Source organism: Enterococcus sp. DIV1337a, assembly GCF_051712285.1.
Lineage (GTDB): Bacteria > Bacillota > Bacilli > Lactobacillales > Enterococcaceae > Enterococcus > Enterococcus faecalis.
Window position 1 is genome coordinate 171,985 of the sequence record NZ_JBIOOP010000001.1, and the last position, 45,516, is coordinate 217,500.

Here is a 45,516-nt window from a genome sequence, read left to right on the forward strand (position 1 = left end):
GAAACTTTAGAAGTACCTGCTTCAAAAATCAAACGTGATATCGCAGAAATCCTGAAACGTGAAGGATTTATCCGCGACGTAGAATACATCGAAGATGACAAACAAAACGTAATCCGTGTTTTCCTAAAATATGGTAAAAACGAAGAACGTGTTATCACAAACTTAAAACGTATTTCTAAACCAGGTTTACGTGCATACGTAAAAGCTGACGAAGTACCAAAAGTATTAAACGGTCTAGGAATTGCAATCATCTCTACATCAGAGGGTGTAATTACTGACAAAGAAGCTAGAGCGAAAAATATCGGCGGCGAAGTAATCGCCTACGTATGGTAATTCTAAAAAATACACAAGGAGGTGTCTCTAAGTGAGCCGTATTGGTAATAAAGTTGTTGTTCTTCCTGCTGGTGTTGAAATCAAGCAAGACGGAAACAACATTACAGTTAAAGGACCTAAAGGTGAATTAACACGCGAATTTTCTTCTGATATCAAAATGAACATCGAAGGAAACGAAGTGACATTCACTCGTCCAAACGATTCAAAAGAAATGAAAACAATTCACGGAACAACTCGTGCAAACTTCAACAACATGGTTGTTGGTGTTTCTGAAGGTTTCCAAAAAGCACTTGAACTTATCGGGGTCGGATACCGTGCCCAAGTACAAGGCAACAAATTAACTTTAAACGTTGGTTATTCTCATCCTGTCGAAATGACAGCACCAGAAGGCGTAACATTTGAAGTACCTGCGAACACACAAGTTATCGTTAAAGGCATCAACAAAGAAGTTGTTGGTGAATTAGCTGCTAACATCCGTGGCGTTCGTCCTCCAGAACCTTATAAAGGCAAAGGGATTCGCTATGTTGGTGAATTTGTACGCCGTAAAGAAGGTAAAACTGGTAAATAATAACAGCTGTGTAGAAAACAGAAGTCAACAACAAGCAACTGTCATTTTATGGGATTTTTCCAATAAAATGCTTTTGTCTTGTCTGCCAGCTTCTCTTTTCCGTAATCTGCTGACTGCTTGAAATATTAGTAGTAAACATTAAATCAAAGAGGTGAAAATTGTGATTACAAAACCAGATAAAAACAAAACACGTCAAAAGAGACATCGTCGTGTACGTAACAAAATCTCTGGTACTGCTGAGTGCCCACGCTTGAACATTTTCCGTTCTAACAAAAACATCTACGCGCAAGTCATTGATGACGTAGCGGGTGTGACGCTAGCAAGTGCCTCTGCCTTGGATAAAGAAATTTCAGGTGGAACAAAAACAGAAACAGCTGCAGCTGTTGGTAAACTAGTTGCTGAACGTGCCGCTGAAAAAGGCATCAAAAAAGTAGTCTTCGACCGTGGTGGATACCTTTACCATGGCCGCGTGCAAGCTTTAGCTGAAGCTGCTCGTGAAAATGGACTAGAATTTTAGGAGAAGGAGGAACACCATTCATGGTTTATATTGATCCAAAACATTTGGAATTAGAAGACCGCGTTGTAGCGATCAACCGTGTAACAAAAGTTGTTAAAGGTGGACGTCGTTTACGTTTCGCAGCTTTAGTTGTTGTCGGTGACAAAAACGGACACGTTGGTTTCGGTACTGGTAAAGCACAAGAAGTACCTGAAGCTATCCGTAAAGCAATCGAAGACGCGAAGAAAAACTTAGTTGAAGTGCCTATGGTTGGTTCTACTATCCCGCACGAAGTAATTGGCGTATTCGGTGGCGGCCGTATCCTTATGAAACCTGCAGTAGAAGGTTCTGGGGTAGCTGCTGGTGGACCAGTTCGTGCCGTATTGGAATTAGCTGGTGTAGCAGATATTACATCTAAATCACTAGGTTCAAACACACCTATTAACGTTGTTCGCGCAACTGTTGAAGGTCTAAAACAATTAAAACGTGCCGAAGAAGTGGCAGCACTTCGCGGTAAATCTGTAGAAGAAATTATCGGTTAAGGAGGACAAAATAATGGCTGAATTAAAAATTACTTTAAAACGCAGTGTTATCGGACGTCCTCAAAACCAACGTGCTACAGTTAAAGCGTTAGGTTTAGGTAAAGTGAATAGTACTGTTACAAAACCTGCCAATGAAGCAATCAAAGGCATGGTTAACACTATTTCACATTTAGTGGACGTAGAAGAAGTTTAAGATTTATAGATTTGTAATAGAAGATTGCTTAAGGAGGTGCCAAACCTATGAAACTTCATGAATTAAAACCTGCTGAGGGCTCACGCCAAGTACGTAACCGTGTTGGACGTGGTACTTCATCTGGTAATGGTAAAACAGCTGGCCGTGGACAAAAAGGGCAAAAAGCCCGTTCAGGCGGTGGTGTTCGTTTAGGATTTGAAGGGGGTCAAACTCCATTATTCCGTCGCTTACCAAAACGTGGGTTTACGAACATTAATCGTAAAGACTACGCTGTTGTAAACTTAGATACTTTAAACCGTTTTGAAGATGGAACAGAAGTAACTCCTGTTGTCCTAAAAGAAGCAGGAATCGTTAAAAACGAAAAAGCAGGAATCAAAGTTCTTGCAGATGGTGAGTTAACGAAAAAATTAACTGTGAAAGCAGCTAAATTCTCGAAATCAGCACAAGAAGCTATCGAAGCTGCTGGTGGTTCAATCGAGGTGATCTAATTGTTCAAGCTATTAAAGAACGCCTTTAAAGTCAAAGACATTAGATCAAAAATCTTATTTACAGTTTTAATCTTGTTTGTATTTCGCCTAGGTGCGCACATTACTGTGCCCGGGGTGAATGCAAAGGGATTGTCTGATTTAAGTAGCTTACCATTTTTGAATATGTTGAATATGGTGAGTGGTAGTGCAATGCAAAACTTCTCTATCTTCTCGATGGGGGTTTCGCCATACATTACAGCATCTATTATTATTCAACTATTGCAAATGGATATTGTACCTAGATTTGTCGAATGGTCAAAACAAGGAGAAGTTGGGCGCAAGAAATTAAATCAAGCAACAAGATATCTAACGATCGTCTTGGGTGTGGCTCAGTCAATGGGGATCACTGCTGGTTTTAATAGCTTAAGTCAAACTGGGATTGTCAACAATCCAACCTTAGGTACCTTTGTGATGATTGCAGTTATTTTAACTGCTGGAACGATGTTTGTGACTTGGATGGGTGAGCAAATTACAGAAAAAGGAATCGGAAATGGTGTTTCAATGATTATCTTTGCCGGGATTATTTCTCGTTTGCCAGGAGCAGTCAAAGAAATCTATGAAGATTACTTCGTCAATATCGAGTCTTCTCGTATTTGGCAATCTGTTATTTTCATTGCAATCTTAGTTATTGCTGTTTTGGTGATTGTTACAGTCGTAACGTTCTTCCAACAAGCAGAACGTAAGATTCCAATCCAATATACAAAACGTGTTTCTGGTGCACCAACAAGTAGTTATTTACCGTTAAAAGTAAATGCTGCTGGGGTTATTCCAGTTATCTTTGCCAGCTCGTTAATTGCAACACCAAATGCCATTTTACAAGCTTTCTCATCAAAATTCGCTGGTGAAAATTGGTATGACATTATGACAAAAATCTTCAGTTATAACACAGTTCCAGGGGCAATCATCTATACTGTCCTAATCGTTGCGTTTACGTTCTTCTATGCATTTGTTCAAGTAAACCCTGAGAAATTAGCGGAAAACTTACAAAAACAAGGAAGCTACATTCCAAGCGTGCGACCAGGTAAAGGTACAGAAGAATATGTATCTGGCGTGTTAATGAGATTAAGTGTTGTCGGCTCAATTTTCCTAGGACTTGTTGCTTTACTTCCAATCATTGCGCAAATGGTTTGGAATTTACCTCAATCAATCGGTTTAGGTGGAACAAGTTTACTAATCGTTATCGGGGTTGCATTAGAAACAACGAAACAATTAGAAGGATTAATGATGAAACGTCAATATGTCGGCTTTATCAATAAGTAAGAATCGAGTGTTGAGGTTTTACCTCAGCACCATTCTCACATATGGCTAGCTTCATAAGCCGGTCTTTAAAATTAGGAGGAGAATATATGAACCTCATTTTAATGGGATTACCTGGAGCAGGTAAAGGCACCCAAGCAGAAAAAATCATTGATACGTATGGCATTCCACATATTTCTACCGGAGATATGTTCCGTGCAGCAATGAAAAATGAAACTGCCTTGGGCCTAGAAGCGAAATCTTATATCGATAAAGGTGAACTGGTTCCTGACGAAGTAACAAACGGAATTGTTAAAGAACGCCTTGCTGAACCAGACACAGACAAAGGATTCCTATTAGATGGTTTCCCACGTACGCTGGATCAAGCAAAAGCATTAGATACAATGCTTAAAGAATTAAACAAAAAAATTGATGCTGTCATTGACATCCATGTAGAAGAAGATGTATTAATCGAGCGTTTAGCTGGACGATTCATCTGTCGCACATGTGGCGCAACGTATCATAAATTATTCAACCCGCCAAAAGTTGAAGGCACTTGTGATCGCTGTGGCGGACATGAATTCTACCAAAGAGAAGATGATAAGCCCGAAACGGTTAAAAATCGTTTGGCAGTCAACATTGAAAGTAGCGCACCAATCTTAGCTTTCTATAAAGAACAAGGCTTGATGCATACAATCGATGGCAATCGCGAAATCGATACTGTTTTTTCTGATGTGAAAAAAATCATTGACGAAAACTAATTTCCAATTGCCCGCAGTTTAACCCTGTTGTTGTATTCAGTTTCTCTTGCCAAAACATAACTAAATATGGTAGAATATATCAGTCCGACTTCTACAGTTTTGTGACATCAAAATGAATAACGAAGTTAGTTGAGAATTTCTAGGTGGGAGCTGGAGTTTCCGCCGTTTTATCGTGTGAAAACGCGAAACAAGTACAAGGAGGTACTGTGCGTGGCAAAAGAAGATATGATTGAAGTCGAAGGTACAGTCGTCGAAACTTTGCCGAATGCAATGTTTAAAGTCGAACTAGAAAATGGACACCAAGTTCTTGCTACTGTTTCAGGTAAAATCCGTATGCACTACATCCGTATCTTACCTGGTGACAAAGTAACAGTTGAATTATCACCGTATGATTTAACGCGTGGCCGTATTACTTATCGCTTTAAATAATTGTACTCCGTAAAACCACAGGAGGTATTATCATGAAAGTAAGACCATCAGTAAAACCAATGTGTGAACATTGTAAAGTAATTCGCCGTAAAGGACGTGTTATGGTTATTTGCCCAGCAAATCCAAAACATAAACAACGTCAAGGATAATTAGGAGGTGTAACGAATAATGGCTCGTATTGCAGGAGTAGACATCCCTCGTGACAAACGTGTAGTAGTTTCTCTTACTTACATTTATGGTATTGGTAACACTACAGCTAAAAAAGTTTTAGCAAACGTTGGCGTATCTGAAGATGTTCGTGTACGTGATTTAACAAACGAACAAACAGATGCGATTCGTGCGGAAATTGATAAGTTAAAAGTTGAAGGGGATCTTCGTCGTGAAGTGAACTTAAACATCAAACGCTTGATGGAAATCGGTTCATACCGTGGAATCCGTCACCGTCGTGGATTACCAACTCGTGGACAAAACACGAAAAATAATGCACGTACTCGTAAAGGCCCTACTAAAACAGTAGCAGGCAAGAAAAAATAATTCCTAAGTGAAGGAGGTTAGAACTTCATGGCAGCAAAAAAAGTTAGTCGTAAACGCCGTGTCAAAAAGAATATAGAATCAGGTGTAGCACATATCCATTCTACATTCAACAATACAATCGTAATGATTACTGATACACATGGTAATGCATTAGCATGGTCATCAGCAGGATCATTAGGCTTTAAAGGAAGCAAAAAATCAACTCCTTTTGCCGCTCAAATGGCTGCAGAAGCCGCAACTAAAGTGGCAATGGAACATGGACTTAAAACTGTAGACGTAACAGTTAAAGGACCTGGTTCTGGACGTGAAGCAGCAATTCGTTCATTACAAGCAACAGGTTTAGAAGTGACTGCAATTCGTGACGTGACTCCAGTTCCTCATAATGGATGCCGCCCTCCAAAACGCCGTCGTGTTTAATGAGCGCCACTCATTCTGAGTTTGAATTAGGAACGTCATTGAACAAGACACTTTTCGTTTTGAAAGGGGTATAGATAAGAATGATTGAATTTGAAAAACCAAGAATCGAAAAAATTGATGAAAATAGAGATTATGGTAAGTTCGTCGTTGAACCATTAGAACGCGGTTACGGAACTACTTTAGGTAACTCTCTACGTCGTATTTTATTGTCTTCTTTACCAGGAGCTGCAATTACGAATATTCAAATCGATGGTGTTTTACACGAATTCTCAACTATTCCAGGTGTACGAGAAGACGTAACACAAATTATTTTGAATATTAAAGGCTTAGCATTGAAATTATATGCTGAAGAAGAGAAAACCCTTGAGATCGATATTACAGGACCCGCTACCGTGACTGCCGGCGATATTATCGTGGACAGTGATGTTGAGATCCTAAATAAAGATTTAGTTATCTGTAGTGTTGCTGAAGGAGCTACTTTCCATGCTCGCTTAACAGTGAAACCTGGTCGTGGCTATGTTCAAGCAGACGAAAACAAAAAAGAAGATATGCCAATCGGTGTACTTCCAGTTGATTCCATCTACACACCTGTTCATCGTGTTAACTACCAAGTAGAAAATACACGTGTTGGTCGTCGTGATGATTTCGACAAATTAACAATGGAAATATGGACAGATGGTTCAATCATTCCTCAAGAAGCACTAAGTTTAGCTGCGAAAATCATGACTGAGCATTTAGATATCTTTGTAAACCTTACTGACGAAGCGAAAAACGCTGAAATCATGGTGGAAAAAGAAGAAACTCAAAAAGAGAAAATGCTAGAAATGACGATTGAAGAACTTGATTTATCAGTTCGTTCATATAACTGTTTAAAACGTGCAGGCATTAATACTGTACAAGAACTTACAAACAAATCTGAACCAGAAATGATCAAAGTACGTAATTTAGGTCGTAAATCTCTTGAAGAAGTAAAACTTAAATTGCATGATCTAGGATTAGGATTACGTAAGGACGATTAAGACTTTTACGAAGTTTCCAGTCCTGCTTAACAGCAGTGGCTCGTGAGAACAGAAACGAAGGAGGGAACCCAACGTGAGTTACCGTAAATTAGGACGCACATCAAGCCAACGTAAAGCTATGCTACGTGATATTACAACTGATTTAATCATCAACGAACGCATCGTAACTACTGAAGCTCGTGCGAAAGAAGTACGTTCAACTGTAGAAAAAATGATTACTTTAGGTAAACGTGGAGATCTTCATGCACGTCGTCAAGCAGCTACTTTCGTTCGTAATGAAGTTGCTAGTGTTCGTGAAGAAGATGAGTCTATCGTTGTTGAATCAGCTTTACAAAAGCTATTTAACGATTTAGGACCTCGTTTCGCGGAACGCCAAGGTGGTTACACTCGTATCTTGAAGACAGAACCAAGACGCGGCGATGCAGCACCAATGGTAGTTATCGAATTTGTTAAATAATTAATAAACCGATCACTTTATAGATGTTTCTTTTAGAGTGTTATGATGTTGGAGGCGACTCCGAGTCTAGCTCTGCTTTCCCTGCTAAAGATGGCTTTAGCAGGGGAGCACTCATCATATAAAGGTGATTTTTTTTTGCTTTGGGAAAACGCTGTTTTCTCAAAGCTTTTTTGTTTCTTAAAAGCATTGCAGAAGCTTTTGCGGTTTGTTATACTGATTATTAATTGGAATTTTCAGATAATTAAACAATCTGATTTAGTAGAAGGGGGAATTATATGACGCAAATGTTTGCTTTTTCGTTGCTGATGGTTATTTTATACATTGGTGATGTGGTTTCTATCAAAACAAAAGCTTGGATTCCATCTGTTTTTGTTTGTGGTGTTTTATTTATTCTTGGTTATTGGACTATTTTTCCACAAAATATTGTGGAAGTGGCAGGAATTCCTACAGTGGTGGCCACTTTATTAATGTATCTGTTGATTACTAATATGGGCACTTTGCTCTCTGTTAAAGAATTGGTTAATCAATGGAAAACGATTGTGATTGCTTTGTCAGGTATTCTGGGCATTATTGCCTTGTTGTTAGCTGTGGGGACTTTTGTTTTTGATTTAAAAACAGTTTTAGTTGCAATCCCGCCGTTAGTAGGAGGTTTAGTTTCTTCATTAGTAATGTCAGAAGCGGCTCAATCAGCTGGTTTAGCCTCACTTTCAGTTTTGGCAATTTTAATTTATGTCATTCAAGGGTTTGCAGGTTATCCCTTAACTTCAATTGTTCTAAAAAAAGAAGGAAAGCGGAAGCTTCAAGAATACCGAGCAGGCACATGGCAGCCGCTTCATGAACAAGAGGGGCAAGAAAAAGGAGCAGAACCAGATGTGCCTAAACTATTTGAAAAAGTACCAAAACGATATCATACAGATTATTCACGAATTTTACGTTTAGCCTTAGTTGCCACACTCGCTTATTATGTTTCTGTGTGGACGGCACCGTTTGTGACGATTAGTCCTTTTGTGTTGTGTTTATGTTTTGGTGTGATTGCAACGTCTTTAGGCTTTTTAGAAAAGCAACCATTGCAGAAAGCAAATAGCTTTGGTTTTGCGATTTTAGGGTTAATGCTTTTTGTCTTTGATGGCTTAAAACAAGCCACACCTGAAATGTTGATGGATTTATTTTTACCAATGATTGGGATTATTGTGATTGGTGTTATCGGGATGTACATCTTTTCAGCAATTGTTGGTCGTATATTAGGTGTGAGTAAAGAGATGGCATTCGCTGTTTCGTTGACAGCTTTATATGGCTTTCCAGCCGATTATATTATTACTAATGAAGTGATTCAATCATTGACAGAAGATGAACAAGAACAGGCGGCTTTAACGAGCCATTTAATGCCACCGATGTTAGTGGCAGGTTTCGTAACAGTCACCATTGTTTCGGTTATTTTAGCGGGTATTTTTTCAAGTATTTTATTAAGTTTGTAGAAACGGGGCGTAAGTATGAAAAAAATCAAAGCACTAGTCAAACAGCATGCACAGGAAATGATTGCTTTTCGACGGGATTTACACCAACATCCAGAATTACAATTTGAAGAATTTCGAACGACAGAAAAAGTCACGGAAGTTCTTGATCAATTGAGAATTACTTATCGCAAAACAGAACCGACGGGTTTAATTGCTGAGATTGTGGGCGGCAAACCAGGTCGAGTGGTTGCGCTGCGGGCTGATATGGATGCCTTACCTGTACAGGAATTAAATGAAGATTTGGCTTATAAATCTTTAGAAGCTGGTAAGATGCATGCATGTGGGCATGATTCCCATACCGCGATGTTAGTAACAGCGGCTAAAGTATTAAAAGAAATCCAAGAAGAACTTCAGGGAACGGTACGGTTGATTTTTCAACCATCTGAAGAGAATGCGCAAGGTGCTAAAGCAATGGTTGCGCAAGGCGCAATGACCGGTGTTGATGATGTATTTGGCTTACATATCTGGTCACAAATGCCTGTAGGAACCGCTTCGTGTCGAGTGGGCTCAAGTTTCGCATCCGCGGATATTTTTTCTGTTGATTTTAAAGGCCGTGGTGGCCATGGTGCGATGCCCAACGCTTGTATTGATGCGACAGTTATAGCTTCTTCTTTCGTGATGAATCTGCAAACGATTGTTTCTCGGGAGACAGATCCTTTAGATCCAGTAGTTGTCACGATTGGACGGATGGATGTGGGGATCCGTTTTAATGTGATTGCTGAGAATGCACGTTTAGAAGGAACCGTTCGTTGCTTTAGTGTAGCAACGCGTAATCGAGTAGAACAGGCGTTGCAACGCTATGCGGAACAAACAGCTACTATCTACGGTGGGACGGCTTCGTTAGATTATCAATATGGAACGTTGCCAGTGATTAATGATGAGCAGGATGCCATGTTTGCCCAAGCACTAATTAAGGAAAATTTTGGTGAAGCGGCCTTAAGACAAGAAGAGCCGACAACTGGTGGTGAAGACTTCAGTTATTATACTGAACATGCTTCTGGCTGTTTTTCCTTAGTGGGAAGTGGTAATCCAGAAAAAGATACGGAATGGGCACATCACCATGGTCGTTTTAATATTGATGAAGATGCGATGGCAATGGGTGCTGAGTTATATGCCCAATATGCGTTTGAATATTTGAAGACACATTTCTAAAAGAAAATCAGTAACTTCTTGTTTTATGAGAACAAGAAGTTATTTTTATGAAAAATAGACCTGTCAAGACAGATAAGAGCTCCCATAATGACCGTTCTTTTGGTATAATAAAAAATAGTGTGAAGAATCAGAACAGATGATTGAAAAAACGCTACTTTTTTGGTAGTGTTAGAAAGAATAAATAGATTGAGGGAGTACGCGATGCAACCAATCATTGAACTAAATAATATCCAATTTAATTATCAACCAGAAGATGCTTCTCCCGCTTTAAAAGATGTATCTTTTTCCATTCAACAAGGCGAATGGGTCGCTATTATTGGCCATAATGGTTCTGGTAAATCAACGTTAGCCAAAACGATCAATGGGCTGTTACTACCAGCTGCTGGGACCATCAAAGTTGGCGGCAAAGAATTAAACGAAGCAAACGTCTGGGATATCCGACGTATGGTAGGAATGGTCTTTCAGAATCCAGATAACCAATTTGTCGGTTCAACAGTCGAAGACGATGTGGCTTTTGGTTTAGAAAATCAAGGCATTCCGCGTGATGAAATGGTCGAACGTGTCCACGATGCCTTAGAACGGGTTCGTATGTTAGATTTTGCCAAGCGAGAACCTGCTCGGCTATCTGGCGGTCAAAAACAACGAGTAGCTATCGCTGGTGTGGTTGCTTTGCGACCAGATATTATTATTTTAGACGAAGCGACAAGTATGTTAGATCCAGAAGGTCGTGCAGAAGTAATTGCTACCATTCAAAAGATTAAAGAAGAAAGCAATTTAACAGTTATTTCTATTACCCACGATATTGATGAAGCGGCTAATGCGAATCGTATTTTAGTGATGCGCCAAGGACAATTAACAAGCGAAGGAACGCCAGAAAAGATTTTTTCTGCAGGAGAAGCGCTTGTTGAAATGGGCTTGGATTTACCGTTTCCTGAAAAATTAAAAGTAGCTTTGAAAGAGCGTGGCGTTGTTGTGCCAACGAATTATTTAACAGAAGAAGGGATGGTGGATTGGTTATGGACATCCGTTTTAAACAAGTAGATTTTACTTACCAACCCAATACTCCTTTTGAGCAACGGGCATTATTCGATATTAATTTAACGATTCAAGACGGCTCTTATACCGCGATTGTCGGTCATACTGGCAGTGGCAAATCAACGCTATTGCAACATTTAAATGCCTTGGTGAAACCAACTAAAGGCCAAGTGACAATTGGAGAGCGTGTGATTACGCCAGAAACTGATAATAAGAATTTAAAACCAATTCGTAAAAAAGTTGGGATCGTTTTTCAATTTCCAGAAACCCAATTGTTTGAAGAAACCGTGGAGCGAGACATCGCTTTCGGACCGAAAAACTTTGGTGTTTCAGACGAAGAAGCGAAAAAATCAGCTAAGAAAATGCTTGATTTAGTCGGCTTAGATGAAAAATACTTACAACATTCTCCGTTTGAGTTATCAGGTGGCCAAATGCGCCGTGTCGCAATTGCTGGTGTGCTAGCGATGGAACCAGAAGTCTTAGTATTAGACGAACCGACCGCTGGTTTGGATCCTAAGGGTCGTAAAGAAATGATGGAGATGTTTAGTCGTCTGCATAAAGAACACAATATGACCATCGTTTTAGTGACACATTTGATGGATGATGTGGCTAATTACGCAGATCATGTGATTGTTTTAGAAAAAGGACAAATCGTCCAAGCGGGAGCACCACAAGAAGTGTTTCAAGAGACACAATGGTTGAAAGAAAAACAATTAGGCGTGCCAACTGCGGCCGAATTTGCTGAAAAATTAGTGGCAAAAGGCTTTTCTTTTGAGCAATTACCATTAACGGCCGATCAATTAGCCGATCAGCTTCTGAAAAAAATGCAGGAAGCAGGTGAGGCAAAATGATGAATAAATTAATTTTTGGGCGCTATATTCCAGGTGATTCTTTTATCCATCGTTTAGATCCGCGCGCCAAATTATTAGCTAGTTTTTATTTTATTGGAATTATCTTTTTAGCAAATAATTGGCAGAGTTATGTTTTAATAGCGGCCTTTACTGCTTTTGCTATTTCATTATCAAAAATCAGCGCCCGCTTCTTTATCCGCGGTGTTCGGCCATTATTATGGCTAATTCTGTTTACTGTGGCTCTTCAAACCTTGTTTACACAAGGGGGAGAAGTGTACTTTCAGTGGGGAATTATTTCCATTACCCAGTTTGGTGTGACGAATGGGCTATTTATTTTCTGTCGTTTTGTTTTAATTATTTTCATGTCAACGCTATTAACTTTAACAACGGCACCATTAGAGTTATCAGATGCGATTGAATATTTGCTACGTCCACTTCGTGTGGTGAAATTTCCAGTTCACGAAGTTTCATTGATGTTATCCATTGCTTTACGTTTTGTTCCAACATTAATGGATGAAACGGAAAAGATTATGAATGCCCAACGTGCCCGTGGCGTGGATTTTGGTGAAGGAAACTTACTTCAAAAAATGAAAGCTATTGTTCCACTTTTAATTCCGCTTTTCGTAAGTAGTTTTAATCGTGCGGAAGATTTGGCGACTGCCATGGAAGCAAGAGGTTATCAAGGTGGCGAAGGACGGACAAAATACCGCATTCTTCATTGGCACCTACGAGATACAATAGTAATGTTTGGTTTTGTCTTGTTAACCATTGGCTTATTTGTATTAAGAACTTAGAAAAGGTGAAGAAAAATTATGCCCCGCTATAAAGCAATCATTGCCTATGATGGCACTCATTTTCATGGCTTTCAAAAGCAGCCTAATGAGCGTACCGTTCAAGAAGAAATAGAAAAAACGTTAGCACGCATGAATAATGGACGCTCCGTGACGGTTTTTGGTTCAGGACGAACAGATGCAGGTGTTCATGCAATGGGCCAAGTGATTCACTTTGATTATCCGCAGGAACGTCCGTTGGAAAAAATGCGCTTTGCGTTAGACACACAAACACCAGAAGACATTGCTGTGCGCAGCGTGGAACGTGTTTCAGAAGACTTTCATGCACGTTATCACGTGATCGAAAAAACCTATCAATTTAAAGTGGATATTGGCAAACCACGAAGTCCATTTCGACGTTTTTATGCCAGTTATTTTCCGTATCCCATTGATCTCGAAAAAATCCAACAAGCTTTGCCTGATTTATTAGGTACCCATGATTTTACCTCTTTCTGTGCCTCAGGAAGTTCGGTAGAAGATAAAGTCCGGACCATTCATGAAGCCAGTGTTCATGTCAATGAAACGGGGGATGAATTAACATTCACTTTTCGGGGCGATGGTTTCTTGTACAAAATGATTCGGATTTTAGTTGGTACGCTATTGAAAATCGGCAATGGGCGGCTAGAACCAACCGCAATTCCAGCAATTATTGCAGCCAAAGATCGAAATCTAGCTGGTCCGACTGCTCATCCAGAAGGATTGTATTTAGCAGAAGTGAAATATGAAAAATAAAAGAGCGTGGGACAAAAATCACTTTGGATTTTTGCTCCACGCTCAAAAACTTATAAACGGCGGGAACAGAAGCAACTCCTTCGGAAATAAGCCGAAATTCTCCAAAAATTACAGAACAATTTTCGGAAATTCCTTCTTATTTCTCGGAGTTAAACGCTTCTGTCCCGACCTCTTTTAGTTGCAAAATTTAGATGTATTTAACAGCTGTTCCGTAAGCCACGACAGATTGCATGTCGGTACCAATTGTGCCAGAATCAAAACGCATCATCACAACGGCATCCGCACCTAATTTAGAGGCTTCTGCTTTTAAACGTTCGATTGCTTGGTCGCGTGCTTCTCGTTGCATATCAGTGTAACCTTTGATTTCACCGCCAACTACGCTTTTTAGTCCAGCACCTAAATCTTTAAACATATTTTTAGAACGTGTGGTTAACCCGAAAACTTCTCCAATAATTTCATATTCTTGACCGCTAATTCTCTCGGTTGTTGTAACTAACATGGGTAATTTCCTCCAGTACTTGTTGGTAACTTCAATTTACCATAGTCAAGAGTTTGGTACAACGAATATACATAAAAACGACACTAGAAAAGATGCGCTTCCACATTTTTCTAGTGCCGTTTTGGTAAGAATTAATCAAGGATAGAATCTTTTTTAGAAATCATGACCCAAACCCAACTAATTAGAAAAGCAACCGTTGCTGGAACGACCCAGCCCATGCCAATAGTGAACAATGGTAAGTATTGGCCGGCTTTTTCTAAAAGCGTTGTTACAAACGCCGTATCTTTGATAAAGGCGGGGGAGCTATTTAATGCATCTAAAACAGCAGCAATCAATGTGATATAGGTCGTTGCTTGATAGACTTCCCGTCGATGTTTGAAAATCGGACTGATGATTACCAAAAGCATTAAAGTAATCGCCAATGGATAAAGGAACATCAAGACTGGAACGGCAAATTGAATGATGTTGGTTAAGCCGACATTTGCAAAAATAGCTGGTAAAATAACAACAATTGCCAAGAATTTTTGATAGGAAACCTTCGGAAACATTTCTTCAAAAGTCTCAGAAAAGGCTGTGCTTAAGCCGATACCTGTTTTTAAACAAGCAAGAACTACGATAAAAGCCAGTAAAATACTCCCTGGTAGGCCTAAATAGTAATTAGCAATTTGGGCTAAGGCAATCCCGCCATTTTCACTGATTGGAAAAGCCCCGATACTCATTGTTCCCATATAAGCAAGTAAGGTATAGATAATCCCCATCAATACAACACTGAAAGCACCTGATTTAATCATTCCTTTAGCGATATCTCCAGGTTTTTCGACGCCCATATTTCGCAAAGTGGAAACGACAACAATCCCAAAAGCTAATGAAGCTAAAGCATCCAACGTATTATAACCTTCTGTAAATCCTTTAAAGAAAGGACTTGAAATATAATTTTCACCAACAGCGGCACTGGCCACATGACCTAATGGCTTTACAAAGGCTAAAACAATCAAAATCCCTAGCAATGCTAAAAATAACGGATTTAAAAATTTACCCACATAATCTAAGATTTTACTTGGCTTTCGAGAGAAGAGCCAAACGGCTAAGAAAAATAATGCGGAAAAGCCAGCAAGAACCAGCCATTGCAAGTCTTTAGGAACAAATGGTGCAAGACCAATCTCAAAAGAAGTAGTTGCTAACCTTGGTAAAGCAAAGAAAGGACCAATCGTTAAATATAATAGTAAGGTAAAAATAAGAGCATAACGACGATTAATCCGAGAAGCTAAGTCAAAAACACCTGAACTTTTAGAAACACCCATAGCAATGACACCAAGAAAAGGTAAGCCAATTCCAGTGGCTAAGAAGCCCAAGTTTGCTAAAAAGACGGAAGCCCCCGCTTCTTGTCCCATATGTACAGGGAAAATTAAATTTCCAGCACCGAAAAACAAACCGAATAACATTGAACCAACGTATAGATAATCACGCCAAACTAACTTTTTTTGCATAGATTCACACTCCTTAATATTGTCTTATTATTTAAAATAACAGAAGAAGAAACAGAGAGCAACCAGTTTTTATAGAAAACATTGGTTTTCTTATTTTTCTATGAAATAAGCATACTGATAATCATCACAATAGTGTCCATTTATATAAAATTCTTCTTTAAAATGTGCTTCTTGCACAAAACCATGTTTTTCATAGAATCGAATGGCTTCTTGATTGGTAGCCATTACTCGCAAACTCAGCTTATGAATCCCGCTTATCTGGGCCATCTCTTTGACATACGACAACAAAGAACCGCCAATCCCTTGGCCTTGGAAATCTGGCGAAACGCCAATACTTAGTAGCCATTGCTTTTGATGAGCTGCTAACGAAGTGGGCGGATGGACTTCAATAAATCCAGCGAGTTGTTGTCCGCTGATGGCAACAAAAATCGTTTCATCTTTCATTTTTTCCTGATATGCCGCAAGCGAGAGTGGTTGTATCTCGGCAGGGGTATTCTTTTTTGTCCAAATGATTTGATCCAAGGCATGCAATGCGGGCCAATCTGCTTCGGCAACTAAGCGAATAGTGAGTGAGGTAGACAAGATAATAGGGCTCCTTTTTCTGAAATTTTAAAATATAAAAAGACTATAGCATTTATTGTCTGAAAATTCAAATACTTTTAAAACGAAAAGAAAAATGGCTGCACCTTTTCGAGAAAATCAAAATATGCTACGATAGCTACCAGAGGATAGATGGTCAAAAAGAATCTATCTAAATGGAGGGTATGTTTGTGAAAAAAATGGCAGTATATTGTGGCGCCAGTCTGGGGAATGAGCCAATCTATCAGCAAGCTGCAGTAGCGTTAGCCGCTTGGATGAAAGAAAATCACTATGATCTAGTTTATGGCGGTGGCAATGTTGGTCTAATGGGTACGGTGGCTGACACGCTTTTAGCAGAAGGTGGAGAGGTAATTGGTGTCATGCCCACTTTTTTAATGGAGCGGGAGATTGCACATAATGGCATTACAAAGATGCATACAGTTAGCGATATGCATGCGCGTAAGAAAAAGATGATCGAATTGGCAGATGTGTATTTAGCTTTACCCGGTGGTCCCGGCACACTAGAAGAAATTAGCGAGGTGATCTCTTGGGGCCGAGTCGGTGAACATATGAATCCTTGTATTTTATATAACGTGAATGGTTACTATGACTTATTAGCTGCTTTTTTTGATAAAATGGTAGAAACTAGTTTCTTAACAGAAGCGGATCGAGCTAAAATTTTCATTTCAGATTCCTTAGAAGAAATTGGTGCATTTATTGATTCTTATGAACCGCCAATGATTCGTCAATACAAAAAATAACAAAAGAGGCAGTCACTCTAACCAGAATGACTGCCTCTTTTTTACTAGTTTTTCGTTAAAATCCGATGTAAGAACTCTTTTGTCCGAGCTTCTTTTGGATGGACAAAAATATCTTCAGCGGTCCCTTCTTCGGCAATGACACCTTTATCCATGAAAATAACACGATCGGATACGTCCCGCGCAAATTCCATTTCATGTGTGACAATCACCATTGTTAGCCCTGTATGGGCAAGATTTTTCATCGTTTTTAGCACTTCGCCAACCATTTCAGGATCCAATGCAGAAGTTGGTTCATCGAAAAGTAAAACATCTGGATCCATTGATAATGCTCGAGCAATGGCTACCCGTTGCTTTTGTCCACCAGATAATTGAGCAGGTTTGGCATCAATAAAACGAGCCATGCCAACTTTTTCTAAATTTTCTAAGGCAATTTTTTTGGCTTCTTCCTTGTTTCTTTTTAGGACAGTCATCTGACCAGATGTACAGTTTTCTAAGACATTCATGTTATTAAATAAATTGAATGATTGGAAAACCATCCCTAAATGGGTCCGATATTTGGGCAAACTATAACCACGTTCTAAAACATTTTTACCATTATAGATGATTTTGCCATCTGTTGGTTTTTCTAACAAATTAATACAACGTAGTAACGTTGATTTACCAGAACCAGAAGAACCGATAATGGTGACAACTTCTCCTTTGTTGACGTTCATATTGATATCTTTTAATACTTCGTTTTCGCCAAAGCTTTTTCGTAAATGTTCAATTTCAATAATTGCACTCATCTGTTTGCCTCCTAGCTTTCTTTTCCTTCTTCAGTTAATTCTTCTACTTTAACGTAAGCAGAAGGGCCATCCATTTTACGTTCCACAACACGTAAGATTCGTGTAATCACAAAAGTCATTACCAAGTACATGATGCCGACAATTGTAAAGGTTTGGAAGAACTGGAAGTTTGCGCCAGAAGCAGCATTCCCTTGGAAGAATAAATCTGCGACACCAATAACACTTAACACGGCCGTATCTTTGATATTAATGACAAATTCATTCCCTGTTGCAGGTAAAATATTACGTAATACTTGGGGAATAACGACTTTACGCATTGTTTGTCCATGGGTCATCCCAATCGCTTGTGCTGCCTCGAATTGTCCTTTATCTACTGCGAAAATACCTCCACGAACAATTTCAGACATATAGGCACCAGTATTCACAGAAACGATAAATAATGCGGCCACTGTTCGGTCTAAAGAGATGCCAAAAGCTAGAGCTAAACCATAGAAAATAACCATTGCTTGAACCATCATTGGTGTACCACGGAAAACTTCAATATAAATAGAAAGAATTAAATTTCCTAATTTTTGGAAGAAACGAGCGACTGGGTTTTCAGAATCTGGAACTGTACGGAAGACACCAATTAGTAAACCAAGAGTTGTTCCGACGACCGTCCCAATTAACGCGATAAATAGCGTTAAACCAGCACCACGTAAAAACATGTCGCCATATTGATTCCAAATATTTTTGAAATCGTTAATAAGTCCTGTTTTTTGTTCATCACTATCTGTTGCTGCAGGTTGATCCTTGATTGCTTGGTCCATAATTTTTGTTCGTTCCTCTTGAGAAATACCTGCTAAAATTTTGTTTACTTTTTCAATGTCAGGATCGCCTTTACGCATGCCGACTGCTACTTGTGAGTCTTCAGCGCTAGCATCAAAGCCATTTTCTTTTGGAAATTCTAACATTTTTAATTCTTTATTGACACTAGTTGCTGTTATGCCTTCAGGGCGTTCGCTAACATACCCATCAATCATGCCAGAAGCAAGTGCTGTTCGCATAGCTGAAAAGTTATCCATTGCTTGCTGTTTATTGACGTTTGGAATTTGATCAATTAATCCATAGTGGAATGTATTTAGTTGAGCCGTAATTTTAGCATCAGCCAAATCTTTCAAGCTTTTTGCATTAGCGTATTTGCCATCTTTTTTTACAATTACGACAAATTGTGATTCATAATAAGGGTTTGTAAAAGCAATTTCTTTTTTTCGTTCAGCGGTTGGGCTCATTCCGGCGATAATGGCATCAATTTTTCCCGATTGTAAGGCGGGCGCCAAGCCATCCCATTTAGTTTGGACGATTACTAATTTACGACCTAAACCATCGGCAATTTTTTTAGAAATTTGAACATCATAGCCGCCTGCATAAGAGTTGCCTTGAATAGGCACTGCGCCATGTGCATCATTTTTCTGTGACCAGTTAAAAGGGGCGTAGCCAGCTTCCATGCCGACACGAAATTCACCATTTTCCTCCGCCGAAGCGTTGGTTGTCATGCCAAGTAACGAAAATAGCGTGACAAGTAGTAGACTGAATGAAAAAACTTTTTTGTTCATCTTTTTCTCTCCTTTAAATTTCTTGTCTGATTGATCGTTCTGTCTTTTTTCAATCAACAAGCTTTGATAATCAGCTGAGCAAAAGCGATTCTGTCTTTTTAAAGGAGAATACTTCTGTCACAACCTATTTTTGAATACAAAAAAAACAACCAAACAGATGTAAGGTTGCTAGGTAATGTCGAAAAAAATTCCTCAACGAAACATAGCACAACTTAGCATCACTACTAAGACAGTCCGCAAGCTCTTAACTTACGTCCCAACACACAACAGAAGAGGCTCCGTTATGCATTTCGGCGATTGATCCTAAACTTGCTTCCCAGTGTCCTCTCACTCCACAAGCGTAATAAAAACCGCGACCTCTACCTCTTTTTTGAGGCACTATTCAGTTATTAAATTCAGTTATTAATTTTAGGATAAATCCAGAAGAAAGTCAATATGTTCCAGCAAAGGAATTTATCAAGAGGACACAAGCACTATGAAATTAGCGTAACATTTTCCCTACGAAATAGAAACTAATACGAAAAAAGCAACCATTCCTAAAGGAACAGTTGCTTTTTACTTAAGCTTTGACAGCTTTGGGTTCACGACCTAAAATAGCTTGAAGAACAGTCAATACACCTAAAGAAGCTAAAATTGTATAAATTAGACTTGAGTAAGTTAAGATACCGAAATCCCAAGTTTTGTAAACTAATAAAACAATTGCTAAGGCGATAATAGCGATAACGTTGAAGAACGCAAAAGCCCAAAGATTTCCGTTTTCTTTACGAGAAAGATAAAAAACAGAGAACCAAATGCTTAAAACGCCCCAAGCGATGCAGGCAATAATTGCAGCCCAATAAATAATAAATGCGACCATTGTTGTTTCACCTCACTTTTACTCATGCATATTTTACCACGAGTTGAGAAATTTGTCACAAACTCTTTCAAGATAAATCAATATATAGGTAAGAAGTTTTCAAAAAGTGGAAAAACTTTTGGTGCTAATGTTAAAATACGTTATAATATAGAAGATTAGGAGCTGAATTAATATGCAAGATATCACGCAAACTGAGGCAATTCATTGGTTGGCAACCCAACAAAAAATCACATTTTTAACAGGTGCGGGTATCTCGACAGCCTCAGGTGTGCCAGATTATCGTTCCTTAAAAGGTGTCTATCAAGGAATCCAGCAACCGGAATACTTATTGAGCCGGACTTGCTTAAAAACTGAGCCAGAAAAGTTTTATCAATTCGTAAAAACGCTCTATCATCCAGACGCACAACCTAATATCATTCACCAGAAAATGGCACAATTAGAGCAAATGAAACGGGGAAAAATTGTTTCACAAAATATTGATGGGCTTCATCGAAAAGCAGGTAGCCAAGAAGTGGTGGACTTTCACGGTAATTTATATGAATGTTATTGCCAAACTTGTGGTGCAACGGTTCCTTGGCAAGACTATTTACTTAGTGATCGGCACGCAGACTGTCATGGACAAATCCGTCCAGCTATTACTTTGTATGAAGAAGGATTATCAGAAGAGGCAATCGAAAAAGCCATTCAGGCCGTTGCTTCTGCCGACTTAATCGTGATTGTCGGTACGAGTTTTCAAGTGCATCCGTTTTGCGATTTGATTCATTATAAACAACCAACGGCCGCTATTTTAGCCATTAATCAAACGCCGCTATTTTTACAACAACCTTATTATTTTTTAGAAGCGAAAGCCGAAACGATATTTGCAGAATTAACGATAAAGGAGTAACGGAATGGAAGAATTTAAATCAGAAAAAGAAAAAATGATCGCCGGCGCATTATATTTTGCCTCAGATCCTGAATTAGTGGCTGATCGCAAAAAAGCCCGTGAACAAATGGCGTTAATTAACCAACAACCAGACACTTATATTCGTCGTCAATTAATAGAAGAAACGTTTGGGAAAGTGGGTGTCGGAACTTACATCGAACCGATGATTCAATTTGATTACGGCTACAACATTTCTGTGGGGAAAAATTTCTATGCCAATTTTAATAACGTTTTTTTAGATGTTTGTCCAATCGAAATTGGCGATAACTGTATGTTTGGCCCCAATGTGCAACTTTATACAGCCGAGCACCCATTACAAGCGGCCAAGCGTAATAGCGGAATGGAATCAGGGAAACGAATTATCATTGGCAACAATGTTTGGATTGGTGGTGGAGCGATTGTCCTTCCTGGCGTAACATTAGGCGATAATGTAGTGGTGGCAGCAGGCGCTGTTGTGACCAAATCGTTCCCAGAAAACTGTGTCATAGCAGGTAATCCAGCAAGGATAATTAAAGAATTGACTGAAGATGACGCCCCAACAACTTCTTTAGAACAACAACGAGCAAAGATTAACCAAATCGATAAGGAACTGGTCCGTTTATTAGAACAACGGATGGATGTCGTCGCAGAGATTGCTGCAGTGAAAAAGAAAGCAGGTCATGCGGTTTTTGACTCTGAAAGAGAGCGACAAGTGTTAGAAACTATTCTGAATCATGTTGAAAATGCCGAGTATGAAGAAACATTATCTGAGACTTTCCAAGGAATTATGGACGCCTCTAAACGTTTCCAAGAAAAACATTTAGGAGAGTGAGGCTAACGTCGTGGATGGAGAAATCAGAAGAAGAGAGATTGTTAAAAGATTAAGAGAGACCGAAAAGCCAATTAGTGCTACTCGTTTTGCAAAAGCTTTTGATGTCAGCAGACAAATTATTGTAGGAGATGTCGCTCTATTACGGGCAACAGGCGTCGAAATTGTCGCAACAGCTCGAGGGTATATGTTGGAACAACCTTTAGAAGGAATTGAGCGGAAAATTGCTTGTCAACATACGCCTGAACAAACGAGAGAAGAATTGTCAGTCATTGTTGCCAAAGGTGGAGAAGTGGTAGATGTGAGTATTGCACATCCACTTTATGGGGAATTAATCGGTAGTTTGCGCATTCAAACAGAGAAAGACATTGATAAATTTATGGATAAGTATCAAAAAGAGCATGCTACATTACTATCAGTTTTAACAGGAGGCGTCCATCTGCATACTATTCGCTGTGCAGACGAAGACACTTTCCAAGAAATCAAAGAGGCGCTTCGAAAAAAAAGTATTTTGTTTGAAGGATAACGAGAAAAAGAGAGGATATTGATGTTTGTTCAAGTCCTTTCTTTTTTTTCTTAGAAAATTACCAAAAAAAGATAGAAGAATTTGTGAATTTTCTTCTATTTTTTTAACTTTTTGCTAGAAATTTTTTATGAAACAGTATACTATTAAAAAAGGAGCCATTTAAACAATAACTATGTCAATTATTATGTTGGTACATAAAAATAAATGGAGAAAAATAAAAAAGGAGAATGAGTATGAAAAAACAATTTGCCCTGTTCTCTACCTTATTACTTTTAGGTTCATCAGTGCCAGTAGGTGCATTTGCAGAAGGTAATAACTTGGTAGCTGAAAATAGTTCTGTCGCAGAAACAACCGCAGAAGCAACAAATGCTGAAGCCACTGAAACGACAGTGACTAATGAAACAACAGAAGAAACAACAACTGAAACAGAAAGTTCAACCGAATCAAGTACATCTGCAACCACGGAGTCCACGGAAACGTCAGGAACCGAAACGACAGATTCCACAACGGATTCAACATCCACAAGTACGACAGAATCGACTACTGATTCCACCTCAACGAGTACAACAGAGTCAACCACAGATTCTACGTCAACAAGTACAACTGAATCAAGTACCACGCCAACGACCACACCAAGTTCTTCTAAAGAACAGCCAAAGCCTGGCACGAGTACTTCTGAATCAAAACAACCGGTGAAACCAGTGACACCAACAGCACCAGCTGAAAAGCCAGTAGAGCAACCAGCAACGTCAACACCGCAGCCTGAAATAGTCCCACCAGTTACAAATGAAACGGTTGGGTTAGTGGAAGACGATGAGACGTTTACGGTCAGCAAAACGAAGAAGACAGAAGAGTTTATTCAAGAAATCGGTGAATCTGCTCGGAAAGTGGCCAAGGACAAAAACTTATATGCTAGTGTGATGATTGCTCAAGCAATTTTAGAAAGTGGCAGCGGCAATAGTAAATTAAGCCAGAAACCAAACTACAATTTGTTTGGTATTAAAGGCGATTACAAAGGTCAATCTGTTTCTTTTATTACCTATGAAGACAATGGTTTCGGTAACCTATACACAGTAGAAGCAAAATTCCGTCAATATCCATCGTATAAAGAATCGATGGAAGATTATGCGAAATTGTTGAAAAATGGTTTAGATTCCAATAAAGATTTCTATCATGGTGTCTGGAAAACAGAAGCTAAATCATACAAAGAAGCGACACGTTTCCTAACAGGAAAATACGCAACGGACAAAGATTACCATAAGAAATTAAATGCGTTAATTAAAACATACGATTTAACTTATTATGATAAAGAAAAAGCAACCGTTGAACCAATGGAATCAAATTTCCCAGCCTACAATGGCAAAAACTATGACACCTTTAATAGTTATGCTTGGGGCAACTGTACACAATATGTTTATAACCGTATTACGCAATTAGGTAAACGTGTGGACTTAACAATGGGGAATGGTCAAGATTGGGGCGAAACAGGTCGTGCACGTGGGTACAAAGTAAGTCGTACACCAAAAGCAGGCGCAGCGGTTTCCTTCCCAGCTGGTGTTTTAGGCGCGGACAATACTTACGGTCATGTCGCATTTGTGGAAAAAGTCTTTAAAGATGGTAGCATCTTAATTTCTGAAATGAATGTGAAGGGATTAAACGTTGTTTCAACACGTACAATCTCAGCCGATGAAACACATTTAATGAACTATATCGTTCCAAAAGATAAATAAAAAAATCAGCTCTTTGTCAATAAGAACGGATGAGTTGGAAAAATCAAAGTTAGCACTGAAGAATCAATTTTAATTCTTCAGTGCTAGCTTTTTTTGTGGCAAAAGGTTTCTCCAATAATAAAGTTTGCTACATCCAGTTATTGCCAGGCGATTTCAGGTCGGGATGAGTTAGCAACAGTCGCCGATAGCTATATTTTTTTTAGGTAGAATCATTTACTTTTAGGTGGAAGATGTCTTATAATTGTAAGCGGATACAAAAATGAAAGAAGAGGTGGTTAAATGAGCAAAAAAGAAATAAATCAAGTAGTTGCCAGTCGCTATCAATTGTATATTAATGGAGAGTGGACCACAGGTAGTGGTAATAAAATGATTGCTAGTTACAATCCTAGTAATGGCGAAAAATTAGCAGAATTTGTAGATGCCACAAATGAAGATGTGGATCGAGCTGTAGAAGCAGCTCAAGAAGCGTTTCAGACCTGGAAAGATGTTGATGTTGTAACAAGAAGCAATCTTTTATTGAAAATTGCTGATTTGATTGAAGAAAATCAAGAACATTTAGCTATGGTGGAGACTTTAGATAATGGAAAACCACTTCGGGAAACGCGATCGATTGATGTCCCTGCCAGTGCAGACCATTTTCGGTATTTTGCTAGTGTGATTCGTGGAGAAGAAGGGTCTGTCAAAGAATTTGATAAGGATACGTTATCCATTGTTGTGAAAGAACCCATTGGTGTCGTTGGTCAAATTATTCCGTGGAATTTTCCATTGCTAATGGGTGCTTGGAAATTAGCGCCAGCGTTGGCAGCAGGTAATACTGTTGTGATTCATCCATCCTCGAGCACATCATTAAGTCTGTTGGAATTGTTTAAGATTTTTGATCAAGTCTTGCCGAAAGGAGTAGTGAATTTAATCACCGGTCGTGGTTCTGATTCAGGAAATTATATGTTGGCACATCCAGGTTTTGATAAGCTAGCTTTTACAGGTTCAACAGAGGTAGGGTACACTGTCGCTAAAGCCGCGGCCGACCGCCTAATTCCAGCTACTTTAGAACTTGGCGGAAAATCAGCCAACATTATTTTTGAAGATGCCAATTGGGAACGAGCATTAGAAGGTGTGCAGTTAGGGATTTTATTCAATCAAGGGCAAGTTTGTTGTGCTGGGTCTCGTGTGTTCGTTCAGTCAGGTATTTATGATCAATTTGTAGAGGCTTTGAAAGAAAAGTTTGAACAAGTAAAAGTTGGTTTCCCGTGGGAAAAAGATGTTGAAATGGGCGCTCAGATCAATGAGCATCAATTGGAAGAAATTTTAAAATATGTCGAGATTGGTGTGAAAGAAGGAGCTACACTGATTACTGGTGGGCAACGTTTAACAGAAAATGGGCTAGACAAGGGGGCTTTTTTAGCACCTACGTTATTAGCAAATGGCACGAATACAATGTGCGTGGCCCAAGAAGAAATCTTTGGTCCTGTTGCAACAGTGATTAAATTTGAAACGGAAGAAGAGGTCATTCGTTTAGCTAATGATTCTGAATATGGTCTAGGTGGTGCCGTCTTTTCACAAGATATCAATGTGGCATTACGGGTTGCTCGTGGTGTACGGACAGGTCGGATGTGGGTCAACACATACAATCAATTGCCTGCGGGCGCGCCATTCGGTGGTTATAAAAAATCAGGAATTGGTCGAGAAACGCATAAATCAATGCTAGATGCTTATACGCAAATGAAAAATATTTACATTGTGACAAAAGAAGAAGCAGATGGACTATATTAAGTAGTGTAGTGAATTTTAGATAACAAATTTATTTTTGGGTATTGTTATTTTTCGAGTTAAACAAAATAATAATTTTTTGAAAAAATTGGGCGATGAGTAAAGTAAAACAGATTAAAAGTAAAGCCTGGTGCAAAAATCGCTTTGGATTTTTGTACCAGGCTTTAAAGCTGAGTAACAATAGTGTTCACTCTTGGTTGCTTTTAATTTTCGACTATTGTAGAAGGAGTTATTTTGCTTCTTCTGCTTCAAATTTAGCAAAAGCTGTTGCAATTACTTCTTTTAATGCAGAAGCAGAAGCTTCCATTTTTTCTTGTTCAGCATCTGTTAATGGAATTTCAATGACTTGTTTAACTCCTTGGCGGTTGATGATCGCTGGTGCACCGATATAAATATCGTTTTGACCATATTCGCCTTCTAAATAAACAGATAATGGTAACACAGAGTTTTCATCGTTTAGGATCGCTTTAGTGATACGCGCTAGTGCAACCGCGATCCCATAGAAAGTAGCTCCTTTTTTCTCGATGATTGTGTAAGCAGCGTCACGTACGTTGAAGAATAAGTTAACCATTGCTTCTTCATCGACGTCAGGATTATTTTTCACCCATTCGTAAATTTGTAAGCCAGCGACATTCGCATGTGACCAAACTGGGAATTCTGTATCTCCGTGTTCACCTAAGATGTAGGCATGGACATTTCGTGCATCAACATCAACTAATTCGGCAATTGCTTGACGGAAACGAGCAGAATCTAGTGAAGTTCCTGAACCAATTACTCGTTCTTTCGGGAAACCAGAGAATTTCCAAGTTGAATAAGTCAAAATATCGACTGGGTTTGCGGCAACTAAGAAGATACCGTTGAAACCAGAATCAACAATTGTTGTAACGATTTCTTTATTAATTTTCAAGTTTTTATGAACTAAGTCTAAACGAGTTTCGCCTGGTTTTTGAGGCGCGCCAGCTGTTAAGACAACTAAGTCTGCATCATGGCAATCGTCATAAGTAGCTGCATAGATTTTTTTAGGAGAAGTAAATGCTAATGCGTGGGATAAGTCCAACGCGTCTCCTTCAGTTTTTGGTACATTAATATCAATAATCCCAACTTCTTGAGCAATATTCTGAGTTACTAAAGCAAAGGCATAGCTAGAACCTACGGCACCGTCCCCGACTAAAATTACTTTTTGGTGATCTTTATTCCCTGCGGCTGCAGTCATGTGTACCATTCCTTCCTCTACATTCTTTTTCGTGAGCAACGAGTTTTTATTTCCTGTTGCTAAAGTGATAGTAACATGGTTTGTAAAAAATGTCACGAACTTTGATTGTAAAAATGATACAGTTTTCAGACCTGTTTCAAAATGGTAGCTCTTACATGTGCGTAATTTCACTATCTTGTGCATATTTAAATTTCTAAAAAATTTTTTTACATCTTTCTTAATCTTCAAAGACTGCGAGTTTTTTTATTTCTATGGTATAATGAGTAAAACTGGGTAGCGCATACGCTTCCCAGCCATTTTGTGTTGGCAAGCTTATAATCCAAGGAGAATGAAAGATGAAAGTAATCGTAGGACTGGGAAATCCCGGTAGTAAATACAAAGAAACAAAACACAACATTGGCTTTATTACGCTAGATGAAATTGCGTATCGGCAAAATGTTTCGTTTAATAATAGAAATTTTGAAGCAGATATTGCAGAGTTTTTTATAGGAACTGAGAAAGTATTATTAGTGAAACCATTAACATTTATGAATGAATCAGGTCGCTCTGTTGGTCCGTTGTTGACCTACTTTGGGGTAGATGAGGAAGACTTGATTGTTATTTATGATGACTTAGACTTAGAGGTCGGTAAAATTCGTTTACGACAAAAAGGTAGTGCTGGCGGCCACAATGGGATAAAAAGTCTGATCGCCCATTTAGGAACAAATGTCTTTCCTAGAATTAAAATTGGCATTGGTCGGCCCTCAAAAAATGATACAGTTATCCACCATGTACTAAGTACTTTTCCCAAAGAAACACACGAAGAGATGTTGCTTGCCGTAAAAAAAGCAGCCGATGCGGCCTTATATGCATGCGAAGGTCATACGTTTGTTGAGACAATGAATCAATTTAATGGAAAATAGCAGAAAGGAGGGCCCTTATTTGAATATTATCGAACGAATTAGCCAAACAGAAATTGCAAAATCATGGCGCAGTCAACTAATGACAACGGGAACGCGCCAACTAATTACTGGGTTATCAGGCTCTGCTAAAACATTACTGATGGCAGGTGCTTTACAAAAGACGCATCAAAAAATTGTTATTGCGGTTCCCAACCTATACTATGCCAATCAATTAGTAGATGATTTTTTAAATATTTTACCTTCAGAACAAGTTCATCTATTTCCAGTAGATGAAGTGTTATCCGCCGAAATGGCCTTTTCTTCACCAGAAGCGCGCGCAGATCGAGTGAGTGCGTTAAATTTCCTGATGACAGCGAATGCAGGAATCGTGGTCGTACCAGTGGCTGGACTACGAAAATATTTACCAACGAAAGAAACGTGGCAAAATGCGCAGCTTCATTGGAAAAGTGGGACAGAAGTAGATCCCGAAATCCTCGCGCAACGCTTAGTGTTAATGGGCTATGAACGCCAATCGATGGTCGGGAGACCCGGCGAATTTAGTATTCGTGGAAGCATTATTGATGTCTATCCTCTAAATGCCGAATACCCTGTTCGTGTGGAACTGTTTGATGTTGAAATCGACTCAATCCGTTATTTTGAAGCGGATACCCAACGTTCATTAGAAAATCTTGAAGAAGTAACGATTTCGCCAATGACTGATTTAGTGTTCTCAAAGGCAGATATGAATCATGGCATGATGAGGTTACAAGATGCTCTAGAAAAACGTTTAGCTACAGCTAAAGATCAAACGGAGACCGATTTTTTAGAAGAATATTTTGGTCAGTTGTTGTCTTCTTGGGAACAAGGGATTCCTACAGAAAATGCTCACTATTATACAGATTTTCTGTACCAACAAAAAACTACGCTGTTAGATTATTTACCAGAAAACAGTTTGCTTTTTGTGGATGATTATTCTCGTATGATGGAAACGGAACGGGAGATTGCTAGAGAGGAAGCGGAATGGCAAACCCTGAAAATTGAAGAAATGCGCGTGTTTTCTGAACAAACTTTTGGCGTAGACTTTCATGATCAATTGCGAAAAACCGCACGAAATACGACCTTCTTTTCACTTTTCCAAAAAGGAATGGGGAATCTTCGTTTCCAAGAAGTCCATAATTTCCAATATCGTTCAATGCAACAATTCTTCGGTCAAATGCCGTTGCTAAAAGCGGAAGTGGACCGTTGGCAAAAGCAAAACCAAACGGTCGTTGTTTTTGTTCCTACGAAAGAACGGATTCAAAAAGTCGAAGAGCTATTTCAGGACTTTGACATACCTAGCGTAGTAAGCAATTGGGATCAGTTGTTAGATGGGCATGTCCAAATTGTCCAAGGGGCATTACAAACAGGGTTTGAATTACCTAAAAACAAGCTCGTGGCGATTACGGAAAAAGAAATTTTTCATACAACGACCAAAAAACGGGCACGTCGTCAAACAATCTCTAATGCAGAACGTTTGAAAAGTTATAGCGACTTAAAAACGGGCGATTATGTCGTTCATGCGAATCACGGGATTGGTAAATATATTGGTATGGAAACCTTAGAAGTTGATGGGGTCCATCAAGATTACATGACTATCTTGTACCAAAATGATGACAAGTTATTTATTCCAGTAACACAATTGAACTTGATTCAAAAGTTCGTTGCTTCCGAGTCTAAAACGCCGAAAATCAACAAGCTGGGCGGCAGTGAATGGACGAAAACCAAACGAAAAGTTGCTTCGAAAATTGAAGATATCGCAGATGATTTAATCTTACTTTATGCGACAAGAGAATCGGAAAAAGGCTATGCTTTTCCGCCAGATGATGCGTATCAAAAAGAATTTGAAGAGGCTTTTCCGTATTCTGAAACAGACGATCAATTACGTAGTGCGGCCGAAATTAAACACGACATGGAAAAATCTCGACCAATGGATCGTTTGTTAGTTGGCGATGTAGGGTTTGGTAAAACAGAAGTGGCTTTACGAGCGGCCTTCAAAGCTGTTAGCAACAATAAACAGGTCGCCTTTTTAGTGCCAACAACTATTTTAGCGCAACAACATTACGAAACGATTCAAGAGCGGTTTGAGGGCTTTCCTGTAGAAATTGGTTTATTAAGTCGTTTCCGCACGAAAAAACAGCAAAATGAAACAATTGAAAAAATTAAACATGGCCAAGTAGATATTGTGATTGGTACCCATCGTTTATTGTCGCAAGATATTAACTTTAGTGATTTAGGCTTGTTGATTATTGATGAGGAACAACGGTTTGGAGTGAAACATAAAGAACGACTAAAACAATTGCGTTCACAAGTGGATGTCTTGACGTTAACAGCAACGCCAATCCCAAGGACCCTTCATATGTCGATGTTAGGTGTCCGTGATTTATCCGTCATCGAAACCCCACCAGAGAATCGTTATCCGATCCAAACGTATGTCATGGAAAATAATCCTGGGGCGATTCGGGAAGCGATTGAGCGAGAAATGGCCCGAGATGGTCAAGTCTTTTATTTATACAATCGAGTAGATACGATTGAACGAAAAGTTGAAGAGTTACAAGCACTAGTTCCAGACGCACGAATTGCGTATGCACATGGTCAAATGACAGAAGTACAGCTCGAGAATACTTTGTTTGATTTTATTGAAGGACAATATGATATATTAGTCACTACAACGATTATTGAAACAGGAGTAGATATTCCTAATGCCAATACCTTGTTTGTAGAAAATGCGGACTACATGGGCTTATCCACGTTGTATCAATTACGTGGTCGTGTGGGGCGTAGCAATCGAGTGGCCTATGCTTATTTTATGTACGAACAGCAAAAAATCCTAAACGAAGTTAGTGAGAAACGTTTAGAAGCAATTAAAGACTTTACGGAATTAGGTTCTGGATTCAAAATTGCGATGCGTGACCTTTCCATTCGAGGAGCCGGAAACCTTCTTGGTGCCCAACAACATGGCTTCATTGATTCGGTTGGGTTTGATATGTACTCACAGATGTTATCTGAGGCAGTTGCTCGTAAACAAGGAAAAAATATCCAAGACCAAAAAACGTCTGTTGAAATTGATTTGGGCATTGATGCTTATATTCCAGGAACGTACATCACAGACGAACGACAAAAAATTGAAATTTATAAACGGATTCGTCAATTAGAAAATATGGATATGTACGAAGAATTAGAAGCGGACTTGTTAGACCGCTTTGGAGAGTATCCTGACGAAGTGGCGCATTTATTAACCACTGGCCGTATCAAAATGGATGGCGACCGTGCCTTGTTAGAAAGCATTCGTAAACGCGACCAAAAAGTCAAGTTTGTGTTAAGCAAAATTGGCACAAAAACATACTCTGTGGAGCAATTGTTTGAAGCGTTATCGGCAACCAACTTAAAAGCGGATCTAGCAGTTGAGAAAGAACAAATGACTATTTCCTTGAAGTTGCCGAAAGATTGTAAAGAAGCTGTTTGGATTCAAGAAATTGCTGCTTTTACAACTGCATTACGACAAGAAAAATACAAACATTCGCAAGAAACGGATTCCCTTTAAAAGGAGGCCTAGAAGATGGCACAAAAAGAAATGCAACGAATGATGCAAGGTGCCGTTGTGTTAACCATTGCTTCCTTCATTGCAAAAGTGTTGAGTGCGTTTTATCGCGTTCCTTTTCAGAACTTTGTAGGGGATGAAGGATTTTACGTGTATCAGCAAGTTTATCCAATCTATGGGATTGCGATGACATTAGCGTTGTCAGGCTTACCGCAATTTATTTCCAAAATTGTCGCTGAACAACCAGATATTCGGAGTCAAAAACAAGTATTGCGTCAACTATATCCCTATGTGTTATGGTTAGCGATTGCTTGTTGGGTCTTCTTTTTCTTTGGTAGTCAAGAAATTGCTATTAGTATGGGGGATGTTGCGCTCCAACCATTGATGGAAGTTGTTTCCTTTACCTTTTTACTCGTTCCAATTCTTTCCTTCTATCGTGGGAATTTTCAAGGACATTTGTTGATGGTGCCTAGTGGTATTTCGCAAGTGATGGAACAGTTCGTACGTGTCGGGGTTATTCTAGTAGCTGCGTTGTCCTATCATTACTTTGGTGGCTCCATTTACCAAACGGGGACGGTGGCCATGAGTGGTGCGTTGGCTGGCGGTGTCTTAGCGGTACTTGTCTTATGGTACTACAATCGAAAAATTCTTAGTGGAAGTACGGAATACTTGCATCAATGGAAGATTATGCCTCAAACCAAAGGACTATTTAAACGTTTAATGATTGAGGGTGGTTTGGTCTCTTTATATAGTGCTTTTCTGATTCTATTTCAATTAATTGATTCCTTTAAAGTAAAAAATGCCCTCATGCTTTTTGGGCTCTCTGATTTAGCTGCGAAAGTGGATAAAGGAGTCTATGACAGAGGACAACCACTAGTTCAATTAGGTTTGGTGATTGCTTTAGCTTTAAGCTCAACCTTTTTACCAGGTTTGACAAAATATTTTATGAAAAAAGACCGTCAACAATTTTTACAAGTTGCAAAAATCTTTTTGCGTCTTACCACAACCTTAGCATCGGCGGCTTCGATTGGTCTGATGATGTTATTGCCGTACATGAACTTTACACTTTTTAAAGATTATAAAGGCAACGATGTTTTAGGGGTGTATGTTTTATCCATCGCTTTTATGGCCATTATTCAGGCCTACCAAAGTATTGAACAAAGCCGCAATCGTTTTAAAGGGCCTTTAGTGGCAGCCGGTGTGGGTTTATTAGTGAAATTACTGACAACAGGCTTTTTCACCCTTCGCTGGGGAACATTAGGTGCTAGTTGGTCCACCATTCTTGGGTTGCTGGCGACGTTATTCGTTTTAGTCCGACAATCGGATGCAGCGATTAATTGTTTTGTTCGAGAACGAAACTTTTTGAAAAAACTGTTGCTTAGTTTAGCAATCATGATGCTGTCGTTATTGGTCTATCAAGGAATTATCTCCATCTTGTTCCAAGGTGTGCATCACCGAAGTCAAGCGTTTTTCGTTACAGTTATAGGTGTTGCAGTGGGTGGTACAGTTTTTATTAGCACAATCATTAAGTTAGAATTATTTACGATACGTGAATGGTTAAGTTTACCGTATGGCGCAAAAATTTTACGGATGAGACAAAAAAAATAAAAGAGGTGAATGGGATGCGGTTAGATAAATTTTTAAAAGTTTCTCGCATTATTAAAAGAAGAACAGTTGCCAAAGAAGTCGCTGATAAAGGCCGGATTCAAATCAACGGAGTCTTGGCCAAATCTTCTAGTACTGTGAAGATTGGTGACCTTGTCAAAATTCAATTTGGGAACAGAATTTTAGAAGTAGAAGTCCTGCAACTGAATGACTCTACGAAAAAAGAAGATGCCACAAAAATGTATGAAATAAAATCAGAAACACGTGTCTCTGAAGAATAAGCAGGTGAGGATGGAGCGCTTGGCAAGTTCATTGAAAAGATGAATATTCCAAGCGCTTCATCCTTTCAGCGTTTTAATGAAACAGACGCGCCGCTTTTGAAAAAAATTAATAAATCAACCACTGTTATTTCAAAAGCAAAGAACATTTTAGAAAAAAGCTTGATTTTCTTTAACTTCTCTGAAATTAACATTAGACAAGGTTCTTAGATGTTGGTATAATAAAACGGACAATCCAAAGCGAGTGGAGCGAGACGATGGGAAAGAATGAAAAAAACTCGAAGAAAGTTGCGGCATTGGAAAATGACTACACGAAAGAACAGTATGTCGAATTCCAAAAACAACAGAAACAATTGATTTTTAGACGCAGACGCTTGGCAGCGATTTTTCTCGTGGCCTTCATTATTTTTGCCTTTTCTGGCATCCAATTGATGAAAGATTATCATCGCTTAGGTGCTTTCAAACAAGAACGAGCAGATGCAATTGCTGAATCCGTAGCAGTTGATAAGAAGGTCAAGGATCTAAAAAAAGACGTTGCTTTATTAAAAGATGATGATTATGTGGCAAAATTAGCACGTAGCCGTTTCCTTCTCTCAAAAGAAGGCGAACAGATTTATCCCACACCAGAACAAATGAAAAAAACACAGACTTCTGGAGCGGAAGAAAGCAAGAGCAGTTCAGAAAAAAATAGTCAATCACAGTCTTCAACTGAAACAACTAAGTCTTCAGCTGAATAAACTGCAATTATAATTAGGGAAAAAATAGGAGGAACAATTTTTTTATGTCAATCGAAGTAGGAGCTAAATTGCCAGGAAAAGTGTCAGGGATTACTAACTTTGGTGCATTTATTGATTTAGGAGAAGGAAAAACTGGGTTAGTACACATCAGTGAAGTGTCTAATGGATTCGTTAAAGATATTCATGATGTATTAACAGTAGGTGACGAAGTAACAGTGAAAGTAACCTCAGTAGGTGACGACGGCAAAATTGGCTTATCGATCCGTAAAGCGCAAGAGCCAGCAGAAGGGCAACAACCAAAACGTGAATTTCAACGTCGCGAAAACAATTATGAGAATCGTGACCGTAATCCACGCACAGGGGGTAAAAAACCTTTCAATAAACCACAAGCAAATAACAATAACAATAAACAAGATTTTGACTCATTGATGAGCTCTTTCTTGAAAGATAGTGATGACCGTTTATCTTCATTAAAACGTAATACTGAAGGCAAACGTGGCGGACGTGGCGGACGTCGCGGCTAAGCATAAACAAATAGGGGGACTGGGGATAACGATTGGGTTATTTCTCGGTTCCTCTTTTATTCTAAGGAAGAAAGAAGGGCGAACAATGTTTTGGCAGTTTTATAAACGAGGAAAAGAACAAGGGTTTTGGCAACCGCATCAAACAATCGTGGTCGCCGTTTCTGGTGGTGTAGACTCCATGGTCCTTTTGACGTTAATGGAACAGGTAGCAGAAAAAGAACAGTTACAATTGGTTGTTGCACATGTCAATCATCAATTGCGAGAAGCGTCGGAAGAGGAGGCGCAATATCTCGCTACCTATTGTCAGCAACGAGAGTTAACGTATTATGAAACACGTTGGGAAGACCCTGAAAAGCAACGGAATTTAGAAGCAAAAGCGCGCACATTTCGTTATGAATTTTTTAAAGAAGTCATGGAAATTGAAGGCGCAGCGGTCTTAATGACGGCACATCATCTAGACGATCAAGCGGAAACGATTTTAATGAAGCTGATTCGAGGGACTAATTTTTCCCATTCCGCTGGCATTAAAGAGAGGCGTCCTTTTGCGACAGGGGAATTGATTCGTCCGTTACTCATTTATCCAAAAGAAGAATTGTATCAATTTGCACAACGCCAAGCATTCGTTTATTTTGAGGACGAAACGAACCAAACCAATGAATATTTGAGAAATCGGCTCCGTAATCAGGTTATGCCACTATTAAAGCAGGAAAATCCGCAATTCTTAGATCAGATTGCTTCTTTTAGTAATGAACAACGTTTTGCCCAAGAATTTATTCAAGAACAAATTGAGCCTCAATTATCTGAAGCCTTAGAACCGACCAATCAAGGCTGGCGCATTCCTTTGAAGAGATTATTAAAAGAAACGCCGGCGTACCAACACTTCTTTTTAACCGCGTTTTTCCAGAAAACATTAGTGCCATTAGGAGTTTCGTTAAATCAACGCCAGATGACACAAATTTTAAAAGTGTTGAATGATGAACGCCAACCGCAAGGCTCGATTATGTTAGAACAGCAATGGCAATTGGCTAAAAGTTACGATTGGCTGTGCTTAGAACAAAAACAGGCTGCACTGCGAGAAGAAGTCACGCATTTATTAGTACCTGGCGCGGGGATTTATTTATCGGAAACCGAGTGGCTAGGATTAATTGCGACAGACAAACCGTTTCCTCTTCCAGAAGAGATTAATCAATGGACGGGCCAGTTGTTAGCAATTCCGTTGACCACAGCCACACCTTTGACCGTTCGTCATCGCCAAAGTGGTGATCGGATTACATTAAAACCAGGGTTTACGAAAAAATTAAGCAGAGTTTTTATTGATCAAAAAGTGCCAAATGAAGCGAGAGAGAGTGCTTGGGTCATTACGGATGAGCAAGAGGAAATCATTTGGGTACCAAAATTTGCAAATTCCTATTTGAGTATTCCTTTAGAAACTGATAAAATACACTACAGACTCCTTTTTAAGACAAAGGAGTAATGCTGAAAGGAGCGCACTATGATAGAAAAAGATATTGAGAAAGTCCTAATCTCCAAAGAAGAAATTCTTGCGAAGTCTGCAGAGCTTGGCAAGCAACTGACAGAAGAATATCAAGGGAAAAATCCTTTAGTGGTCGGTATTTTAAAAGGTGCCGTACCATTTATGGCTGATTTGACTCGTGAAATCAATACTTATTTAGAATTGGACTTTATGGATGTATCTAGCTACGGCAACGCGACAGTTTCTTCAGGCGAAGTAAAAATTGTCAAAGACTTGGACACAAATGTCGAAGGTAGACATATTTTAATCGTAGAAGATATCATCGATAGTGGTCGTACATTAGCGTATTTAGTAGATTTATTTAGATACCGTAAAGCTGCATCTGTGAAAATTGTTACCTTATTAGATAAACCCGAAGGCCGTGTAGTAGATATTAAAGCTGACTACGTAGGGTTTGACGTGCCTAATGAGTTTGTGGTCGGTTACGGATTAGACTATGCAGAAACGTACCGCAACTTGCCTTATATTGGCGTTTTAAAACCTGAAGTTTACGAATCAAATTAATATCTATCAAGGAATTAATTGTGTTACAATGTAAAGGTCAGGATTGATAAAAGAATAACATGAATTGTAATGATGAGCATAAGGAGGACAGGCATGAACAAAAAGAATAATGGCATGAAAAATGGTTTATACTACGTCTTAGTAGTACTTGCCATGGTCATGGTTGTCTATTTCATTTTTGGAAATAACAACCAACAATCGCCAGATATCGATTACTCAACCTTCCAACAACAATTGGAAGACGGAAAAGTCAAAGACATGACCATTCAACCAACCAATGGGGTCTACCGAATTGAAGGTCAGTATAAAGAAAAACAAGAAGTGAAAGACACAGGTGGTCTGTCATTGTGGGGCTCAACGCAAGCGTCGTCAAAAGGCTTCACAACAACCGTTTTACCTAGTGATACAACCTTAGCTGGCATTCAAGATGCGGCCCAAAATAACAAGGTGAAGCTAGTTGTCAAAGAACAATCAACAAGTGGCGCTTGGTTGTCACTGTTATTTAGTTTCTTACCATTAGTGATTATTTTCTTCTTCTTCTACATGATGATGAGCCAACAAGGCGGTGGCGGTGGCGGCGGGGGCCGTGTGATGAACTTCGGTAAATCAAAAGCCAAAGAAGCCGATAAAAAAGCCAACCGTGTCCGCTTCTCAGATGTAGCTGGTGCGGAAGAAGAAAAACAAGAATTAGTTGAAGTAGTGGAATTCTTAAAAGATCCACGTCGTTTCGCTGAATTAGGCGCACGGATTCCTGCGGGCGTACTATTAGAAGGACCTCCAGGGACTGGTAAAACGTTACTTGCTAAAGCCGTAGCAGGTGAAGCAGGTGTGCCATTTTACTCAATCTCAGGTTCAGATTTCGTTGAAATGTTTGTCGGGGTCGGTGCTAGCCGTGTCCGGGATTTATTTGAAACAGCGAAGAAAAACGCGCCTGCGATTATCTTTATCGATGAAATCGATGCAGTTGGTCGTCAACGTGGTGCAGGTATGGGTGGCGGACATGACGAACGTGAACAAACCCTTAACCAACTATTAGTTGAGATGGATGGTTTTGATGGCAATGAAGGAGTTATCGTGATTGCTGCAACGAACCGTTCAGACGTGTTAGACCCAGCGTTGTTACGTCCAGGTCGTTTTGACCGCCAAATCTTGGTAGGACGTCCAGATGTCAAAGGTCGTGAAGCGATTTTACGTGTTCATGCGAAAAACAAACCGTTAGCTGATGACGTTGATTTGAAAGTTGTTGCACAACAAACACCAGGTTTCGCTGGTGCTGATTTAGAAAACGTCTTAAACGAAGCAGCCTTAGTTGCCGCTCGTCGTAACAAGAAAAAAATTGATGCTTCTGATGTGGATGAAGCCGAAGACCGCGTAATTGCTGGTCCAGCTAAAAAAGATCGCGTGATTAATAAAAAAGAACGCGAAATGGTGGCTTACCACGAAGCGGGACACACAATTGTTGGTTTAGTCTTAAGCCGTGCCCGTGTTGTCCACAAAGTAACGATTATCCCTCGTGGTCGCGCAGGCGGTTATATGATTGCTTTACCAAAAGAAGATCAATTCTTAATGACTAAAGAAGATATGTTTGAACAAATCGTTGGCTTACTTGGTGGACGTACAGCAGAAGAAATTATCTTTGGCGTTCAATCAACAGGGGCTTCAAATGACTTTGAACAAGCAACAGGGATTGCCCGTAGCATGGTAACTGAATATGGAATGAGCGACAAATTAGGACCTGTTCAATATGAAGGAAACCATCAAGTCTTTGTCGGTCGTGATTATGGTCAAACAAAAGCTTACTCAGAACAAGTGGCGTTTGAAATCGATCAGGAAGTTCGCCGTATCTTAATGGATGCTCATACAAAAGCGCATGAAATTATCGAAGCGCACCGTGAACAACATAAACTAATCGCTGAAAAACTATTAGAATATGAAACATTAGATGCAAAAGCAATCAAATCATTATTTGAAACAGGTCAAATGCCTGAAGGTGCTGACAGCGACTATCCTAGTGAAAAAGAAGCGCAAACATTCGAAGAAGCAAAACGTGCTTTAGAAGAAAAAGAAGCACAAAAACAAGTTGAAGAAAAGCAAGACTTTGAAGAAGCGAAAAAAGAATTACATGATGAAGCAGAAGAAGTCAAAGTAGAAAGCGAACAAACAGAAAAAGAAGTCCAATCTGAAGAGAAAAAAGATTCTGATTCAAATTCTGAATATGATCGCAATAACTACGAAGATCGTTATAAATAACCAATTAGTAGAAGGTGCAGTATTTGTCGAGGTGACGAATACTGCACCTTCTATAATATTAAGATATTCTATAGAAGGAAGATTATTTGGTTGAAAAAACACCTGATTCCTAGTATTATCTGACTAATGGACAAAAAAGCACCAAGAGAAGAGGAAAAAGAATGGAAGATTATTTAGTAAAAGCCCTTTGTTATAAGGGTTCAATTCGAGCATATGCTATCAGTGCCACTGAAACTGTTGGCGAAGCGCAAAGAAGACATGATACATGGAGTTCTTCTACCGCAGCGTTAGGACGCACATTGATTGGAGCCCTTTTACTAGGAGCGACTTTAAAAGGTGACGATAAATTAACTGTAAAAGTACAAGGAAATGGCCCAGCTGGCGCTATTGTTGTCGATAGTAATGGCCGTGGAGAAACAAAAGGCTACATTAAAAATCCACATGTTAGTTTAAAGTTGAATGCAACAGGTAAAATTGATGTACGTGGCGCTGTCGGTAACGAAGGTATTTTCACAGTCATTAAAGATTTAGGATTAAAAGAAACCTTTTCTGGACAAACACCTATTGTTTCTGGTGAAATCGGTGAAGACTTTACATATTTTATGGCGGTCTCTGAACAAATTCCTTCAGCTATCGGTTTAGGTGTACTGGTTGATCCGGATGAAACTGTGAAAGCAGCTGGTGGTTTTATGATCCAAGTAATGCCAGGTGCAGATGAAAGTACCATTGATTTTATTGAACAGCGTCTAGCGGAAGTGCCACCGATTTCACAATTACTAGAAAATGGAGAAACACCTGAGCAAGTCTTGTATCGTTTATTAGGAGAAGACGAAGTAGAAATTTTAGAAAAAATGCCTGTGCAATTTAAATGTGACTGCTCCAAAGAAAAATTTGCGACCGCTTTGATTGCCGTGGGGATCGATGAATTAAATGCGATGATTGATGAAGACCATGGAGCAGAAGCAGTTTGTCAATTCTGTAACAATAAATATCACTATAGTGAAGAAGAATTAATTGAACTTCGCGATGAAGCGATTCGCAATACGAATCAAAAGTAGGAGGAAAGACTATGTGGAAAATTGGAGACGTTGAAATCCCCAACCGTGTTGTCGTAGCTCCGATGGCGGGTATTAGTAACGCCGCTTTTCGTGTGACTGTAAAAGAATTTGGCGCAGGATTAGTCGTTTGTGAAATGATTAGTGATAAAGGAATTAAATTAAGAAATAAAAAAACCTTAGAAATGCTATATATTGATGAGCGGGAATACCCTTTAAGTGTACAAATTTTTGGTGGAGACAAAGAAACATTAGTGGAAGCCGCTAAGTTTGTGGAAGAAAATACGCAAGCGGCGATTATTGATATTAACATGGGTTGCCCTGTCAATAAAATAATTAAAGCTGAAGCCGGTGCAAAATGGTTGTTGGACCCGAATAAAGTGCATGAGATGGTTCACGCAGTCTCTTCGGCAGTTTCTTTGCCGGTCACTGTAAAAATGCGAACAGGCTGGGATGAAGATCATCTATATGCTGTAGACAACGCTTTGGCTGCCGAACAAGCAGGAGCTTCGGCAATTGCTATGCATGGTCGGACACGTGTCCAAATGTATGAAGGGACAGCCAACTGGGACGTTTTAAAGGAAGTGAAAAAGCATTTAACCATTCCTTTTATGGGAAATGGCGATGTCAAAACGCCTGAAGATGCCAAACGCATGTTAGAATATGTTGGAGCAGATGGTGTGATGATTGGTCGAGCTGCTTTAGGCAATCCTTGGATGATTCAACGAACAAAAGAATACTTGGAAACGGGTGAATTGATGCCGGAGCCGTCACCAACTGAAAAAATCAACATTGCAAAAGTTCATTTACAACGATTGGTGGACTTGAAAGGTGAAAAAATTGCGGTCCGTGAGTTTCGTCAACATGCTTCATACTATCTAAAAGGAATCTCGCGAGCAGCCAAAGTGAAAGTTGCGATTAACCAAGTCGAAACACAACAAGCAGTTGTCGATTTGCTTGATGCCTTTGTCGAGAAGATTTCCCAAGTTGCTGTAACTACTATAGAAGAATAAAAAATTCAAGCCGAAAGTAAAATTCGGCTTGCTTTTTTTCGAAATACTGTGGCATTATTAGGATAGGTTAAAATCAAGAATGGAGGAACAACAGTGGCAGAAGAACAACAAGCGCATTTAGAGGATTTAAATGATCAAATGCTCGTGCGCCGCGAAAAAATGGAAGCTTTACGTGAAGAAGGGATTGATCCTTTCGGTAAACGTTTCGATCGCACTCATAATTCAGCAGAACTTCATGAACAATATGATAATCATACAAAAGAAGAACTTAATGAAATGAATACAGAAGTCAGCGTTGCTGGACGTATGATGACAAAACGTGGTAAAGGAAAAGCTGGTTTCGCCCATTTGCAAGACCGTGAAGGCCAAATTCAAATTTATGTTCGGAAAGACCAAGTTGGAGACGAAGCCTATGAACTATTTAAACATGCTGACTTAGGCGACTTCTTTGGTGTGACAGGTCAAGTAATGAAAACCAATACGGGGGAAGTTACTGTTAAAGCTCAAACAATTACGTTATTAACTAAAGCTTTGCGTCCGTTGCCAGATAAATACCATGGATTAACGAATGTGGAACAACGTTATCGTCAACGCTACTTGGACTTAATCAGTAACAAAGAAAGCTTTGATCGTTTCATGAAACGCAGTCAAATTATTAGCGAAATCCGTCGTTATCTAGATGGCAATGGCTATGTCGAAGTAGAAACGCCTGTCTTGCATAACGAAGCAGGAGGAGCTGCTGCGCGTCCATTTATCACACACCATAATGCATTAGATATGGACTTATACTTACGCATTGCCCTAGAGTTACATTTAAAACGTTTAATTGTCGGTGGCATGGAAAAAGTATATGAAATTGGTCGTGTCTTCCGTAATGAAGGAATCGATACAACTCATAACCCAGAATTTACAATGCTAGAAGCTTATACCGCTTATACTGATTATCAAGATGTGATGGATTTAACAGAGGGGATTATTCGTAATGCTGCGGAAAAAGTCTTAGGAACTACTGATATTACGTACGATGGTCAAGCTGTTGATTTAGGCAGTCCTTTCAAACGTCTACACATGGTAGATGCGGTCAAAGAACAAACGGGCGTAGATTTTTGGCAAGAGATGACGATAGAAGAAGCCCGTGCGTTGGCTAAAGAACATAATGTAGAAATTACAGATGCCATGACAGTCGGTCACATCATTAATGAATTTTTCGAAACATTTGTAGAAGATACATTGCAACAACCAACATTTATTTATGGTCACCCAGTAGCTGTTTCACCATTAGCGAAGAAAAATCCAGAAGATGGTCGTTTCACTGACCGCTTTGAACTATTTATTATCGGAAAAGAGTTTGCTAATGCATTTACGGAATTAAATGATCCAATTGACCAACGTGAGCGTTTTGAAGAACAAGAAAAAGAACGAGAACAAGGAAATGATGAAGCGCACGGAGTAGATGAAGATTTCATCGAAGCCTTAGAATATGGCTTACCACCAACCGGAGGATTAGGTATTGGGATTGATCGATTAGTTATGTTGTTAACCGATGCTCAATCAATTCGTGATGTTTTGCTATTCCCAACAATGAGATAAAAAAGATGCCTTAAGGGCATCTTTTTTTGTCTTCGCAAAAAATTAAATAAAAAAGAATAGAAAAACAATTGAAACCAATTCTTTTTTTCTAAAAAAATCGAAGATGAGTAATAAAAAGAATGGATAATCTGATAAAAAAAACGAACTTTATCTAATCGAATAAGAAAGAATAATCGGTATTGAAAAAAAGTTTAAAAAAAGTGAAAATAATGATTGACCAATGCTTGAAATCTTGGTATATTATTACATGTCGCAAGGCGAGTCACACAGCTGAGCGATTTAGAAATCAATAATTAAATAACAATTCTTGATTTCAAATCTCTCGAAAAAGTTTGAAAAAACAACAAAAAAGTTGTTGACAAATAACAAACGAGATGATAAGATATAGAAGTTGTCACAACAGACAACAACGACCGAGCAAAACAACTTAAAAAAACTTTTTCAAAAAAGTTCTTGACATTCAAACGAAAGTTTGTTATGATATAAAAGTTGCTGCGAGGTAACGTAGACCTTTGAAAACTGAACAAAGAATAGACGAACCAAATGTGTAGGGCGTCTTGATTCAATTCAAGACAACAAACATTTTTAACAAGCAAGCAATATGCTAGCAAACAAATTGAGCTTAACAATCGTAAGATTGTTCTAACTTTTATTATGAGAGTTTGATCCTGGCTCAGGACGAACGCTGGCGGCGTGCCTAATACATGCAAGTCGAACGCTTCTTTCCTCCCGAGTGCTTGCACTCAATTGGAAAGAGGAGTGGCGGACGGGTGAGTAACACGTGGGTAACCTACCCATCAGAGGGGGATAACACTTGGAAACAGGTGCTAATACCGCATAACAGTTTATGCCGCATGGCATAAGAGTGAAAGGCGCTTTCGGGTGTCGCTGATGGATGGACCCGCGGTGCATTAGCTAGTTGGTGAGGTAACGGCTCACCAAGGCCACGATGCATAGCCGACCTGAGAGGGTGATCGGCCACACTGGGACTGAGACACGGCCCAGACTCCTACGGGAGGCAGCAGTAGGGAATCTTCGGCAATGGACGAAAGTCTGACCGAGCAACGCCGCGTGAGTGAAGAAGGTTTTCGGATCGTAAAACTCTGTTGTTAGAGAAGAACAAGGACGTTAGTAACTGAACGTCCCCTGACGGTATCTAACCAGAAAGCCACGGCTAACTACGTGCCAGCAGCCGCGGTAATACGTAGGTGGCAAGCGTTGTCCGGATTTATTGGGCGTAAAGCGAGCGCAGGCGGTTTCTTAAGTCTGATGTGAAAGCCCCCGGCTCAACCGGGGAGGGTCATTGGAAACTGGGAGACTTGAGTGCAGAAGAGGAGAGTGGAATTCCATGTGTAGCGGTGAAATGCGTAGATATATGGAGGAACACCAGTGGCGAAGGCGGCTCTCTGGTCTGTAACTGACGCTGAGGCTCGAAAGCGTGGGGAGCAAACAGGATTAGATACCCTGGTAGTCCACGCCGTAAACGATGAGTGCTAAGTGTTGGAGGGTTTCCGCCCTTCAGTGCTGCAGCAAACGCATTAAGCACTCCGCCTGGGGAGTACGACCGCAAGGTTGAAACTCAAAGGAATTGACGGGGGCCCGCACAAGCGGTGGAGCATGTGGTTTAATTCGAAGCAACGCGAAGAACCTTACCAGGTCTTGACATCCTTTGACCACTCTAGAGATAGAGCTTTCCCTTCGGGGACAAAGTGACAGGTGGTGCATGGTTGTCGTCAGCTCGTGTCGTGAGATGTTGGGTTAAGTCCCGCAACGAGCGCAACCCTTATTGTTAGTTGCCATCATTTAGTTGGGCACTCTAGCGAGACTGCCGGTGACAAACCGGAGGAAGGTGGGGATGACGTCAAATCATCATGCCCCTTATGACCTGGGCTACACACGTGCTACAATGGGAAGTACAACGAGTCGCTAGACCGCGAGGTCATGCAAATCTCTTAAAGCTTCTCTCAGTTCGGATTGCAGGCTGCAACTCGCCTGCATGAAGCCGGAATCGCTAGTAATCGCGGATCAGCACGCCGCGGTGAATACGTTCCCGGGCCTTGTACACACCGCCCGTCACACCACGAGAGTTTGTAACACCCGAAGTCGGTGAGGTAACCTTTTTGGAGCCAGCCGCCTAAGGTGGGATAGATGATTGGGGTGAAGTCGTAACAAGGTAGCCGTATCGGAAGGTGCGGCTGGATCACCTCCTTTCTAAGGAATATTACGGAAATACACATTTCGTCTTTACTTTGTTCAGTTTTGAGAGGTCTACTCTCAAAACATTCGTTCATTGAAAACTGGATATTGAAGTAAAAAGAATCAAAACAAACCGAGAACACCGCGTTGAATGAGTTTTTTTAATAAGTTCAATTGCTTATTTATTGATTAACCTTCTATCGCTAGAAGAAGTGATCAAGACCCAACCGTAAGGTTGATAAGGTTAAGTGAATAAGGGCGCACGGTGGATGCCTTGGCACTAGGAGCCGATGAAGGACGGGACTAACACCGATATGCTTTGGGGAGCTGTAAGTAAGCTATGATCCAGAGATTTCCGAATGGGGGAACCCAATATCTTTTATAGGATATTACTTTTCAGTGAATACATAGCTGATTAGAGGTAGACGCAGAGAACTGAAACATCTTAGTACCTGCAGGAAGAGAAAGAAAATTCGATTCCCTGAGTAGCGGCGAGCGAAACGGGAAGAGCCCAAACCAACAAGCTTGCTTGTTGGGGTTGTAGGACTCCAATATGGTAGTCTGTTAGTATAGTTGAAGGATTTGGAAAAGTCCGCTAAAGAGGGTGAAAGCCCC

46 protein-coding genes, 2 rRNA genes and 1 riboswitch (2 of these 49 cut by a window edge) are annotated in these 45,516 nt (G+C 39.7%); of the genes, 41 read left to right on the forward strand and 7 right to left on the reverse strand.

The features are described 5' to 3' along the window. From rpsH to truA, 21 genes are all read left to right on the forward strand, one after another. Positions 1 to 333 carry the 3' portion of a 30S ribosomal protein S8 gene (gene rpsH / locus IGL49_RS00815; protein ID WP_104855116.1) on the forward strand. 66 nt of this gene lie to the left of the window's left edge, so only the last 333 of its 399 coding nucleotides appear in the window; the start codon falls outside the window, past its left edge; its stop codon occupies positions 331 to 333. A 31-nt stretch (positions 334 to 364) separates the two neighbouring features. Then, on the forward strand, positions 365 to 901 hold the full coding sequence (gene rplF / locus IGL49_RS00820) for a 50S ribosomal protein L6 (RefSeq protein WP_002356217.1): 537 nt from the start codon (positions 365 to 367) through the stop codon (positions 899 to 901). A 160-nt stretch (positions 902 to 1,061) separates the two neighbouring features. Beyond that, complete coding sequence (rplR, locus tag IGL49_RS00825) at positions 1,062 to 1,418, forward strand: 50S ribosomal protein L18 (RefSeq protein WP_002356218.1); 357 nt, start codon at positions 1,062 to 1,064, stop codon at positions 1,416 to 1,418. A gap of 20 nt (positions 1,419 to 1,438) precedes the next feature. Beyond that, entirely contained in the window at positions 1,439 to 1,939 is a 501-nt protein-coding gene (gene rpsE, locus IGL49_RS00830) for a 30S ribosomal protein S5 (protein ID WP_002356219.1), read from the forward strand. A gap of 13 nt (positions 1,940 to 1,952) precedes the next feature. Further along, complete coding sequence (rpmD, locus tag IGL49_RS00835; protein WP_002356220.1) at positions 1,953 to 2,132, forward strand: 50S ribosomal protein L30; 180 nt, start codon at positions 1,953 to 1,955, stop codon at positions 2,130 to 2,132. Positions 2,133 to 2,179: 47 nt separating this feature from the next. Further along, on the forward strand, positions 2,180 to 2,620 hold the full coding sequence (gene rplO / locus IGL49_RS00840) for a 50S ribosomal protein L15 (protein WP_002356221.1): 441 nt from the start codon (positions 2,180 to 2,182) through the stop codon (positions 2,618 to 2,620). Beyond that, positions 2,621 to 3,919, forward strand: coding sequence for a preprotein translocase subunit SecY (secY, locus tag IGL49_RS00845; RefSeq protein WP_104855117.1), 1,299 nt, complete (start codon positions 2,621 to 2,623; stop codon positions 3,917 to 3,919). A gap of 86 nt (positions 3,920 to 4,005) precedes the next feature. Further along, positions 4,006 to 4,656, forward strand: coding sequence for an adenylate kinase (locus IGL49_RS00850; RefSeq protein ID WP_002356223.1), 651 nt, complete (start codon positions 4,006 to 4,008; stop codon positions 4,654 to 4,656). A 210-nt stretch (positions 4,657 to 4,866) separates the two neighbouring features. Then, positions 4,867 to 5,085, forward strand: a complete 219-nt coding sequence (gene infA / locus IGL49_RS00855) for a translation initiation factor IF-1 (protein WP_002356224.1) — start codon at positions 4,867 to 4,869, stop codon at positions 5,083 to 5,085. A gap of 32 nt (positions 5,086 to 5,117) precedes the next feature. Then, a complete protein-coding gene (rpmJ, locus tag IGL49_RS00860; RefSeq protein WP_002288710.1) occupies positions 5,118 to 5,234 on the forward strand; it encodes a 50S ribosomal protein L36 in 117 nt (38 codons plus the stop codon). A 19-nt stretch (positions 5,235 to 5,253) separates the two neighbouring features. Then, a complete protein-coding gene (gene rpsM, locus IGL49_RS00865; RefSeq protein WP_002356225.1) occupies positions 5,254 to 5,619 on the forward strand; it encodes a 30S ribosomal protein S13 in 366 nt (121 codons plus the stop codon). Positions 5,620 to 5,646: 27 nt separating this feature from the next. Continuing rightward, entirely contained in the window at positions 5,647 to 6,036 is a 390-nt protein-coding gene (gene rpsK, locus IGL49_RS00870) for a 30S ribosomal protein S11 (RefSeq protein ID WP_002356226.1), read from the forward strand. Positions 6,037 to 6,116: 80 nt separating this feature from the next. Next, the gene (locus IGL49_RS00875; protein WP_141409958.1) at positions 6,117 to 7,055 is read left to right on the forward strand and encodes a DNA-directed RNA polymerase subunit alpha; all 939 of its coding nucleotides are present in this window, start codon (positions 6,117 to 6,119) and stop codon (positions 7,053 to 7,055) included. A gap of 73 nt (positions 7,056 to 7,128) precedes the next feature. Further along, entirely contained in the window at positions 7,129 to 7,512 is a 384-nt protein-coding gene (rplQ, locus tag IGL49_RS00880) for a 50S ribosomal protein L17 (protein ID WP_002356228.1), read from the forward strand. A 45-nt stretch (positions 7,513 to 7,557) separates the two neighbouring features. Beyond that, entirely contained in the window at positions 7,558 to 7,791 is a 234-nt protein-coding gene (locus tag IGL49_RS00885; RefSeq protein ID WP_104855118.1) for a hypothetical protein, read from the forward strand. After that, the gene (locus IGL49_RS00890; RefSeq protein ID WP_104855119.1) at positions 7,788 to 8,987 is read left to right on the forward strand and encodes a DUF819 family protein; all 1,200 of its coding nucleotides are present in this window, start codon (positions 7,788 to 7,790) and stop codon (positions 8,985 to 8,987) included. The genes IGL49_RS00885 and IGL49_RS00890 overlap by 4 nt, the downstream gene beginning before the upstream one ends. 15 nt (positions 8,988 to 9,002) lie before the next feature. Continuing rightward, positions 9,003 to 10,178, forward strand: coding sequence for an amidohydrolase (locus IGL49_RS00895; RefSeq protein ID WP_164982945.1), 1,176 nt, complete (start codon positions 9,003 to 9,005; stop codon positions 10,176 to 10,178). Positions 10,179 to 10,379: 201 nt separating this feature from the next. Beyond that, complete coding sequence (locus tag IGL49_RS00900) at positions 10,380 to 11,219, forward strand: energy-coupling factor ABC transporter ATP-binding protein (RefSeq protein ID WP_104855120.1); 840 nt, start codon at positions 10,380 to 10,382, stop codon at positions 11,217 to 11,219. Then, on the forward strand, positions 11,195 to 12,064 hold the full coding sequence (locus tag IGL49_RS00905; protein WP_174128035.1) for an energy-coupling factor ABC transporter ATP-binding protein: 870 nt from the start codon (positions 11,195 to 11,197) through the stop codon (positions 12,062 to 12,064). Before IGL49_RS00900 ends, IGL49_RS00905 begins: the two co-directional genes overlap by 25 nt. Further along, positions 12,061 to 12,858, forward strand: coding sequence for an energy-coupling factor transporter transmembrane component T family protein (locus IGL49_RS00910; protein ID WP_002373841.1), 798 nt, complete (start codon positions 12,061 to 12,063; stop codon positions 12,856 to 12,858). Before IGL49_RS00905 ends, IGL49_RS00910 begins: the two co-directional genes overlap by 4 nt. A gap of 18 nt (positions 12,859 to 12,876) precedes the next feature. After that, positions 12,877 to 13,626 carry a tRNA pseudouridine(38-40) synthase TruA gene (gene truA / locus IGL49_RS00915; RefSeq protein WP_002376397.1) on the forward strand — a complete coding sequence of 250 codons (750 nt, stop codon included), beginning with the start codon at positions 12,877 to 12,879 and terminating at the stop codon, positions 13,624 to 13,626. Positions 13,627 to 13,813: 187 nt separating this feature from the next. Here the strand turns inward: truA and IGL49_RS00920 are convergent, their stop codons facing one another. The 3 genes from IGL49_RS00920 to IGL49_RS00930 all read right to left on the reverse strand — a co-directional run bounded on the left by IGL49_RS00920 (position 13,814) and on the right by IGL49_RS00930 (position 16,194). Further along, positions 13,814 to 14,125, reverse strand: coding sequence for a heavy metal-binding domain-containing protein (locus tag IGL49_RS00920; RefSeq protein ID WP_002381365.1), 312 nt, complete (start codon positions 14,123 to 14,125; stop codon positions 13,814 to 13,816). Between the two features lie 131 nt (positions 14,126 to 14,256). Next, a complete protein-coding gene (gene brnQ / locus IGL49_RS00925; RefSeq protein ID WP_104855122.1) occupies positions 14,257 to 15,612 on the reverse strand; it encodes a branched-chain amino acid transport system II carrier protein in 1,356 nt (451 codons plus the stop codon). A gap of 90 nt (positions 15,613 to 15,702) precedes the next feature. After that, on the reverse strand, positions 15,703 to 16,194 hold the full coding sequence (locus IGL49_RS00930) for a GNAT family N-acetyltransferase (protein ID WP_002376398.1): 492 nt from the start codon (positions 16,192 to 16,194) through the stop codon (positions 15,703 to 15,705). A gap of 173 nt (positions 16,195 to 16,367) precedes the next feature. Here IGL49_RS00930 and IGL49_RS00935 point away from each other — a divergent pair, with 173 nt between their 5' ends. Then, positions 16,368 to 16,952, forward strand: a complete 585-nt coding sequence (locus IGL49_RS00935; protein WP_002383869.1) for a TIGR00730 family Rossman fold protein — start codon at positions 16,368 to 16,370, stop codon at positions 16,950 to 16,952. 44 nt (positions 16,953 to 16,996) lie between these two features. Here the strand turns inward: IGL49_RS00935 and IGL49_RS00940 are convergent, their stop codons facing one another. From IGL49_RS00940 to IGL49_RS00950, 3 genes are all read right to left on the reverse strand, one after another. Further along, positions 16,997 to 17,737, reverse strand: a complete 741-nt coding sequence (locus tag IGL49_RS00940; protein ID WP_002356242.1) for an amino acid ABC transporter ATP-binding protein — start codon at positions 17,735 to 17,737, stop codon at positions 16,997 to 16,999. A gap of 11 nt (positions 17,738 to 17,748) precedes the next feature. Then, positions 17,749 to 19,332, reverse strand: a complete 1,584-nt coding sequence (locus IGL49_RS00945; RefSeq protein WP_104855123.1) for an ABC transporter permease subunit — start codon at positions 19,330 to 19,332, stop codon at positions 17,749 to 17,751. A 195-nt stretch (positions 19,333 to 19,527) separates the two neighbouring features. After that, positions 19,528 to 19,702: riboswitch (Lysine riboswitch) on the reverse strand. Between the two features lie 189 nt (positions 19,703 to 19,891). Next, positions 19,892 to 20,188 (reverse strand): hypothetical protein, encoded by a 297-nt coding sequence (locus IGL49_RS00950; RefSeq protein ID WP_002356244.1) that lies wholly within the window; start codon positions 20,186 to 20,188, stop codon positions 19,892 to 19,894. 172 nt (positions 20,189 to 20,360) lie between these two features. Between IGL49_RS00950 and IGL49_RS00955 the strand changes: the two genes are divergently transcribed. The 5 genes from IGL49_RS00955 to IGL49_RS00975 all read left to right on the forward strand — a co-directional run bounded on the left by IGL49_RS00955 (position 20,361) and on the right by IGL49_RS00975 (position 25,947). Then, positions 20,361 to 21,074: an NAD-dependent protein deacylase gene (locus IGL49_RS00955; RefSeq protein ID WP_104855124.1), complete on the forward strand. Its 714-nt coding sequence runs from the start codon at positions 20,361 to 20,363 to the stop codon at positions 21,072 to 21,074. 4 nt (positions 21,075 to 21,078) lie between these two features. After that, the gene (locus IGL49_RS00960) at positions 21,079 to 21,924 is read left to right on the forward strand and encodes a chorismate mutase (protein WP_104855125.1); all 846 of its coding nucleotides are present in this window, start codon (positions 21,079 to 21,081) and stop codon (positions 21,922 to 21,924) included. 10 nt (positions 21,925 to 21,934) lie between these two features. Then, on the forward strand, positions 21,935 to 22,447 hold the full coding sequence (locus IGL49_RS00965; protein ID WP_104855126.1) for a transcription repressor NadR: 513 nt from the start codon (positions 21,935 to 21,937) through the stop codon (positions 22,445 to 22,447). 227 nt (positions 22,448 to 22,674) lie between these two features. Beyond that, on the forward strand, positions 22,675 to 24,177 hold the full coding sequence (locus IGL49_RS00970; protein ID WP_104855127.1) for a glucosaminidase domain-containing protein: 1,503 nt from the start codon (positions 22,675 to 22,677) through the stop codon (positions 24,175 to 24,177). Between the two features lie 279 nt (positions 24,178 to 24,456). After that, entirely contained in the window at positions 24,457 to 25,947 is a 1,491-nt protein-coding gene (locus tag IGL49_RS00975; protein ID WP_104855128.1) for an aldehyde dehydrogenase family protein, read from the forward strand. A 226-nt stretch (positions 25,948 to 26,173) separates the two neighbouring features. Here IGL49_RS00975 and IGL49_RS00980 read toward each other — a convergent pair whose 3' ends face one another. Then, positions 26,174 to 27,157: an L-lactate dehydrogenase gene (locus IGL49_RS00980; protein ID WP_104855129.1), complete on the reverse strand. Its 984-nt coding sequence runs from the start codon at positions 27,155 to 27,157 to the stop codon at positions 26,174 to 26,176. A gap of 335 nt (positions 27,158 to 27,492) precedes the next feature. On the opposite strand from IGL49_RS00980, the gene pth reads away from it, so the two are divergent. From pth to IGL49_RS01050, 14 genes are all read left to right on the forward strand, one after another. Next, the gene (gene pth, locus IGL49_RS00985; RefSeq protein ID WP_104855130.1) at positions 27,493 to 28,059 is read left to right on the forward strand and encodes an aminoacyl-tRNA hydrolase; all 567 of its coding nucleotides are present in this window, start codon (positions 27,493 to 27,495) and stop codon (positions 28,057 to 28,059) included. A gap of 19 nt (positions 28,060 to 28,078) precedes the next feature. Continuing rightward, positions 28,079 to 31,618, forward strand: coding sequence for a transcription-repair coupling factor (gene mfd, locus IGL49_RS00990; RefSeq protein ID WP_373413005.1), 3,540 nt, complete (start codon positions 28,079 to 28,081; stop codon positions 31,616 to 31,618). A 15-nt stretch (positions 31,619 to 31,633) separates the two neighbouring features. Next, positions 31,634 to 33,223 carry a putative polysaccharide biosynthesis protein gene (locus IGL49_RS00995; RefSeq protein WP_104855132.1) on the forward strand — a complete coding sequence of 530 codons (1,590 nt, stop codon included), beginning with the start codon at positions 31,634 to 31,636 and terminating at the stop codon, positions 33,221 to 33,223. 14 nt (positions 33,224 to 33,237) lie between these two features. Continuing rightward, positions 33,238 to 33,501, forward strand: a complete 264-nt coding sequence (locus IGL49_RS01000) for an RNA-binding S4 domain-containing protein (RefSeq protein WP_002356255.1) — start codon at positions 33,238 to 33,240, stop codon at positions 33,499 to 33,501. A gap of 254 nt (positions 33,502 to 33,755) precedes the next feature. Beyond that, the gene (locus IGL49_RS01005; protein WP_002356257.1) at positions 33,756 to 34,235 is read left to right on the forward strand and encodes an FtsB family cell division protein; all 480 of its coding nucleotides are present in this window, start codon (positions 33,756 to 33,758) and stop codon (positions 34,233 to 34,235) included. Positions 34,236 to 34,279: 44 nt separating this feature from the next. Then, positions 34,280 to 34,759: a S1 domain-containing RNA-binding protein gene (locus IGL49_RS01010; RefSeq protein WP_104855133.1), complete on the forward strand. Its 480-nt coding sequence runs from the start codon at positions 34,280 to 34,282 to the stop codon at positions 34,757 to 34,759. A gap of 85 nt (positions 34,760 to 34,844) precedes the next feature. Further along, positions 34,845 to 36,233: a tRNA lysidine(34) synthetase TilS gene (gene tilS, locus IGL49_RS01015; RefSeq protein WP_104855134.1), complete on the forward strand. Its 1,389-nt coding sequence runs from the start codon at positions 34,845 to 34,847 to the stop codon at positions 36,231 to 36,233. Between the two features lie 18 nt (positions 36,234 to 36,251). Next, positions 36,252 to 36,797 carry a hypoxanthine phosphoribosyltransferase gene (gene hpt, locus IGL49_RS01020; protein WP_002356260.1) on the forward strand — a complete coding sequence of 182 codons (546 nt, stop codon included), beginning with the start codon at positions 36,252 to 36,254 and terminating at the stop codon, positions 36,795 to 36,797. Positions 36,798 to 36,890: 93 nt separating this feature from the next. Further along, positions 36,891 to 39,047, forward strand: coding sequence for an ATP-dependent zinc metalloprotease FtsH (gene ftsH / locus IGL49_RS01025; protein WP_104855135.1), 2,157 nt, complete (start codon positions 36,891 to 36,893; stop codon positions 39,045 to 39,047). A gap of 161 nt (positions 39,048 to 39,208) precedes the next feature. Continuing rightward, positions 39,209 to 40,105 (forward strand): Hsp33 family molecular chaperone HslO, encoded by an 897-nt coding sequence (hslO, locus tag IGL49_RS01030; protein WP_104855136.1) that lies wholly within the window; start codon positions 39,209 to 39,211, stop codon positions 40,103 to 40,105. Positions 40,106 to 40,116: 11 nt separating this feature from the next. Beyond that, positions 40,117 to 41,115: a tRNA dihydrouridine synthase DusB gene (gene dusB / locus IGL49_RS01035; RefSeq protein ID WP_104855137.1), complete on the forward strand. Its 999-nt coding sequence runs from the start codon at positions 40,117 to 40,119 to the stop codon at positions 41,113 to 41,115. Positions 41,116 to 41,208: 93 nt separating this feature from the next. Further along, the gene (gene lysS / locus IGL49_RS01040) at positions 41,209 to 42,705 is read left to right on the forward strand and encodes a lysine--tRNA ligase (protein ID WP_104855138.1); all 1,497 of its coding nucleotides are present in this window, start codon (positions 41,209 to 41,211) and stop codon (positions 42,703 to 42,705) included. A 650-nt stretch (positions 42,706 to 43,355) separates the two neighbouring features. Then, a 16S ribosomal RNA gene (locus IGL49_RS01045) occupies positions 43,356 to 44,916 on the forward strand. 227 nt (positions 44,917 to 45,143) lie between these two features. Beyond that, positions 45,144 to 45,516 (forward strand): 23S ribosomal RNA (locus IGL49_RS01050) (it continues 2,540 nt past the right edge of the window). Together the 16S and 23S rRNA genes form the textbook arrangement of a ribosomal RNA operon.

Bases quoted from the DNA above. Each gene is read 5' to 3' on its own strand.
- hslO (WP_104855136.1), top strand. From the start codon at position 39,209: ATGGAAGATTATTTAGTAAAAGCCCTTTGTTATAAGGGTTCAATTCGA.
- IGL49_RS00945 (WP_104855123.1), bottom strand. From the start codon at position 19,332: ATGAACAAAAAAGTTTTTTCATTCAGTCTACTACTTGTCACGCTATTT.
- IGL49_RS00885 (WP_104855118.1), top strand. From the start codon at position 7,558: ATGTTGGAGGCGACTCCGAGTCTAGCTCTGCTTTCCCTGCTAAAGATG.
- IGL49_RS00970 (WP_104855127.1), top strand. From the start codon at position 22,675: ATGAGTATGAAAAAACAATTTGCCCTGTTCTCTACCTTATTACTTTTA.
- IGL49_RS00890 (WP_104855119.1), top strand. From the start codon at position 7,788: ATGACGCAAATGTTTGCTTTTTCGTTGCTGATGGTTATTTTATACATT.
- truA (WP_002376397.1), top strand. From the start codon at position 12,877: ATGCCCCGCTATAAAGCAATCATTGCCTATGATGGCACTCATTTTCAT.
- hpt (WP_002356260.1), top strand. From the start codon at position 36,252: ATGATAGAAAAAGATATTGAGAAAGTCCTAATCTCCAAAGAAGAAATT.
- IGL49_RS00980 (WP_104855129.1), bottom strand. From the start codon at position 27,157: ATGACTGCAGCCGCAGGGAATAAAGATCACCAAAAAGTAATTTTAGTC.
- IGL49_RS00995 (WP_104855132.1), top strand. From the start codon at position 31,634: ATGGCACAAAAAGAAATGCAACGAATGATGCAAGGTGCCGTTGTGTTA.
- IGL49_RS00875 (WP_141409958.1), top strand. From the start codon at position 6,117: ATGATTGAATTTGAAAAACCAAGAATCGAAAAAATTGATGAAAATAGA.
- IGL49_RS01010 (WP_104855133.1), top strand. From the start codon at position 34,280: ATGTCAATCGAAGTAGGAGCTAAATTGCCAGGAAAAGTGTCAGGGATT.
- IGL49_RS00955 (WP_104855124.1), top strand. From the start codon at position 20,361: ATGCAAGATATCACGCAAACTGAGGCAATTCATTGGTTGGCAACCCAA.
- dusB (WP_104855137.1), top strand. From the start codon at position 40,117: ATGTGGAAAATTGGAGACGTTGAAATCCCCAACCGTGTTGTCGTAGCT.
- brnQ (WP_104855122.1), bottom strand. From the start codon at position 15,612: ATGCAAAAAAAGTTAGTTTGGCGTGATTATCTATACGTTGGTTCAATG.
- rpsK (WP_002356226.1), top strand. From the start codon at position 5,647: ATGGCAGCAAAAAAAGTTAGTCGTAAACGCCGTGTCAAAAAGAATATA.
- IGL49_RS00905 (WP_174128035.1), top strand. From the start codon at position 11,195: ATGGACATCCGTTTTAAACAAGTAGATTTTACTTACCAACCCAATACT.
- IGL49_RS00935 (WP_002383869.1), top strand. From the start codon at position 16,368: ATGGAGGGTATGTTTGTGAAAAAAATGGCAGTATATTGTGGCGCCAGT.
- IGL49_RS00895 (WP_164982945.1), top strand. From the start codon at position 9,003: ATGAAAAAAATCAAAGCACTAGTCAAACAGCATGCACAGGAAATGATT.
- rpsM (WP_002356225.1), top strand. From the start codon at position 5,254: ATGGCTCGTATTGCAGGAGTAGACATCCCTCGTGACAAACGTGTAGTA.
- IGL49_RS00960 (WP_104855125.1), top strand. From the start codon at position 21,079: ATGGAAGAATTTAAATCAGAAAAAGAAAAAATGATCGCCGGCGCATTA.
- IGL49_RS00850 (WP_002356223.1), top strand. From the start codon at position 4,006: ATGAACCTCATTTTAATGGGATTACCTGGAGCAGGTAAAGGCACCCAA.
- IGL49_RS01005 (WP_002356257.1), top strand. From the start codon at position 33,756: ATGGGAAAGAATGAAAAAAACTCGAAGAAAGTTGCGGCATTGGAAAAT.
- pth (WP_104855130.1), top strand. From the start codon at position 27,493: ATGAAAGTAATCGTAGGACTGGGAAATCCCGGTAGTAAATACAAAGAA.
- IGL49_RS00950 (WP_002356244.1), bottom strand. From the start codon at position 20,188: ATGGTCGCATTTATTATTTATTGGGCTGCAATTATTGCCTGCATCGCT.
- IGL49_RS00920 (WP_002381365.1), bottom strand. From the start codon at position 14,125: ATGTTAGTTACAACAACCGAGAGAATTAGCGGTCAAGAATATGAAATT.
- IGL49_RS00940 (WP_002356242.1), bottom strand. From the start codon at position 17,737: ATGAGTGCAATTATTGAAATTGAACATTTACGAAAAAGCTTTGGCGAA.
- rplO (WP_002356221.1), top strand. From the start codon at position 2,180: ATGAAACTTCATGAATTAAAACCTGCTGAGGGCTCACGCCAAGTACGT.
- IGL49_RS01000 (WP_002356255.1), top strand. From the start codon at position 33,238: ATGCGGTTAGATAAATTTTTAAAAGTTTCTCGCATTATTAAAAGAAGA.
- rpmD (WP_002356220.1), top strand. From the start codon at position 1,953: ATGGCTGAATTAAAAATTACTTTAAAACGCAGTGTTATCGGACGTCCT.
- rpmJ (WP_002288710.1), top strand. From the start codon at position 5,118: ATGAAAGTAAGACCATCAGTAAAACCAATGTGTGAACATTGTAAAGTA.
- IGL49_RS00910 (WP_002373841.1), top strand. From the start codon at position 12,061: ATGATGAATAAATTAATTTTTGGGCGCTATATTCCAGGTGATTCTTTT.
- ftsH (WP_104855135.1), top strand. From the start codon at position 36,891: ATGAACAAAAAGAATAATGGCATGAAAAATGGTTTATACTACGTCTTA.
- rpsE (WP_002356219.1), top strand. From the start codon at position 1,439: ATGGTTTATATTGATCCAAAACATTTGGAATTAGAAGACCGCGTTGTA.
- IGL49_RS00975 (WP_104855128.1), top strand. From the start codon at position 24,457: ATGAGCAAAAAAGAAATAAATCAAGTAGTTGCCAGTCGCTATCAATTG.
- tilS (WP_104855134.1), top strand. From the start codon at position 34,845: ATGTTTTGGCAGTTTTATAAACGAGGAAAAGAACAAGGGTTTTGGCAA.
- IGL49_RS00900 (WP_104855120.1), top strand. From the start codon at position 10,380: ATGCAACCAATCATTGAACTAAATAATATCCAATTTAATTATCAACCA.